Source organism: Pseudomonas sp. Sample_10, assembly GCF_004321495.1.
Taxonomy (GTDB): domain Bacteria; phylum Pseudomonadota; class Gammaproteobacteria; order Pseudomonadales; family Pseudomonadaceae; genus Aquipseudomonas.
In genome coordinates, this window is record NZ_RCOE01000219.1 from 1 (window position 1) to 41186 (window position 41186).

Genomic DNA, 41186 nt, shown 5'->3' on the forward strand with positions numbered 1-41186 from the left:
GAGCCAAACTGGTGCACGGTGGCCGTTTGCGTCATGCCGCTCTGATCGACACTGGCGATGTTGCCGGTGCCGCCCTGGGTGACGTAAGCCACGTTCAGGGTGTCGGCCTGTTTGATGGTGATCATGTTGTCGTCGCCGTACAGCTGGGCGGTGTATGCCTGGTTGCCGGTGCCTTCCTGGTTGAACTCGGTGCTGTTGCCGGTGCCGTTGGTGCTGCCCTGGGCCAGGTTGGTGGTGCCGCGCTGGTCGGAGATCAGGATGTTGTCGCTGCCGTTTTGATCGAAGTACAACTCGTTGTAGGAGTCGGCCTGGCTGACCGTGGTTTTGTTGCCGGTCCCGGTCTGGTTGGTGGTCATGACGTGGCCGACGCCGTCCTGGGTGAAGTTGGCGACGTTGCCGCTGCCGGCCTGGTTGACGGTGGCGCGCTGGTTGCTGCCGAACTGGCCGCCCGATTGCGGGCCTTTCCAGTTGCTGGCATAGACCTTGTTGTCGCTGCCCACCGACGTGGCATTGAGCACATGGCTGTCGCCGCTCTGGTAGGTGAAGTGCACGTTGCCGGTGCCCTGTTGATAGAGCGCGACAGTGGAACCGAGTGACTCGAACTGATCGGCGTAGATGGCGTTGAGGTCGCCGACCTGCAGCACGGTGGCGACGTTGTTTTCGCCAAAGCTCTGATCGACGATGGTTTCGTTGGCGCCGCCATATTGGTTGATGGTGGCCTGGGCGTTGACCTGAGTGTCTTGCCAGACTTCGGAGCCGTTGCCGTCGCCGTACTGGTTGATGGTCAGATTGCCGCCTTCACCATAGCGCTGGTCGCCATAGGCATAGTTGGTGCTGCCGGCCTGGTTGATGTTGATCTGGCCGTTCATGTGGCCGATCTGTTCGGCAGTTGCGTAGTTGGTGGTGCCGTACTGGATGATGACCGCGTTGTTGGCCATGCCTAACTGGATCTGTTCGATGTTGGCTTCGTTGCCGTCGCCGTACTGGTAGGTTTGCCCGGAGGTGTTTTCCTGACTGTCCTGATAGATGAAGGAGAAGTTGCCGGAGCCTTCCTGCTGTTGCAGTGCTTCGCCATTGCCGACCCCGATCGACTGGCTGGCATGGCTGATGTTGAAGCTGCCGGTCTGGGTTTGTGTGATGGTGCTGTTGTTCTCGAACAGTTGTTCTGCGTACCCGGCGTTGTAGTCGCCGACCTGGGTTTGGGTAATGGTGCTGGTGGCCGTGTCTTGCACGGCGGCCGCATCGTTGCCCTGGCCAACTTGCTGCTGGGTGACGGTACTGAACGGAGCATTGCTCTGTTTCACATCGGCGATGTTGGCGGTACCGGCCTGGTCTTGTATCGACAGGCTGTCATCGGCCATTGCCTGGGCACTGACAATGACCAGTATGGCGGCTGTGAGGGGCGTCAGTTTGAACATTTTGAAACCTCCAAGTGGTGCAGTGCTTTAGCGAAATTGAGTGACCGATACGCTCATGCCATTGCCTGCCTGGGTCACAGCGCTTTGCTGACCCGTGCCGGCCTGGACGATGTTGGCGTCGTTGTTGTTGCCGTTCTGGGAAATCTGCGCACGGTTGTGGCTGCCGGTCTGGGTAATCGATGCGGCGTTGCCGGAACCTTGCTGGTTGATCAATGCCATCAGGTCGCTGCCTTGTTGCAGGATGAACGCTTCCTGATTGCTGCCTGACTGCACGATCTGGCCGAGCAGCGACTGGCCGTGCTGTTGCAGCAATGCGACGTTGGCCTGGCCGTTCTGGTCGATCAACGCTTGCTGGCCCACCGGGGGCGGCAGCTCGCCGAGATCGGCAGCGGGTGCCAGGTCGTCGTTTTCCAGCAAATCGTCGGCGCGCACGCCCGCGCTGCTGCAGAGCAGAAGCAGGCAGAGCAGGGCGGCGGTCGGCGTTTTCATGATGCAGTCCTTTGGTTGAGGGCTTGCCCCACCCGCCGCAGCGGCCGGTGGGGCGAGCGCTTACTGCACAGTGACGTTGACGGTTCGCACGGTGCCTTGGGACGAGGTGATGGTGGCTGTAGGGCTCGCCGACGGAATTACCGTGGTCGAGTTGCTGACGGTCAGGCGCCAGCGTCCGGTCAGCGGCACCGTGGTGCTACCCAGGGTTACCAGCCCGGTCGGCGTGGTCACCTGGATGGTGATGGTGTTGCCAGTGGTCACCGACGAAGTCCCCGTGAAGTCCCAGTTGAAGCGATTGTTGGAACGGGCTGTCACCGTGGCTGCCGTGACCGCGAAAGTTTCCGCGGCAGGACGTGGCGAGACCTGCACCGTGACCGTTGCCGGTGACGTCGACTGGGCACCGAAGCTGTCCCGGGCGATGTAGCTGAAGGTCGTAGTGAACGCCGTGGTGACCGTCGCCGGTGGGTTATAGGTCAGGACGGTACCGTTGCTGGTCACCGAGCCGCGATCCGCCGGTGGTTGGGTGAAGCTGGCGATTGCGAGCGGCACGTTGCCTTCCGGATCGGTGTCGTTGGCCAGCACGTTGATCGGAATCGACACACCCAGGGTCGCGATGCTGTCGGCGACGGCCACCGGAGGCTGGTTCGGCGCCACGGTGATGGTCACGGTCGCCGCAGCGGTCGAGGCCAGGCCCTTGGCATCTTGAGCCTTGTAGGTGAACGTTGTGGTCAACGGTGCATTGACCAGGGCTGGCGGGGTGTAGACCACCGCGGTGGAACCGTTCAACACCACGCTGCCCTGGCCGGCAGCCGGTTGGGTCAACGCGGTGATGCTCAGCGGTGTGTTGCCATCCGGGTCGCTGTCGTTGGTCAGCAGGCTGAGGGTGATCGGCACGCCGAAACTGGTGCTGCCACTGTCGGCGACAGAAAGCGGTGCCTGGTTTTCACCGGTGTCCGGCGCGGTGCCGACCACGACGACCGGCTCGACATCGCTGCCACCTGAGGCCGATTTGATGGTCACGCTGGCCGGAGGCTGAGGCAGGTCGGCGACGGTCAGGCGTTGCAGGGTGCCTGACTTGGTTAACCGTCCGTAGCCCTGGGCAACCATGTCCGGTACCACCACTTCGTCCGACGAGATGGCTTCGATCAGCAGGCTGTGGTCGCTCCAGTTATAGCGAGCGGTTTGCACTTTCACCACGTCAGTGACTTTGCTCGAGACCGCTGTCGGCCGGGTGGTGCCGGTCGGGTCGGTCGCGGTGAGCACGACCACAGGCGGTACGGTGCTGCCGGTCAGGCGGTGGCCAAAGAACTGGCCGGTATTGTCGCCAAGCATGCTGGTGAGGCACGGCGATGGTGGTGGTCCGGGAACCAGAGCCACGGTTTCGCGGAAGCACAGGCTCGAATTGTTCGCCGATTTGCCGAACACCTCGACCCGGGTACTGCTGGTGCCCGGTCCTGTAGAAGTGCGGCGGTAAGTCGCGCGTCCGATTTCCGCAAGGGTCTGCGCACGGCTGTCGAGGACTTTGCCGGACACGGTAAAAAGCGTGGTCTGAATGGTCCCGGGCGGGCCCTGGACGCGCAGGAAGTTGGTGTTGTTGGGGCTGCCGGTGACCGCTTCGGTAAGGTTCGGGTCACCGACGAACGTCTCGATGGCGCCCGTGTCCGGGTTCACTTCGGTATAGGGACCGTTGACGCTGCGCAGGAACGGGCCGACCTCACCGTTCAGAGCACCACTGAAGTTGCCTGGTGCGCCGATGCCGATGTCGCGGGTGATGTTGATGGCACGACGGCCGGGCGTGGTGACGTTGACCGTTTCCACGCCGTACGGGTGGGTGATGGTGTAGGTGCCTGCCACCGGTACGTTTATCCGCAGGCGAATGCGGGCGAAGCTTGCCTGGTCACCGTCGACAGGGTTTTCCGCGGCGAATGCCGCTTCGATCCCGGCCACGTAGGCGTCGACGCCATAGCCGCCGACATCGGGGATGGTGGTTTCGGCGAGGAACCAGAAGGTTTCCGGTGGCCAGTTATCCGGGAACACCATCGGCAGGGTATCGTCATACACCCCGGGTTCCGGATTGAGGATGCACATGTAGGCAGGCGCACCGGGAGCGCCAGGCGAACGCGAGCTGGTGGCCCGCGACTGGCACAGTTCCAGCGACAGTGAATTGTTGTCCTGATACCACATGGGGAATTTCCCCGTGGCAAAGGTGTAGGGACCGGGATCGACCGCAGCGAGTTGCGCGAACGCACTGCCGGTCAGCGAAAGAGTCAGCCCGAGCGCGTTGAGCGCAAAGCGTGGCCACTTGTTCATGATGCCTCCTGATGCGGGTCTGGGCATGAGAGCGTTCATTGCACGATGACCACTTCTTCGGTGTCGCTGCCGCCATTGGATGACGCCACGTGAACCTTGGCCGGTGGAATCGGCGAGATGCCGGTCGACAGGGATTTCTCTGCGCCATCGCCACTGAGGGCGCCGATGGCGACCCCGGTACCGGTAGTGACGGTGAGGACCGGAGGCGAGGTTTCATCGCTGGTCGAGGCCACGACAGTGATCTGTCCGCTGTTCAGGCTGTACTCGGCCCGTGAGATCACCACCAGGTCGGTCAGCGGCATGGAGATGGAGGTTGGGGTGCTGGTGGGAATGGCCAGGTGGTTGTCAGCCGTCACCACCAGGTTGCTCGGCAACGTCGGGTTGGCGGCGGACTGGGCGTACCAGTGGCCGGTGGTGTCAGCCTCGGTGAGGTTCAGTACCGGGCTGTTGCTGTCCAGCTTCACGGTGGCCGGTGGCGGCGGTGCCAACACGAAAACGTCTTGTTGCGCCACGGGTGCGCTTTCACCTGCCTTGCGAGAGTAGGTACTGCGCTCGGCGATCAGCGGAGTGGGGCGGGTCACCGTCGACAGTTTGCCGGAAATGGCCATCACCGTTGTCCGCAAGTCCAGGCCGTTCGGGCCCTCGATGCGAATGTAGTTGGTGTTGAACGGACTGCCGGTAAAGGCTTCTGCGAGGTTTGGATCGCCAACGAACTGCTCGGCAGCACCGGTGACCGGGTTGGTCTCGGTGTAGGGGCCGTTGACGCTGCGCAGGAACGGGCCAATGTCACTTTTGAGCGCGCCGTCATAGGTTTTCGGCGTACCGATACCGATGTCCCGGGTCATGTTGATGGCGCGGGTCCCGCCCGCGGGAACGTCGAAGATGTCGACGCCGTAGGGGTGGGTGATGGTGTAGACGCCCGCGGTGGGCACGTCGACCCGAATACGGATACGACCGAAACTGACCTGATCACCTTCCTTCGGTTCTTCGGCGGCGAAGGCTGCTTCGACGGCGCTGACGTAGGTCAGGTCGATGCCGCGGGCAGCATCGACGATGGCGCCGTCGCCGGTGAACCAGAACGTTTCATCGGGAAAGTTGCTCGGGAAAACGATGGGTTGGGTGTCGTCGAAAACCCCGGGAGTTGGATTCAAAACACACATGTAGGACGGCGCACCGGGTGCGCTGGGAACCCTGGAACTGACAGCCTTTGACAGGCAAAGGTCGAGGGTTCGACCGTGACTGTCTTGGTACCAGGAGGCGAAACCTCCAGTGGCAGATGCATAGGGGCCGGGGTCTACGGCAAACAGTGCAGCCTGGGCGACGCCTTGGGCCATGGCACTGACGATCAGAGCGATCGCAGTTTTGGACAGTAAAGGGTGCATGTGTAATCCCTCTATCAGAGTACCTGCCCCTTGGATATGGGTCAGTTGGGAGGGCTTCGGCAACTCCCATGCCAATCGCGAAAAACGGCTATGAGAGGCCCGGTGCACAGGCGTTCGCCTGGCGACAAGCTGCATTTGCCTGCGGAGGGGAACGGGCCTCTTTCCCCAGGATTGGGGGTAGATGGGGGCAACGGAGCAGGGGGAGAACAGGTTGCAGCCGGGCAATCTGCCAGCAGTGGGCTATAAACCTATAGGGGCTTTTGCGGGAACAATATTGATGACCACGCTTGCCAAGACACTGACCACCGACCAGGCCGACATGCGCTTGAGCTCGCGCAAACAGCCGTTCAACCTGCTGCGTTGGTTTTCGCTCATCAGCATGGCGGTGATCGGCACAGTGGCGGTGGCGTTGGGCTCGGTGTCCACCAAGTTCGTGATTACCGAAAGCGTGCAGCGCGATGCGTTGCTGACATCTCAGTTCATTCAGGCGATCGCCGCCGCCGAAGTCCGCCACGTTTCAATCCCCAACGTGCGGACCATGGGCGAGTTGCTCGACCCGCGCAAAGATCGGGATTTCCCTGACGTCGATCCGATGGCCCGTGCCAATGCCCGGGGCGAGTTCCTCGACCACATCGAGCATTTGCCGGACGTGATCCTGGCGAACATCTATGCGCCTGACCGGATGATTATCTGGTCGACCAACCCGGCGCTGATGGGCACCACGATTCATGTCGATGAGGATCTGGATCAGGCCTTCGCCTCGAAGACACCGGTATCGGCCAGTTACCATGATGTCGACCATGGCCGCATGGAACAGAAGTTCGTCACACCGCCGGAATACATCTTCATCGAAAACTACATTCCGCTGTTTGACGCCGAAGGCAAAAACGTCACTGCGATGGTCGAGATCTACAAGGAGCCCAAGGATCTGATCAGCCGCATGGAACGTGGCCTGGTCTTGATCTGGCTGGCGACGGCGTTGGGCGGTGGGTTGATCTACCTGGGTCTTTACTGGATCGTGCGGCGGGCGGCGATTTTGCTGGCGACGCAACAAAAGCAACTGATCACCAACGAAACCTACGTGGCGCTGGGCGAGATGTCCTCGGCAGTGGCCCACAGTCTGCGCAACCCTTTGGCGACCATTCGTTCAAGCGCCGAGTTGGCGCTGGAGTTCGACAGCGGTCCGGCGCACAAGAACATCAACGACATCATCGGCCAGGTCGATCGCATGTCGAAGTGGGTCCGGGAGTTGCTGCAATCCTTGCGGCCGCTCAACGACGAAGCCGAACCGGTCAACCTGGTCGCGGTGCTGCACGACAGCCTGAACGCGTTCGAGCAGCAGATCGCCAGGGGCCGGGTCACGGTGGTGTTTGCCCCCAAAGAGACGCCGATGGTCTTGAGTCAACACGTGCAGCTGACCCAGATTCTCAACAGTTTGCTGGCTAACGCGTTGGAGGCCATGGACGAAGGCGGTACGCTGACGATCAGCCTGGAACCGAGTGCTTCCCAAGGTGTGTGCGTGACCATCGGCGACACCGGCAAAGGCATGAACGAAGAGCAACGGCGCATGGCTTTCCGACCTTTTTTCACCACCAAGCAAGGTGGGCTGGGGGTCGGGCTGGTGTTGGTCAAGCGAATCATGGAGCGCTTTGGCGGTACGGTGGCGCTCGATAGCCGTGAAGGCGAAGGCACGCGCGTGCGTCTTTCGTTCAAGTTAATCCCCTGAAAACGGGGGGCAACTTTCCCCGTTAGCGGGTGCCATTCCCCAATTTTTCCCCCGAACATGGCAGATTGATGTTGATAGGCCATTGTTTTGTCGCTGGTTAATGCTTTTGTATAAATCAGTTACAAGATGGCGAGCTCCTTGCACATGCTCCATCACCCCCTTCACATATTTCGAGGTGGTTGGTGATGGACAAAAAAGAGCGCCTCCCCACCGGTGACGGCTTCGGTCCGAAAGTGACGGCCCAGCCATGAACCGGGAGGGTGTCGACGTGAGACGCCATACACCACGCTCGCGCGCCTTGGGCATGCACCTTGTGCTGCTGTTGTCGGCCTGTTTGCTGGCCAGCCAGTTGCTGGTCGCCAAACCGGTGCCACCGACACCCGCACCGGCAACAGAAACCGCAGTCGCCGATAGCGCCACTCCGTGGGGTGGCGACTATTTCCCCAACACCCTGCTGACCAATCAGGACGGTCGGCAGGTGCGGTTTTTCGATGACCTGATCAAGGGCAAGGTGGTGGTGATCAATTTCATCTTCACTTCGTGCAGCGACTCCTGCCCACTGGAAACCGCCAGGCTGCGTCAAGTGCAGAAGTTGCTCGGCGACCGGGTCGGCAAAGACGTTTTTTTCTACTCCATCAGCATTGATCCCTTGAGCGATACGCCCGCAGTGCTCAAGGCCTATGCGCAACGCTTCCAGGTCGGTCCGGGCTGGCAGTTTCTCACCGGTGAGTTCGCCGACGTCACCGAGCTGCGGCAGAAACTCGGGTTGTTCATCGAAGGCGTCGACAACGGGCGCAGCAAGGACCACAACCTGAGCCTGATTGTCGGCAACCAGTCCACGGGGCGCTGGATGAAGGCGTCGCCATTCGAAAACCCGTGGATTCTGGCCGATCAATTGGCCAATACCCTGCAGAACTGGAAGCAACCGAGCGTTGAGCAAAATTACGCCAACGCTCCCGAGATCCGCCCACCGAGCAGCGGCGAGGAATTGTTCCGCACCCGCTGCGCGTCTTGCCACAGCCTGGGGCCAATGGACGGTCAGGGCATCGGCTTGCGCAGCATCGGTCCGGATCTGATCGGCGTGACCCGTCAGCGTGATCCTGCCTGGCTCAGTCGCTGGATCCGCGAACCGGACCGCATGCTGGCGGAAAAGGACCCGATTGCCATGGAGCTGTTCGAGCGCTTCGACCAAATCCCGATGCCCAACCTGCGCATGGACGAACGTGCCGCGCAGTCGATCATCACGTTTTTGCAGGAAGAAACCGATCGCCAGCATCCGCCGTCCAGCGCGTTGGCTGCTGGTAACGAAGCACCCGAACATCAACATTCCATCGCGGTTCCAGACAAAGCGCAGGTGCAATAGTGGCGAAATAGATTCATTGCCCGGGCATTGCGATCAATGCCACCTACACTGATTCGAAACACGGCTGAAAAGGCTTGTAACCCGCGACCAGGACAGTCCCATGCAGACACTGGAAGAACAAAATGCAGCTGTCCCGACAGTACCGGCAGCGGCAGAGGGTAAGGATTGGCGTCCGCCCTTCAATCTGGTGCGCTGGTTTTCCCTGGCGAGCTTTCTCATTATTGCCGCCGTGGCATTGGGGCTCGGTTACGTCTCTACGCGCTTCGTGGTTGAGGAGAGTATCGAGCGCGATTCGATGCTGACTGCGCAGTTCATTCAGGCGATTGGCGATGCGGAAATTCGCCATGCTTCAATTTCTCCCAACCGGACCATGGGCGAGATGCTCGACCCACGGCAAGAAAACGCCTACCCCGATGTCGATCCTGTAACCCGTGCCGCTGCGCGCATTGAGTTTCTCGATCATGTGGAACACCTGCCGGGCATACTGCTGGCGACGGTGTATGCGCTGGATCGCACCGTGGTCTGGTCAACCAACCCGGAGCTGATCGGTGTGCGCATCGAAGATGACGAGGAACTGGACGAGTCCTTCGAAATGAAAGAAGCAGTGTCCACCAGCTACCACGAAATCGATGAGGAACGTCCCGAACAGCGTCTGTTGCGTGAACCCCAATACCTGTTCATCGAAAATTACATTCCGATGTTCAATGCCGACAAAAGCAAAGTGATCGCCATGGTGGAGATCTACAAGGAACCGGTGGATCTGGTTGAACGCATCCAGCGCGGGTTCAAGGCGATCTGGCTGGCGACATTGCTCGGCGGGGCGGTCATTTATCTGGGCCTGTTCTGGATCGTGCGCCGTGCAGCGATGTTGTTGCAGAGTCAGCAAAAGCAATTGGTGGCCAATGAAACCTTTGTCGCCCTCGGCGAAATGTCTTCGGCAGTGGCGCACAGTCTGCGCAATCCCTTGGCGAATATTCGTTCCAGTGCCGAACTGGCCCAGGAAATCGCCAGCCAGACTGCGCAGAAGAATATCGGCGACATTATCAACCAGGTCGACCGCATGTCGCGCTGGGTGCGCGAATTGCTGGTGTCGTTGCGACCGGTCAACGACGACTTTGAAAACGTGGACCTGGTGTTGGCCATCGATGACACCTTGAATGCGTTCGAACCGCAGATCAAACGCTCGAACGTCGAGGTGCGTTTCATTCCGACGACAGTCCCCCCGGTCCTCAGCCAACAGGTGCTGCTTACACAGATTCTCAATAGCCTGTTCGCCAACGCCCTGGAAGCCATGCCCAAGGGCGGCGTGTTGAGCATTGAGATTGAGCAACCGTCGGCCGATCAGGTGAGCATGATCCTCAATGACACCGGCAAGGGCATGAGCAAACAACAGCAGCAAATGGTCTTCAAGCCATTCTTCACCACCAAACAAGGGGGGCTGGGCGTGGGCCTGGCCCTGGTCAAAAGAATAATGGAGCGTTTCCAAGGCTCGGTCGAACTGACTAGCCAGGAGCAGGAAGGAACCCGCGTTTGTCTCAATTTCAAAGTGGCAACGGGAGGGGAATATGGAACACAGCATACTGCTGGTCGAGGATGATGAGCTGCTTGCCGAGAATATTCAGACCTACCTGGAGCGCAAGGACTTCGAGGTAACGGTCTGCCACTCGGCCGAAGACGCACTTGAGCAATTGAAGACGTTCGCACCGGACGTGGTGCTCACCGACAATTCGCTGCCAGGCATGAGCGGTCACGGCTTGATCCAGAAGCTGCGCATCAGCGCGCCGGATATGAAAGTGATCATGATGACGGGCTACGGCAATGTCGAAGACGCCGTGGTGGCGATGAAAGAGGGGGCTTTCCACTACGTCACCAAACCGGTGGCTTTGCCCGAACTCAAGCTGTTGCTGGACAAGGCCCTGGCCACCGACCGGATGGAACGCACGCTGTCGTTCTATCAGGAGCGCGAGGCGCAGAAATCCGGGGTTCAGGCGCTGATCGGTGAGTCCGCGCCCATGGTCTACCTCAAGGGCACCATCGCCCAGTTGCTCGACGCCGAGCGACGCATGGCCAACAGCGACCTGCCGCCGGTCCTGGTGGAAGGCGAAACCGGTACCGGCAAAGAGTTGGTCGCCCGGGCACTGCATTTCGACGGCCCACGCAACAAAGGCCCGTTCATTGAATTCAACTGCGCGTCGATCCCCTCCAACCTGGTGGAGTCCGAGCTGTTCGGGCACGAGAAAGGCGCCTTTACCGATGCCAAGGATCGTCGGCTGGGGCTGGTGGAAGCGGCCGATGGCGGGACATTGTTTCTCGATGAAATCGGCGAGATGGACCTGATCCTGCAGGCCAAGCTGTTGAAGCTGCTCGAAGACCGGACCATCCGCCGGGTCGGTTCGGTGAAGGAGCGCAAGGTCGATCTGCGGGTGATCAGCGCCACAAACTGCAACCTCGAACAAATGGTTCAACAGGGCAAATTCCGCCGCGACCTGTTTTTCCGCCTGCGCATCATTTCGATCAAGGTGCCGCGCCTGTACGCCCGTGGCGAAGATATCCTGTTGCTGGCCCGACACTTTCTGGCTGCCCATGGCAAGCGCTACGGCAAGCCGAACCTGCATTTCAGCGACCAGGCCGAAGAGCTGCTGCTCAATTACACCTGGCCGGGCAATGTGCGTGAGCTGCGCAACATGCTGGAACAAACCGTGTTGCTGGCGCAAAGCGACACCATCGCCGCGCATCAATTGAACGTCTGCATGAGCCTGGTGGACGAGCCGGCGATGTTTCAGCATGAACTGCCGCCCAGCGAACCACGCCCGACCTACAACGGCACCGAATCGATGAACCTGCCGGAGGTCGAGCGTGACATGGTGCGCAAGATGCTCGACAAGACCGATTGGAACGTCACCAAGTCCGCGCGACTGCTGGGCCTGAGCCGCGACATGTTGCGCTACCGGATCGAAAAGCTCGGCCTCGCGCGTCCGGACAAACGGCAGTGGTAGGCAGAAGCCGCCGGGTTACAAGGACGGACCCGGAGCGCTCAGGCAAGCCAGCATGCAGGTCGGGTCGATCACTTCATGATTGACGTAGACACCGCGAGCCGCATCGTAGGTGCGGATGAACACGCGCACGGTGGCGTCCGCTACCGTCGGCAACTGCGAGTCGGAAAACACGTGCTCGCTGGACACCGGAATGAAGGTCTGGGGGGAAGTCGGGATGTACGCGCCCGGCGGCACGGTGCTCAGTGAAGGTGGGGCGGGGTGGGCGAAAGGCTGGTCAGCCCCGTAATAGTGGAATTCAGTGTTCGATTGGTCAGTTTGCATCAGGCTGTCGTCCGCCAGCGCGACGCCGGTGGCAGTCAGGCAAAGGGCAAGCAACAGCGTGTGTCCGGTCTTGTTCATGGCAGCACCTGCGAAATCGGTTAATCCGCATTTCCCCCGAGGTCATTAACTATAGCGCTCCCGTGGGCGGGCGTCGGCGTTGCCTGTTTACAAGATCGCAACAAAGCCACGAAGAGGCTTTAAACCGAGATGATCTAGACTCGGGCCGTCAATCATTGACCCGATTCTGGAGTGTGCAATGGAAATGCCGACAAAAGAACAAGCCATCGCAAGCAACCGCGATGCCTGGAATGACTCCGCTCGCCATCACAAGGAATCTGCCGAATGGCAGCAACATTGGATCGCCGTGGCGCACGCGGACTTTACCTGCCTTGATGAGACCCTGACCGGTGTGCTGACGGAAGTCGGTATTGATGGCAAGGAAGTGGTGCAACTGGGCTGCAACAACGGCCGCGAAAGCCTTTCCCTGTTCGCCTTGGGGGCGAGGCATGTGACAGGGGTCGATCAGTCCGCAGCGTTTCTCGGCCAGGCGCGAGAACTGGCATCACGCTCGCCCCACGAGCCTGAGTTCATCAAAGCCGACATTCATCATTTGCCGCTGCAACTGAAGGGGCGCTTCGACGTAGCCCTGATCACCATCGGCGTCTTGAACTGGATGCCGGACATAGCCGAATTCTTCCAACATGCGGCGCAAACCCTCAAGCCGGGCGGGGCCTTGATAATCTACGAAACCCATCCGTTTCTGGAAATGTTCGATCCCGACTCAGCCGATCCCTTTGCCTTGAGTTCCTCGTATTTTCGCCGGGAGCCTTTCGTGCAAAACGAGCCGATCGTCTATGAAGGCAAAGTCGAGCAACCGGCATCCCCGTCCTACTGGTTCGTTCACACCCTGGGCGACATCCTCAATGGTGCCATTGCTGCCGGACTGCAGATCAACCACTTCAAGGAATACCCGCATTCCAACCGCGAAGAGCTTTATGACCTCTATCAGCAACAGGAAGCGCAGTTGCCGATGTGTTTTACGATGGTTGCGGTGAAATGCTGAAGGGCGGGGCACCTGGACTGACGCCATCGCCGGCAAGCCGCGCTCCTACAGATTTTGAGGTGGCCGCAGTTTTTGTGCTGGGCACAAAGCCCCTGTAGGAGCACAGCTTGCTGGCGATGGCGGAATGTCAGGCACCGATGATGTTGAATATGCCGCCGTCATCGCCGGCAAGCCGTGCTCCTACAGGTTTTGAGGTGGCCGCATGCTCGCGAATGAAGCGACGCCGTTGGCGCAAGGCTTCAGGTCAAGCCTGAGCCGCCGTGGTCACGGCGACATGCCCCGGTTGCGCGCAAAGCTCAATGCCCAGCGCATGAATGACTTTTAACACCGTATCGAAACGTGGTTTCGCCCCTGGCGCGAAAGCCTTGTACAGGCTTTCGCGCCCCATCCCGGCGTCTTTGGCTATTTGTGTCATGCCGCGGGCTTTTACCACGTAGCCAATTGCTCGAAGAAACTCCTCGTTGTCACCTTCAGCCAGCACTTGGGAGAGGTACTCACTGATGGCTTCATCGCTGTCGAGCAGTGTGGTCATATCGAAGTCAGTCAAAGTCTGGCTCATGGTTAAACCTCCTTTGCCAATTTTTTTGCGTGTCTTATATCAGCGGTTTGAGTTGATTTGTCACCCCCAGCCAACAGGATGATGACGACACCGTTTCTCATCGTGAAGTAAATGCGGTACCCGGCACCAACGTCCACGCGCATTTCGGAGATGCCATTACCCACTGCCTTGATATCGCCAAGGTTGCCCGCGGCGGCTCGATCAATGCGACGGGCTATTGCAACCTTTGCCCGCATATCGCGAACGGAGGTATGCCATGCGGCGAAAATGCCGGTTTGCTGGACAAGATAATTCATCGCTCGAATGTATCCAAATGGATACGGATGAGCAGTCAGACATTTCCGCGCTTGCCTGAGTTTTTTCGGTAATTCGTGTGGGCGGGCCTAACCGCCGATGGAGCCGTAGCGGCCCCATCGGGTCATTCGGTCAAGCCTGAGCCGCTGCCGTCACCACTGGCCGGCCCGGTTTGCGCAACGGGTCGAGGCGCGAGCCGCTGTAGCGGGTTTCGCGGAAGAAGCGCCAGCGGCCAAAGAGGCCGTAGACATGGGTGACTCGCCCCTGCTCCTGATAGCCCATGCGGATGTGCAGTTTCAGCGCGGGGATGTTGTGGGTTTCGCACACATCCACCACCTTGTTGCAGCCTTGCGCCGCCATCGCTTCCCACAGCGCGATCTGGACGTCCACGGACAGGCTGCTGCCGAAATAGGCGCGGATCATTTCCCCGCCAAACTCGAAGAACTCACCGGGTTTGACCGGAAACCAGCAACCGTAATAGTGGCGGTCGTGGTAATCACGCGTGCTGCCCCAGATAAAGCCTATGGCATGACCGTCTTCGTCCACGTACATGTGCCCGGTGTGACCTTCGGCGGCGAGTTCGGCCATGGTTTGTACGCGGTCACCGAAATGCTTGGCAAACGCCGTGGCGTTTTCCGGGGTGATGATGACCTGGCGCACCCCGGAGTAAGGACGCAACTTGTGCGGCGGTACGGGGCTGACCAGGTCGCGCTCCATCCACAACAACTCCCAGTGGAAAAACACATAGCGTTTCCACAGAGTGCTGAACGTGCGGCTCAAGCCTTTTTGTTTGATTCGTTCGCGCAGTTGCTGGATCAGGCTCATGAAGCCCTCCTTGGCCAGGTTGGCCGTGTGTTGGATGAAGGTATTGACGGACAGTTGCAAGCTTCGCTGTAAGCCACCCTGGGTACCCCGGGCAGGCGTTGTTCGAGCAGGACGCTCAATGACTCCCCCTGATCCAGATAGGCATCGCCGAAATCGGCGCCGAGCTGATTGGGGTGGGCGACAATTTCCAGCAAGCCTTCGCTGGGTGGCGCAGCGTTGCGCAGATCCACCGGGGTGCAGACGTAGTCGGCGGTTGCACCGGCCAGGCTGTTCAAGCGGTGGTTGAGCAATTGTTTGAACAGGCGTTTGGGCAGGCTGAGGTTTTGCCCCAGGTTGCGCGCCAGCCGCACGGGCACGCCTTGCCGGGCCGCGAAACGCGCCACGATCTCGCCGATGGGCCAGATGTTGTGCACGTGTTGATGGGAGTCCAGGTGACTGGGGCGCACGTCGTTATCCAGGCAACGTTGCCATTGGGCTTCGAGCTCTTCCTCGACCGCCAGGCGATCCTGACGCCCTAGCCACAGGCGCGTGCGCGACAGGTTGAGGTCGAACACGCCGGCACTGTCACAGAAGGTCCTGCGCGAGAGAATGCGTCGGCTCAATGGGCGGCCGTAGGTCAGGTTGAAGTGCAGGCCGATGCGCCCTGCCAGCAACGGATGCTGGGCCAGGACACACGCCGCTTCGAAGGCCGGCATGTTGGCCATGGCGGTCGCGGAACTGATGACCCCGGCCTGGAATGCGCCCAGGATCACTGCGTTTTCGCAGGCGCTGAGGCCGAAGTCGTCAGCGTTGACTATGACTTGCTGTGGCATGTTCGCCCTCCATGAGTTTTTCGGTGCAAGCCGGCGCCTTGACCACCGGTGCGGTGACCGGGGCAGGGCTGCTGGCCGCGGTCCTTCGTTTCGCCCGCCACTGCTGCATCAGGGGTTTGACTTGCTGCCAGACACGCAACCCCAGGCCCAGCACCAACCCGCTCGGGCGCCAGGAGTAAAAGCTCCAGCGCCAGTGTTCCATGTGCCCGGTCATGCGTTCATGCAGTTGATGACTGGAATTTTCCAGGCTGACCCGCGACGCATCGATCCAGTACCAGTTATCGTCCAGGCCCCAGCGGATCCATTCTTCGAGCAGCACCCGACCGCTGCCCAGATCGGCATATTGCGGCAGGAACGCGAGGTTGTAGTCGTACAACCGACCCTGTTCCAGCAAACCGAGGCGATAGCTGATGCAACGCCCGTCCAGTTCCAGTGTCACCACGCGCACCAGACCTTGGGCGGCGAGGGCGGTGAAGGCTTTTTCCATCCATTGGCGGCGACGTTCATCGGCAAAAATGCCCACGCCTTCATCACCTTTCCAGCTCACCGCTTCCACCTCGGCGATGGCCTTGAGCAGCGGCCCCATGGTCGTTGCATCGGGGGTAATACGGCGGACCTGTGCGCCACAGGCGGCAATACGCTTGCGTGCCCGGCGCAGTTTGTAGCGCGGGTCGCCGGAAACTTCCTGGCGATCGGCATCGGTGATCAAATGCACTGGCACCCGACAACCGAGGCGGCGCTCGGCGGTCGAGCTGCGCGCGAACCATGACCTCAGTGCATGGTCTTCGCCGGCCAGTTCATTGAGTTGCAGCAGGGCATGGGGCAAGCACCGACGAATCTCGGTCAACGCCTTGCGCAGGCCTTCGGCATCCACGGTCGCCAACAGCGCAAGGCGATCGGCCAGGGGAAAGCCCAAGTGATGCAATACCCGAAACGGCAAGCCGCCGAACCGTTCGACGGATGCGACCAAGGGTAGACACAGCACCAGTTCATCGGCCTGCCAGCCGAGCAAAACATGCAGCCGTTCGCCAGCCGTCAAGGCCTGTTGCGACGCAGCCATCCAGGCCAGTGCGTTGAACGGTGTGTGGTCCATCACTCGCAGGCGCAGCGCTTCATAGGCCGCAGCGGGAAAGTCTGCGGCGCACAGCGAAGTACGCCATTCAAATCGCACGGTCATAGGCTCAGGCCACCGAAGCAGGGGAAGGTGAACGTTCCGGTTTGCGCAAGGCATCCAGGCGCGAGCCGGTGTAGCGGGTTTCACGGTAAAAACGCCAGCGACCAAACAGTTTATAAATGTTCATGATGCGCCCCTGTTCCTGGTAGCCGGTGCGAATGTGCAGCTTCAGGGCCGGGACGTTGCTCCACTCGCACACGTCCACCACCTTGTCGCAGCCTTGGGCATGCATGGCTTTCCACAGCTCGGTTTGCAGGTCCATCGACAGCGACGTACCCCAGTAGCCCCGGCTCAGTTCACCACCAAATTCGAAGAACTCGCCCTCTTTGACCGGAAACCAGCATCCGTAGTAGTGGCGGTCGTGGTAGTTGCGTACGGCACCCCAGATAAACGCCACGGCGTCACCCTTTTCATCCAGATGCATCTGCCCGGTGTGACCTTCGCGGGCCAGCTCGGCCATGGTTTCCACGCGGTCGCCGAAATAGCGGGTGAATGCCACGGCGTTTTCCGGGGTAATGCTGACCACTTGCAGCGGCGGATAGGATTTGAGTTTGTAAGGTGGAATGGGGCTAACCAGGTCGCGTTCCATCCACAGCAGTTCCTGATGGGAAAACACAAAGAGTTTCCATACTTTCTTAAGGGTGGCACGCAGGCCTTTTTGTCTGATGTGTTGGCTGAGTTTCTGCAACGCACTCATGTTTTTGGCTCCTGGCGGACAGTCCCGCAAGTGGAGTAAACCAGCGCACGGCGAAATGCCGGCGCGGCCAGGCAATCGAGCGACAGTCATGAAGCGTTCCAGCTCAAGGTGAAAAGGGTTTGCCCTGGCAGCTCGAAGCTCACGCGACCGTCGGTGCATTTGAACGGTGCGTCGCGGCTGCGGTTGTCCGCGCCGAAGTAGCGCAATGAGCCAGCGGCTAGTGGGCATGCCGCGCCATTGAGGCTGACATGCTGCAAGCGCGAGCCTTTGTTGACCCCTAGCAAGCTGCGTTTGAGGTCGTCGGCCATGGCCAGCACATCGACCTCGAAAGCGTTGTTTTCCAGGCGCACCACACGCTGCAGCCAATGCTGGCCGATGAACTGCTGGGCGAGGGCGACCGGTTTGAGTTCGAAATGGTCGTCGCCCAGCATGCGCAACATGCCCTTGGGGTATTCAGGCTCGTCGGCGGCCTGGAACCAGTTGAGCATCTCCAGCAAACCGTCCTGGGACGCGTTGATCACCACTGAAGTCCACCACAACGAGGTGAAGTGGGTTTCCTGATCATAAGGGCTCAGGCTTGATCCGCTGGACAGGTTGGTCTGGTCCAGCAGCAAGGCCTTGCGGGGCCGGCCGTCGGCATTGAGCCCGACAAGGTCGGCGGCGCGACGCACGCTGTCGCGATAAACCCGGGTGGCCAGCAGATCGCGAATCATCCACTCGTGCCAGGCCAGGGCATCGATCTGATCGCCGGACTCCTTCAGCAGGCGTCTGGCCCAGTCGATACCACGCTTGTCGGCGGCGTTGTCGGCGAACGGGCCGTTGACCAGCCGCGAACTGGCCGGCATGGCAATGCGCACGCCAGCCTTGGCGTTGTCCGGATTGCTGCGCACCTGGCGGGCCATGCTGGTGAAAATGCTTTGGTAGCTGGCGTAGTCCGGGTAGTTGAGGTTCGGCTCATCGGCAAAACCGATGTAATGGGTGCCTTTGCCGCCGAGGGCGCGGGTCGCGGCGAGCCAGGCGTCGAGGCCGGCGTTGCTGGTGGTGTCGGCGCGCAGATCGGCCTGGCGCTGACTGCCGGCGAGCAGGGTGATGTCCTGGGTAATGCCGAAGCGATCCTGATACAGCCGGCGGAAGGCGTCTTCGTAATGCGGCTGTTTGGCCGTGATGTCGACGAAACTGTAGTAAGCGCCGGCCTGGGGCTTGATGGCGTCGAGCACCGCATAACTGGAAGGCGGCGGCATCACGTAGGGCAGGGCGATACCCAGGTTCGGTGTGTTGCCGAGTACGTCCTTGTGCACGGTCAGCCGGGTTTCACCGTCGTCCTCACGCACCGGTTTGAGCTGCTGCGGATTCTGCGCGAACAGGTTGGCCGTACCATCGAGCCAGAACGCTGCCTTACCGCTGCCTTGCAGGCGCAGTCGCCAGACCTGTTCGGTGTCGGCCACGGGCAAGGCGACCTGATCGAATTGCCAGTAGGCACGGTAGGGTTTGAGTGCCAGCGACAATTGTTTGCCGTCGCCGACACGTTGCGCTTGCAGAGCGCCGACGCCGCCGTGGAACTTGCCTGCCAGCACGGCTTGCTCGCCAGCCGCCACCTTGAAAAACAGCTCGTCGCCATCGCGGGTTTCGGCGCTGAAATGCACTTTGGCCGGGGCGAACAATGCCACCGTGCGCTCGTCATGTTCGACTTTGTAGCGACGGAAGCTGTAGCCGGGGATCTCCAGTCGATAACTGCTGGCACCGGGCAACAGCGGCCAGCTCTGGGTGCCGCGGGTTTCAGTGGCGGCAATCAGTCGCTCGCCCGCCAGACGACCTTTGCCATCGAGCAGGTAAAGGCGTTCTTCGTTGGCATCCGCCTGCCACGCCGGGACCCAGCGCACGGTCACGTTATCGGGACGATCTGCTTGCAGGTACAGGCTGCCGTCACGAATGTCGGCCCAGCGCATCGGCCCGGCATAAGCGTCGAGCGACAGACCCAGACTCACCGCCAGGGCAAAATATCTCATGCCGACTTCCGTTGCAGGATTTGCAGCATCGGGGCGACGTCGCTGGGCAGGATGATCAGAACTTGCCACAACGGCACATGGCTCAGGCGGCAATACATCACCAGCAAGGCGATGGTCACCGCCAGGTAGGCGATGGACGACGCCGCGGCAGCGCCGACGATGCCGTAGGCGGGGATCAGCACCAGGTTCAACGCCAGGTTGAGCAATGCCCCGAGGCCCATCAGCAGTGAAATCGAACCGGGACGATCCTTGCCCAGCAAATCCAGGCGCAGGATGCTCGCGTAGCACAAGCCCAGCAGCCCCGGCAGCAGCGCGAGCAAGGCGGGATAAGCCGGCTGATAGGCAACGCCGAACAGGGTGACGATCAGCCATTCGCCGATCACCGCCATGGTCAGGCATGCGCCGAGCATCACCGTGGCCGTCAGGCGCAGGGCCAAGGGCGTGACTTTCTCAATGCCTTCTTCCTGTTGCAGCAGGCGTTTCATCAACGGCGTGGTCACCGCTTCCGGGACGATCAGCAGCAACTCGGCGGCGGCGCTGGCCATGGCGTAATGACCGAGCGCGGTGCTGCCGAGCAAGGCGCCGATGAACAAATAGTCAGAGCGCAAAATCACTTGCTGGAACAGCAGGTCCGGATGGCTGCGGGCGCTGAAGCGCAGCAGTTCGTTCTGGCTGGCGCGGTCCCATTGCAGGGTCAGCGGTTGATTGCGCTTGAGCCACAGCCAGCCCACCAGCACCACCAGGCTGATGCCCGCCAGCCAACTGATCAGCGCCGCTTCCAGTGCGGCGCTTTTCCACATCCAGAACAACCCCAGAAACAGCAGCAGCGGTGCCAGCGACTCGATCAGGCGCAGGACGTTGAACGCCACCACGCCGCCCGAGGCGTTGTGCAACGTCAGCAGCCCGCTCTTGAGCACGGTCAGCGGCACCGCCAGCAGCAACAGCCAGGCCAGCAGGCCGAGTTGCGTGGTGATGTCCAGTTCGCTGCCGAACTCACGGGTCAGCGCCACCACCAGCAAGGTCAACAAACCGGCGAGCAGACAACCGAACACCAATACCTGGCTGAGCAACAAGCCCATCGGCCGTTGCTTGGCCGCCTGGTAACCCACCGCCGAATTCAGCCCACCACTGGTGGCGGCGCTGATCAGGTCCGGCAGGGTGCTGAGCAAGGCGAACAGGCCGCGTTCGCTCGGCCCGAGAATCCGCGCCAGCAACACATTGCGCAGCAGGCGCAAACCGATCATCGCCAGTTTGGTGCCCATGCTCAGCGCCAGGTGTTTGAGATAATGGCTGCGACTCATGGGCGAGCCCCACGGTAAATGCGCCAGGACAACAAATCCGGGTTGCGCGCGGTGCGCTGACTGACGCCGAAACGCGGCAGGGCCAGCGGATTGCTGACGCCCCGGTAGATTCCGGTGCCGGTGCCCAGGGCAAACGGGAAGTCATGGTCGGCCACGTGTTGCCTCACCCGCTCGTCGTTGTCGCCGTTGGGATAGCAGTAGACCGGCAACGGCCGGTTGCAGCCGTTGAGCAATGCCTGGCGACTGCGGGTCAGTTCTTCGTCCAGGGTTTGGTCGTCGAGGCCGGTGAGGATCGCGTGACTGGCGCCATGGGGACCGAAACGGATCAGGCCGCTGGCTTCCAGCGAACGCACCTGTTGCCAGTCGAGCGCTTGCGGCAACGACTCTTGCGGGCACTCGTCGGTCAGGCGATTGAGGTCGCGAGGAGACAGGGTTTTCAGGTTCTGCAGAAAGTGCAGCAATGCCAGGCTGCGCCGTTGCACGTCCGGGTCATCACACAGCTCCGGCAGTGGCCGACCCAGTTGCTGCAAACATTCGATCAGGTGCATGCGGGCTTTTTCACCGTGGCTGTTCCACAGGGTTTCGCCGATGCTTTCCCACCAGAAACGCTGGCGGCTGCCGATGAAGTCCGTGGACAGGAAGATACTCGCTGGCACTTGGTATTTGTGCAGCAGCGGGAACGCGTTCACCGCGTTGTCGCGCCAGCCGTCATCGAAGGTCAGCGCCACTCTCGGCCGCTCGGACCGCAGGCTGCCGGGTTGCAGGATTTCCATCAACGGCACGCAATCGAAGTGTTTTTTCAGCCAGGCCAGCAGGTGCTCGAAAGCCTGCGGCCCGACGCACAGTTCATTGCGGTGGGGCAGGTTGGCGGCGCTGTCGTTGGCCAGCACCCGATGCAGCATCAGGATCACGCCGGCACCCTGCAATTGCTGGCGCCCCACCGAGGAGTTGAGGTAGAGCCAGCCGCTGGTGCGTTTTAGTAATTGTTTGATCGCCATGGCACGTGCCTCTCATCGATTTTGCTCGGGGTTCCATTGCGCATAACGCTGACCGCGCAGGAACTGCCACAGACCGATGCTCATCCCGGCAAGGGTCACCAGGAGGAATGCGGCGAGGCGAAAGGGTTTGGGCAAGCGATGCTGCGAGTCGAGCAAGCCGATGATGGCCGCGGTGTATCCGAGCAATTGCGCAACCAGGGTCCAACGATAGAAAACGTGGTCGTCCCACAGCCAGAAATTGCTCAACAGCAGTGGCAACAACAGGATCGGCGCCAGGCGGCGTATCAATTTGTGGCTGATCAGGGCAATCGCATACAAGCCATGCTTCAGCGGGTTGAGCAGTTCGCGACGCTGGGCCAGGCTCTGCAATCCACCCACGGTGACCCGCTGGCGACGGCGGAATTGCTTGTCCGCCTCATCGACGCCGGTGTCGATCACCCGGGCTTCGGGCACGTAGATGATCCGCTTGAACGCCACCGGCGCGCAGGTGCTGATAAAGAAGTCGTCATTGACCTCCGCCGGCACGTTCTGGAACAACTCACGACGCAGCGCGAGCAGGGCGCCGTCAGCGGAGACCATGCAACCGGTACGGTTTTCCACGTAGCGCAGCCAGCCTTCGTAATGACGATACAGACTGTCGCCGATGCTCAGGCCTTTGCCGGTCACGGGGATCAGCATGTGCCCGGCACACGCGCCTACCTGAGGGTCGGCCAGTGGTGCGAGCAAGTGGCCCAGCGTGTCGTGGGACCATTGATTGTCGGCATCGGTGAACACCAGAATCTCGCCACGGCTCAGCGCTGCGCCGGCATTGAGCGTCGCGGCCTTGCCCTGGCGGGGCAGGTCGAGCACGGTAATACGCGGATCGGCGACCTTGCGCGCGCAGGCAACGGTGTCGTCGGTGGAACCATCGCTGGCCAGAATGATTTGCAGCGAACGCGCCTGATAATCCTGGGCCAGCACGGTGCGCAGTTTTTCTTCGATGTGCCGCGCCTCGTTGTGCGCGGCAATCACGATGCTCACGTCCATTGGCGCCGCCGGACCATGCCGGCGTGCGGCGAAGAGCGGCGCGAGCAGGGTCAGCAGCAATGGGTAACCGAGGTAGGCGTAGACCGGCAACAACAGGCACAACCAGAAAATGAATTCAGCCACGGGCGGGCCTCCTGGCATTCCAATGACAAAGACTGAGAATGAACGCGGCGCCGGCCAGGTGCAGGCGCACCCAGTGCAGGCCCCACAGTTGCACCGTCAGGCACGGATTACGGTGTTTCACGGTCTGACGCACACTCAGTACCAGCGCGGGTACTGTGGTCAGCAGCACCATGATCAATGCATGGTGAGGAAAGCCGTCGAGCAAGGCGGATATCGCCAAAAAGTCCAGTAGCCAGGCACCCAGCGACAGCAGTGGGAAGCGCAGCAGACGCAGGCTCAGGCCGTGGGTGCGCAGCAGTTGCAGATGGCTGCCCTGGCGCCACATTTCCTTGCCCATCCATTCGCGCCAGTTCATTTCGTAACCCCAGTGCAGCGCGACGTTTTCGTTGATCGATATCAGCCGCGCGCCCTGGGCGGCCTGACGCAAGGTGAAGTCCTTGTCCTCGCCCGTGCGCAGGGTCTCGTTGAAGCCGCCGACCTTGTCGAACCACTCGCGGCGCATCAGCAGGTTGGCGCTGGTCAGCCAGTCCACCGATTGCACGGTATGGCGCGAAGGACGCAGGGTGCGCCGTTGCCAGGCGGTGGCGTACCAGGGCGCCTGCGCCGGGGTGTGCAAGTCCAGGCTAAACACGTCGGCGACACCGGCGTCCTCGAGTTTCAGCAGATGGGTGAGCCAGTCTTCAGGCATTTCGATATCGGCATCGAGGAAGGCCAGCCATTCCCCCGTGGCCACCTCTGTGCCGCGGTTGCGCAGGGCACCGATCAGCACACCCGGAACGACCAGCACGTGTGCGCCGAACTGCCGGGCGATCTCCGGACCCTGATCCTGTGAGCCGTTGTCGACCACGATCAACTCGCATTCCAGGTCTGCAACGTTGGCGGCACTTTGCGCTGCCAGCAGGGTCCGGGCGATGTGCCGTGCTTCGTTGTACATCGGGATGACGATACTGATGCGGCTCATGCCTTGGCCTCCAGGATTGGACTTTCTTCGGCTTTCAGACGCAGGACGCTGGTCAGGGCAAGCATGATCCAGACGTACTTTTGATTCGGGGCACTGAGGAACATCAAGAACAGCGTCAATGACAGGAAACTCATGCCCAGGTGGGTCATCAGGTCGGCCTGCTGCCAGTTGCGCCGCTGCATCCAGGCGCGACGGGCGCGCATCAAGTTGTAGAACCCGAGGGCGAGCATGCCGACGAACAACAGGCCGGCGGGAATCCCCAATTCACTGAAGATCTCCAGATAGGTGTTGTGGGCACGGCGGTACAGGTCGCCGACTTTGCGGTTGGCGGAGAACGCCTTGGCGTAACCGGTGGTGGCGTAGTGCAGCGGGAAGGTTCCGGGGCCGGTACCCAGCAACGGATTTTCGCGGATCATCTGGCTGCCGACGACGATGTACGAGGCGCGGCGCCCGAGAGATTCGTCCTGCGCCTTGGCCCCGGAACTGAGGATGCTCAGAGACTGGATGCGCGCGACATAACCGGCGGGCATCGCGTAGATGGCCAACGGAATCACGATGGCCAGCCCCAGCATGGCAAAACCCAGGTGACGCGGGCGAATGCGTGGCAGCTGCGCACGATAGTGCCACGCACCGATCATCAGGCTGAGAAACAACACCACCAGGCCTGAACGGGACTCGGTCTTGGTCATGCCGCCCAGCAGCAAGATAAAGCAACCCAGCCAGAACAGTCGTTGCAACATTTGCGGGCTGCGGATCATCAGCAACAAGGCCAGCGGCACGGCAAACGCGATCAACATCGCAAAGGCGTTCGGGTCTTCCAGCAGACCGGCGGCGCGGCCCTGATCCTGATACTTGCTGGAAAACATCGCCAGCGCGCAGGTGAGGGTGACACTGAGGGTCACCAGCCTGGCGAACAGATCCAGATTCAATTCACGGCCGATCAACAGCGTGATCACGAACAGAATGAGCCCGACGCTGATTTCCCGCAGGTGCCCCAGCGACATGCCCAGGTCATCGGTGGTCAGCATACTCAGCAGATACAGCGCCATGAAGCCGATCAGCAAGCGCCAGATGTTGCTGCGCAAGCGCTCGGATGGAATGTGGTGCAAGGCCAGTTGCAACATCAGGATCAGCGCCAGCGACGCGCCGATCAGCTTGGTGCCGGACAACGCGCTGTCCTTGAAGAAACCTTCGAGCGGCACCAGCGCCGCAATGCCCAACAGGCCCCAGGCGGGCTTGCGGAACAGCACGGCAACGCCCACCAGGCCCAACACCGCTCCCGGCGCCAGAAATGGATAAGGGCTGGCCAGCAAAGCGAGGCAGACCAGACCGAAAAAACTGACGATCGAGAGTGGAAAAATCACGCGCGTGCCTCCCGTGCAGTACGGATATAAAGCTGCGACCAGCGTTCGGCCAAGGCCTTGAGGTCGTAGCGATCCAATTGTGTGCGTCGTGCGTTGTCGAGCAGCTTGCGGGCCAGTGCCGGGTCACGCAGCAGGGTACCGATCTGCCGGGCGAGGGCGGCACTGTCGGCGGGTGTTGCCAGCAGGCCGTTGTGCCGGTCTTCCAGCACATCGGGAATCCCGCCGACACCAAACGCAACCACCGGCACCCCGGCTTGCATGGCTTCGAGCAGAATCATTGGCGTGCCCTCGGTGCGCGAGCTGATGACCAGCGCATCGAGTTGTCGCCACCACGCACGCATGTCGTTCTGGTACCCCGGCAGCGTGATGCGCTCCTGCAAACCCGCCTCGTTGATGCGCGCCAACAGGCAGTCCCGTTCCGGGCCGTCGCCGAGCATCACGGCGTCCAGTTGCGGGTACTGCTGGCACAGCGGAATCAGCGCATCGAGGAACAGGTCCGGGCCTTTTTCACTGCTCAGCCGGCCGACGTAACCGGCCAGCCAGCGTGGCCGTTGGGCGTTGTGCGGTTGCAGATCCTTGGCGGCGGGCAAGCCGTTGGGGATCACTTGCAGCTTCTCGGCACAGACACTGGCCTGACGGTGCAGTGCGGCAATGCTTTCGGCGACACAGACCACGCGATTGACCGACGCGGTCCGGCACAGTTGCAGGCTCAGCCAGGTGTAGAACTTCTGCTTGCGACTGCGCGGAGTGAAGCCGTGCTGAGTGATCACCAGCGGCAGGCGCAACAAGGTTGCGCCCACCCAACCGTACAACAGACCCTTGAAATTGTGCGTGTTGATCAGCGGCCGCTCGGTCCGTCGCTCACGCAAATGCGCAAGCAACGCCCCAAGACCGGTGCAACCGCGGCAGTCGACCCCCGCCTCGCGAAACCGGGCAAGCAACTCGTACGGTGCATCGAGAAACAGCACCTGGTGTTGCCCCGGCGTCGCCAGGCAATGATCGAGCAGCATGCGCTCGGCCCCATAGAAGCCGCCACTGCTGAGCAAATGAATGATCGGCAATGATGGCTTGCTGTGGTCAGAGGGCAGGGACATGTTCAATTGCGCACCCAATGGACGAAGCTCGGTACGCTCCAGTTTCTGTGCGGATTGCCTGGCTCCACGTTCTGATCGTTGATCACCAGCAGTACCGGCAGGCCCAGTTCGTGGGTGATCTGCGCTGGATGCTTGAAGCGATGATCGAAGAACTCACGTACGTAGACGAAGGCAATCGCCAGCAACAGCCCGGTGAACAAGCCGAACGGAATGATCAGCAGCGGCTTGGGGAACGCCGCCTCGGTCGGTTCGAACGGTGGGCTGAGCACTCGGGCGTTGGACAGGTCGTTGTCCAGCGAACGAGCAGTGCTGCTCTCGGCAAAGCGCTGGGCGTAGGTGGAGAAGGCCGCGTGCAGAGCGTCGATCTCGGTGTCCTTCTGCCGCAACTTGCTCTGGGTTTCCTGCAACTGGCGGATGCGGTTCTTGAACTCGGCAATGCGTGCGGTTTTCTGGTCGATCACCGAGCTGACAATCGCCAGGTCGTTGGTACGTTCCTGAATCCGGTTGCTCACCACCTTGAGGAACTGCTGGCGGGTGCGGGCGATTTGCTCGCGGGTCAGCAGCATCGGTTCACTGCCGGGCTGGAAGATCGCCAGGTCGTTCATGTAGCGGCTGACCTGGCTGGTCAGCGCCTCACCCATCTGCTTGATCTCGCGATCCTCGAACGCCACGTTGTCCACGGTGGTGGTGAAGGTGTAGGGGAAGGTGTAGTCGTTGAGCTTGGAGTCCTTGGCGGCGGCCAGGCTGGTTTTCAGGTAGTCGAGCCAGCGTTGGCTTTGCAGCAGGCGATCGCGGTACAGGTTGAGCGCTTGCTCTTCGGTGTTGATAGCGTTGAGGCGGAAGGTGATCTCTTCCTTGGGATCGGACGAGCCGACCGCGCCGAGCAAGGTCTGCCGCTCGTCTTCCAAACCGTTGAGGCGCACCTGGTATTGGGTCTTCTTGGTTTCGTAGAAGCTCTGTGGCAGGTCGATCGATTGCAAGGCCTGACGGCTCACCAGGTAGTTTTGCAGCAGCGTCGCGACAAACTTGGTGCCCTGGGTCGGGTCAGGAAAGCTGTAGATGATCGAGATCACGTTGGAGCCCGGCAGGGTTTCGATCTTCAGACTATCGATAGCCTCTTGGGTCAGGGAATCGAGTGCGGTGTCGCGCACCGGATCGGTTTCCATGCCCAGCGCCGACTTCAGCGGGTTGACCACGTTTTCACGCAGCGGCGTGCTGACATATTTCTTGAACGGTTGCGCCAACAGTTTATTGAGCATGCCCGGAGGCGGGGTGTATTCACCCTTGTCGCGCAACTCGCTGATGGTCTGACGGATCAGGGCCGGCGAGCGCAGGATATTGCTCTCGGTTTCCATGTCGGCCAGTGACGGTGGGATGAATTGCGCGTTTTCCTGGGTCAGCGACGTGGTGGCGTCACCCTGGGAAAGTTTTTTCGACTGCACGATCACCTGGGCGGTGATATCGAAGCTCTGTTTGAGCAACAGCGGCAGTACCAGTGCGATCACTGCAAAGACCAGGAATACGCGCTTCACCAGTTGTTTGTTGGCGAAGAAGATCCTGAAGAACTCGTGCAGGTAGTTTTCCTTTGGATTCATGTCGGGTCACCTGAGAGTTAGTTGCTGTCACTGTCTTTGTTGTCGACGCGGTAGCCGAAGCTGAAGCCCACACCCTGGAACAGCACCACGTCCGCCAGTTGCCGTGCGAGCTCACCGGCGCTCGCCAGTTTGGTCTTGGGCACATAGAGCATGTCGTCCGGTTGCAGGTAGGCGATCTGTGAGGCATCGCCGGACAGGGCTTTTTCCACGTCGTAACGGCGGGCCTGGACCTGATTGCCGTTGCGACGCATGATCACCACCGAATCGAGGCGCGCCTTGACGTTCGAACCACGGGCCAGGGTCAGGGCTTCAAGCACCGAGACCGGACGGCGGATCGGGTAGGAACCTGGCTGGCCGACTTCACCGAGCACATAGATTTCGTTACCTGCGGTGGACTTGAGCAGCACGTCGACCGTCATCCGGCCCGGCAGTTGTGCGTACCTCTTGTTGAGGAAGTCTTCCAGTTGGTTGACGGTCATGCCTTGCAGTGGCACCGCGCCGATTTCCGGGAAACTCGCATAACCGTCGGTACCCACGGTGATCTCGCGGCTCATGCCGGTGGCCGGGTGGTTCAGCGCGCTCTTGAGGTTCGACTCGTTGCTCAGCGGGCTGATGACCTGCACGGTCAGTTGGTTGCGGTTGGGCTGGAACAGTTGTTTGCGCTGGTAGGCACGCTGGATTTCCTGGCGTGCTTCTTCGGACGAAAGCCCGGCGATTTTCACCGAGGTGTTGGCGCCCGGCAGTTCGATGGTGCCATCGGGCAGCACCAGTTGATTGCCGTTGAGCTGACTGGCAGCGGTGAAGTTAAGACCGATCTGGTCACCGGACTGAATGCGGTAGGCATCCGAGCCGCTGGTGCTGATGTGGAAGATCACGTCCAGCACGTCCTGTGGGCGCAAGGTCTGTTCGATCTTGGGCATGTCGGTGGCCTGGGCGTTGGCCGGTGAGGCGGTAAGAATATTGACCGGCATGTTCTGGGTTTCGGAAGTGCTGGAGCAACCTGCAAGCGGCAGCAACAGCAGGACAAGCATCTTGGCGTTCATGGCGTCATCCTTTTTGCGAGGGCTTACAGGTTTTTGTACAGCCACTTGGGCATGTAGTACTTGCGTCGGTTGAACACACTGCCGACCAGTTTCGCCCCGGCCTGGGTCAGGCGTTGAACCGCCGCCTGCGCCACTTCCCAGCGTGTATCTTCCGAGCGCACGACCATGATCACGCCGTCCACCTGGGTACTGATGACCAGCGTGTCGGCGGCCGAATACACCGCGTCACCGTCGATCACCACGAAGCGGTACTGACTGCCGAGCTGATCGAGCAACGGGCTCAGGCGCTCCGGTGTCAGGTGTTCACTGCCCCGGGCGAAGCGCCCGAACGGCAGCACGTGGAAGGGCAGGCTCGACACGTTGACCACACAGTCCTGCAACAGCGGCGGACTTTGCTCGTTGAAGAGCAGGTCGCGAAAGCCGCGCTCCTTGCTCAGCCCCAGTTGTTGGGTGAGGTTGGTCGCGGACTGGCTGGCGTCGACCAGCAGCACTTGGCCGCTGCTCATTTGCGCCAGTTGGCTGGCCAGCGCCAGGGCACTGGTGGTGGTGCCCGCACCGGGGTTGGCCGCGGTCAGGAGCAGGATGCGCAGATCCTGATCCAGCACGGCCGACGTCAGGTTGGACTCGCTGGGGTTGGCGATGCTGAGGCTTTTAGCAGTTGAACCGTCCATTAGCTTGCTCCGTGGCCGCTGAATACTTTGAAGGGGGTTTTCAACAGAATCTTCAGATCAAGCAGCAGGCTCTGCTCGGCGATATAGCTGAGATCCAACTCAACGCGCTGGTCGAAGTCGATATTGCTGCGCCCGGAGATCTGCCACAGACCGGTCATGCCGGGGTAGATGCTCAGGCGCGCGAGATGATTGTCCTTGTAGCGATAGGCGTTGAACGAGGTTGGCCGTGGGCCTACCAGGCGCATGTCGCCGGTCACCACATTGATCAGGTTTGGCAGTTCGTCGAGGCTGGTACGGCGCAGGAAACCACCGATGCCGGTGATCCGCGGGTCCTTGTCGATCTTGAAGTCGATGGCGTCGGCACCGTGTTTGTTCAGGTGGCGCAGCGACTCTTTGAGCTCCTCGGCATTGGCGACCATGGTGCGAAATTTGTACATGCCAAACAGACGGCCGCGGTAACCGGTGCGTTTTTGCACGAACATCACCGGCCCGGGGCTGGTGAGCTTGATGGCGAGCGCCAACACCAACAGCATTGGCGAGATCAGCACCAGGATCACCAACGCGCCGAAACAGGCGAACACCCGGTTGGTACGCGACAACGTCCATGGCCGACCACCGTCACGCCCCGTCACCCAACCTCGACCCTGCATGTGAATAGCCGCGTCGAGGCGCATCCGGTGCTCGGGGTCAAGGCGCTTGTCACGGCGCATCTGTTGGAGCGGTACTCCTTGTTCATGTCCAGTCATTGAGCATTCCTCCGCTGGAATTCAGCCGCGAGCGGCGCAGGGGCAACAGGCAGTGGGTAGTAGTCGCGAAACCAGGCGATGAAACGCCCGAGTCCCTCATCCAGCTCGATACGGGGCTGGAAACCGGTGGCGCGGGCCAGGTCGCTGGCGTCGGCGCAGGTGTTGAGAACATCGCCGGGCTGCAGTGGCAGCAACTCGACCAGGGCTTTTTGCCCCAGGTGTTTTTCCAGCAATGCCAGGTAGTCCTTGAGCTCCACCGGGTGCTGGCCGCCGATGTTGTAGATCCGCCATGGCGCCATGCTGCTGGCCGGGTCCGGTTGTTCGCGGTCCCAGGCGGCGTTGGCTTGCGGTGCGCGGTCGATCAGCCGGGCGATGCTTTCGATGATGTCGTCGATGTAGGTGAAATCGCGCTGATGCTCGCCGTAGTTGAACAGCTTCAAGGGTTGCCCTTGGGCAATCGCCTGGGCGAACTGAATCGGCGACATGTCCGGCCGACCCCAGGGACCGTACACGGTGAAGAAGCGCAGACCGGTGCAGGGAATGCCGAACAGATGGCTGTAACTGTGGGCCATCAGTTCGTTGGCTTTCTTGGTCGCGGCGTACAGCGACAGTGGGTGATTGACGCCGTCCTGCACCGAATACGGCGTGTGCTGGTTGGCGCCGTACACCGAGCTGGATGAGGCGTAGATCAAATGCTTGACCGGGTGCCGGCGGCAGCTTTCGAGAATATTGAGGAAACCGTTCAGATTGCTGTCGAGGTAGGCCCGCGGATTTTCCAGCGAGTAGCGCACGCCGGCCTGGGCCGCGAGGTGAATCACCACCTCGGGTTGTTCCTCGGCGAACAATGACTCGATGGCCGCGACATCGGCCAGGTCAACCGTAGAGAGCTGGAAAGGGCCGACCTGCTCCTGCACCCAGTGCACGCGGTCGTGCTTGAGTTGCGGGTCGTAGTAATCGTTGAAGTTATCGAGCCCGGATACCTGATGCCCGTCGCGCAATAGCCGCAACACACAATGGGCACCAATGAAGCCGGCGGCTCCGGTCACGAGAATCTTCATGGACGCGGCGCCTCGGGTACGACGTGACGCAGGCCGATACCGCTGTAGTGCAGGCCGGCCGCCGCGACGTGTTCGGGGTTATACAGATTGCGTCCGTCGATGATCACCCGCGAACGCAGCTTGCTCGCCAACAGGTCGAAGTCGACCACACGGAAGTTCTTCCACTCGGTGCAGATCACCAGCGCATCGGCATCTTCCAGAGTGTCGTCGCGGGTAGCACACAGGTGCAGGTCGTTGCGATAGCCATAAATGCGCCGGCATTCGGACATGGCTTCCGGATCATAGGCCTGCACGCTGGCGCCTTCGGCCCACAAGGCTTCCATCAGATAGCGGCTCGGTGCTTCGCGCATGTCATCGGTATTGGGTTTGAACGCCAGGCCCCAGATCGCGATGGACTTGCCGGCCAGCCCCTGCGGGAACTGCGCCTTGAGTTTGCCGAACAGAATGTGCCGCTGGCTGTCATTGACGTCGGTGACGCTGCGCAACAGTCGCAGCGGCATGCCATTGTGTTCGGCGGTATGCAGCAGGGCGCGCAAATCCTTGGGGAAGCACGAACCGCCGAAGCCGCAACCGGGATAAATGAAGTGGTAGCCGATGCGTGGGTCCGAACCGATACCCTTGCGCACCGCTTCGATGTCGGCGCCGAGCAATTCGGTGAGGTTGGCCAGTTCGTTCATGAAACTGATGCGGGTGGCGAGCATTGCGTTGGCCGCGTACTTGGTCAGTTCGGCACTGCGGTTGTCCATGAACATCAGCTTTTCACGATTGCGGCAGAAGGGCGCGTACAGCTCGCTCATCTGATTGCGGGCCTCGTCATCGTCGGTGCCGACGATAATCCGGTCCGGACGCATGCAGTCGGCCAACGCACTGCCTTCCTTGAGAAACTCGGGGTTGGAAACCACCCGCACCGTCAGCGCGCCCTTGTCCCTGCGTTGCAGTTCAGTGCGGGCAGTGGCAGCGACCTGGTCAGCGGTGCCGACCGGCACCGTGGACTTGATGATCAGGGTGCGGTCAGCTTCCATGTGGTTGGCAATCTGCCGGGCCACGTTCAGCACATGGCTGAGGTCGGCGGAACCGTCTTCATCGGCGGGCGTGCCGACGGCGATGAAGATCAGCTCGGCGTGCTCGACCGCGTCGCTGGCCTGGGTGGAGAACAGCAACCGGCCGGCCTTGATGTTTTCTTCCAGCGTTCCGGAAAGTCCCGGTTCACTGATCGGCGGTACGGCTTGTTGAAGTTGCTTGATCTTATTGGGATCAATGTCGACACATAAGACGCGATGTCCGACATCGGCCAGTGCCGCTGCTTGTATCAGGCCAACATAGCCCGTACCAAATACGCTCACGTCCATATTGGCGTGCCTCGTAAGACGGTGGAAAGATCAGAAATGAGACTGTCAAAAGGGGTATAGCCCAGCCTTGGAAAAGCGTGTCAGCAAAATGACATGTTAAAAGAGTAAGACATCCCCAGTTTTGGGGGGCCAATTGCCATCAAAGGCTTGTGGCAGTTGGGTTTACCGCGAATTTGAGCGACGGAAACTAATTCAAGGAAAGCGATAAACGGTCGTAAGGCTTGAATTACAAGGCTTGTAGGCACTTGAGTGTGTCAGATTTGAGACGATTTTTTTTTGACGCTTTCATCTCTTTTACGTCATTTCTTGCGCTTTGATGGCCCGGTGCTAGTGTCAAAAAATGGCCGACTACTTATTGACCTTCGGCGTGAATGCAGACCGGAAAGACAATGATTCGATATCTCAAAGAACTACTCATAGCTGTCTATTTGATCACCCATTACGACTATTACTTTGGGCGTATCAGTGCGATCGGAATCAGTTATCCATTAGTTCTGTTCGCGGGAATGTTCGTTGTATTGACAGTTGCACTGTTCATGTCGGCTTATATTCGACAAACAATTATTCGATATTTGTTCGCTCTCGGCCTCTTTGCCTCGGCGCTATTCTTTGATGTGTATACGCAGGTCACTGCGGATTACCTGACATACAGCAGCTTTGTCTCGATGGTGTATTCCGGTGGTTTTATCCAGGAAGCGCTCATCCAGTACCGCGATGCGATCATCAGTGGTGTGCTGGGTGGTTTGCCGCTGCTGCTCGGTATCGGTTTGAAGCCACGTCGGCGCTGGCCTGTTCCCGGGACGGTGTTGGTGGCGGCACCGTTGATGGGGGTGCTGCTGCTCAGCGCGGTGCTGTTCGTGCGCGCGGGCGAGGGCGCACGGGGTCTGCCACAGATGTACACGCCACTGGCTTACTTGAACCTGTTTGCCTATGAATCCCTGCACAACACCGTTGGCCCGCGCGAACCGGTGAGCCTGGCGCGCGTCGATCAAGCGGTGAACCACGACATTGTGCTGATCATCGACGAGAGCATTTCCGGCAATTACCTGGACATCAACGCGCCATTCGGCGTGCACAGCAATCTCAAGCAGCCGCGCCCCGGGGTCGACATCTTCAACTACGGCTACGCAGCCGCGATCGCCAACTGCAGCGCCGACACCAACATCACCTTGCGTTATGGCGGGACCCGCGCCGATTACATGCGCATCAACAGCACGCAGCCGTCTATTTGGCAGTACGCGAAAAACGCTGGTTTGCGTACGGTCTACATCGACGCCCAGCGCACCGGCGGCAATCTGCAGAATCTGATGAACGATACCGAGAAAAAAGACATCGATGAATTCGTGCAATTCGACCAGACCAGTGTGCGCGAGCGCGACATGGCCGCAGCGGCGAAACTGATCGAACTGCTCAACGACGACAAGCCGCAATTGGTGGTGATGAACAAGGTCGGCGCGCATTTCCCGGTGCACGATAAATACCCGGACGCGTACATGGCCTACCGCCCGACATTGCCTCGCGGACAGTTCACCGAAGTGGCCGACACCGGTGAACGCAATGGCTTTAACGGCCAGCCGGATGACTGGTTGCTGTATCGCAATGCTTACAAAAACACCTTGTTGTGGAACGTCGGCGAGTTTTTCTCACGGGTGTTTGCCCAGGCCAACTTGAACAACGCGCTGCTGATCTACACCTCCGATCACGGACAGGATTTGCATGAACGGGGCAATCCCGGCTTGAACACCCATTGCGGTGGCGACCCGGTGGAAGAGGAAGGGCTGGTTCCGCTGGTGGTGATCCAGGGCAGCGGTTTGAAAACCCTCGATTGGCAGGTGCAACTGGCCGCCAACAAGGATCGTTCGAGTCACTACAACATTTTCCCGACCTTGTTGCAGTTGATGGGCTACGACCTGGCGGGCGTCGAGGCGGTGTATGGCAAGCCGCTGAGCGTGGCGACCGGCGATGAGTTCACGTTCAACTATCGGTTCAATGCGCGGCTGGGGGCCAAGCCCGAGTGGAAGCATATCGATCTGAACAGCATTGTGACGCCGGAGCAGGCGGCTACCAGCTTGGCGGTGGGGCAGTAGGATTTGTAGTGTTTGGTCTGGCCTCATCGCGGGCTTGCCCTTCGGGTTTAACTCAGGTGTTGTGTACACCCGATAACCCTGTGGGAGCGAGCCTGCTCGCGATGGGGCCAGTTCATTCAACCCAGAACTGACGGCTGCGCCCACTTGGCCCGATACACCCCCGGCGCACACCCGAACCAGCGCAGACAGGCACGGTTGAAACTCTGCACATCGCTGTAACCGAGTCGGTCGGAAATCTCCACCAGTTCCAGGTCCGCGCCCTGCAAATAGTCCTCGGCCCGGCAGCGGCGATACTCATCCAGCAATTCTGAAAAACTCCAGCCCAACGCCTTCAAGCGTCGTGCCGCCGTGCGCTCAAGCAAATGCCGAGCACTGCAGAACTGTTGCCAGTTGGCATTGGCGAGGTCGGCGATCAGGTGATCGCTCACTTGCTCCAGCAAGGTCGGTTCGCTGTTGCGACGGGTTTGCTCCAGCAAATCGATCAGGGTGTTTTCCAGTTCATGATTGCCAGGTGTCAGCGCCGTGACGAACAGCTCGGAATCGAGACGGATCCCATGCTGTGGTGCCCCCCAGCCTACCGGTACGCGGAACGCCTGCTCATGCAGTTCAGGGCTGTTCGTGCAGGCACACGCCAGATCGACGCCAAGGATCGGGTCGCGTTCAAGGCCGCTGGCCAAAAATTTGCGCCGCAGCATGCTGCACAGGCTGATGAGGATGTAATCGGCGCTCGGCGCACTGATCCTGACGCTGCCACGTTCGAGCAATTGCAGCTGTACATCGTGTTCGCCGCGCACAATCCGTGCCTCGAAGTGCCCATTGAAAAACGGGAAGAAGCGCACGAAATACTGGCACGCGCTGTCCAGCGTCGCGGCCACGTCGAACAGATAGGTCAGACCATTGGTGGCGGTGGAAACAAAGCGCCGGCCTGCCGCCAGACCGATCAACGGGTCGCCGGTCTGTTCTTGCGCAAACGCCCAGAAACGCCGCGACAGGAAGAGTGGCACGCGCATGAACGGCGTGCGCAACTCGAACAGGCTGCGCCGGAACAGCGCTTCGATACGGTCGCGGGCAACCCCGCGGGCCAGCAACTCCTCGATGGCCGGCAGCAAGGTCGGGGCATAGAACGCATTGGGCAAAGGTTGCTTGCACGATGCCTGATCGCTTTTTGTCATGTAGGGCTCACGGCGTCTGGCGAAACACTGGTTAGGCTGCGCGACGTTAAGCGATTTGCCGGAGCAAGACCATGCTTGATTTACGCCAGCTCGACCTGAACCTGCTGCTCGCCTTCGATGCAATCTACCAGCAGCGCAGTGTCACCCGCGCCGCCGAAGTGATGTGCCTGTCGCAACCGGCCATGAGCAACGCATTGCGCCGCCTGCGCGAGTTATGCGGCGACCCGCTGTTCATCAAGAGTCGCCTGGGCGTGACCCCGACGCTGGTCGCCCATCGCCTGGCCGATTACGTGCGCGCTGCATTGGAATCCCTGCGCGACGGCTTGCGGATGATTCCCGCCGCACGGCAGAACAATCCGCTGTTGCGCATCAGTTGCCTGGATTGCCTGCAACCGGTTTTGCTCGATGCCTTGCTCGAATCGCCCCACGCCGACTGGCAGGTCCGCTACTTCCAGCCACGTCGACGCGATGCCTTGCAGGAACTGTCGAGCGGCAAACTGGACATCCTGATCGACCTCGACCAACCCCTGGCCGGGTTGGCCGGCTTGCATAAACAGGTATTGCCCGCCGATCGCTATGTGTTCGCTTACGGCGCCGCGTTGAAGGAGCCGCCGAGTACCTTGCAAGCCTATTTGCAGCAACCGCAGATCCAGATTTCCAGCCGCCGCGACGGGCTCAGCCCGGTGGATTTGCAACTCGGCCTGAAGGGGTTGCGCCGTACACTGGCGGTAAGCACCCAAAGCACGCTGGCGGCGAAGGTGATGGCCGACCGGCATCCGTTCGGCATGAGCCTGCCGAGCCGGGTTGCCGGTGCATTGGGGTTGCAACATGTGCCGTTGCCGTTTGAGGAGCCGGTGGAGTTGAAACTGGCGCTGTACATCGAAGCGCGCTATCGCTTCGAGCGCAGTCGTGAGGAAGCGATGCATTGCCTGCTGCGGGCTCTGGGTGAACCTCGTTCGGTGCAAGCATTGGCACGCCGGGCCTGATGCCGCGCCCCGAAATCCTAGGAGTCAGCCTGCTGGCCCCCACCGGGTTTACATCGAGGTCGCTGCCAGCAAACGCTCATCGACCCGCACTATCGCCTCCATCATTGCCAGCGCTGCGGGTGTCAGGGAATAGCCGACGCGACTGACGATGCCGTAATGCAGAAGCAGACCAGGGTCATCACTGGGCGCATCGACAAATTCCAGAAGCTGTATCAACCCTTGTTCGACCTGTTCGGCGAGCGCTTCCATGGTAGCGATGCCTACCGCATCGGAGCGTCTCACCACGCGGCAGATGGCATCGAATTGAGCGCATTCGACAGTGGGATTGAAGTCCGGCTCGCCCTGGGCGTCGGCGAGGATTTTGCGGATCATCGGCGGAATGCGGGTGCCCACGACGGCGTAATCGAGCAGGGCGCGCAAGGACAGGTTTTTGCGCTTGGCCAGGGGATGACCGATACGACAGAAAAAACGCCCGCGCCGCGGTCGCAACAGTTGCACGTGGTATTGCGGATCACCGGTGAAATAGCGCGCATCGGCCACCAGGAATTCGATCTGTTGCTCACGCAACCACAACGCCAGTTGTTGCCAATCGCCCTGATGGAAGCTGATGCGGATCGCCGGATGGGCCTGGATAAATTCTGCCAGGGCTTCGGGTACCAATAATTGAGCCGGATAGGGGCCGCAACCGAAACGCAACTCGCCGCCGGTCAGGCCGTTGTACTGGGTAAGTTCGTTGTGCAAGGCCTGACTGCCGGCGAGCAAGCGGCGAGCATGTTGCAGCACCAATTCGCCTTGACCGGTCAGACGGAATTCGCGACTGCTGCGTTCCACCAACAGGCAATCGAGGTCCCGTTCGAGGGTCTGGATGCTGCGACTGAAGGCCGGCTGGCTAAGGTTGATCGCCTCGGCTGCGCGACCAAAGCTGCGGTAGTCGGCCAGTGCAACCAGATGGCGAAGCTGGCGTAGATCCATCATGCGTCTCCTGCATTGCGTAGATACTTTTAATGCATTGGATCGATATCACAGAGGCTGGCATAAGTACACGCCTGTCTTTCGTTGTAGCGTGCCATGACCAGTCAACCGTTCATTTCCAGCGCCTTCACCCGCACCATCCTCAGCCACGCCCAGCAGTCAGGGCTGTGTCGTGATCAGTTGCTCAAGCGGGCCGGTATCTGCCTTTCGTTACTGGACGGGCAAGGTTCACAGGTGCCGGCGCACCTGGTCGAGGAGTTGTGGAGTGAATGCGAGCGGCTGGGTGCAAGCGCAACATTCGGCTGTGAACTGGTTAACGGCATGGCCACCACCACCCTGCAAGGCTTGAACATTCTGCTCGATTCCGCCGCGACCCTGCGCGCCAGTCTGCTGTGCTTCACCGAGTTTCTGCCCCGAGTGACCAATTATGTTCAGGCGCAACTTGAGCAAGTCGATGGGCAGGCCCACCTGCACTTGCGCAGCGTTTACCGGCTACCACATTTTTTTGGGCTGGATGCGGCGACGTTGAGCCTGGTGCGCAACATCGCCCGACGACTGGGGCGGGCACCGGGTGAGGTTTTTTGCGCAGTGACCCTGACGTCCGAGCAGGCGGCTGGCGAGTGGTTGCGCGGTGTCGGGGTTGACGTGAAGCGCGGACCTCATCCGTGCCTGAGCCTGCCGCTGGCCAGTCTCGATGAACCATTGCTGGGGGCTAATCCGTTTTTGCATCAGAGCATGTTGCGCCACTGGCAGACTGAAGCTTCACAGCACGTTCGCGGTGACAGTCTGGAGTTGGCGCGGCATTGGCTGACGGCGGGGGACCAGCCCATCGAGCGGATTGCCGAACGGCTTGGGTATCGGCAACCGAGTAATTTCATTCGGGCGTTTCGCAAGCGGTTCGGGATTACGCCGAAGCAGTTTCGGTTGGGCCTGTGAGGTTTTCCTGGCGCACGGCCGAAAAGATCCTTCCAGGTGATGGACTAATCAAACTCTCCACAACTTTACGCGGCACGTTATCGCTGCATTGTCGATGACGTGCCGCCACGCAAGCTCGCGCAGTGATCCTGCTCCGGTTGCGCGGCGGTGTACCACACATAATCCGCGCTTTCTGCTGTCACGGTCTTGCCTGCTTCGGCCAGCACCAGCACCGCGTTACCTTTGCCGGCACCGAGGTCTTTGAGGTGCAGTGGCACACCGAGATCCTTGCGCACATGAAACGCGCCGGCCAGTAACAGTGCAGGCGTCGGTGCCGTTGACAGGCGTTCTGCCATGTGACGGTCACGCTGTTGCTGTACCGCCAGCATTGCCGGCATCTGTGATTCGGGCAGAAGGCCGCAATGGGATTCCCGGATGTCCTCCAGCAAAGTCGCTTGTACCTGTTGCGTGGTGGACGCTTCGCCGCTGAGCGTCGGTCGCTGTTGGTAAATCTGCATGATCTGCGCCCGGTCGAGGTTGGCCGACAGCAGCGGGTAGGGCTGGCTTAGGGCGTAAGTCACCACGGCACCGTAAACACTCCAATCCCAATTGGCTTGCCAGGAGAGCGCCTGATAGACATTGGCCGGTGGCTGACCGGCGCGGGTATCGGCCTGCGCGGCGTCGACTTTCGCCTGTTGATCGGGGTTGAGCATTTCCATCAGCAGACTGCCTTGCGGACGCCGCGCCGCCAGTTGGCGCAGCAGCCACAGTTGCAGGGCATGGTGATCAGGATTGTCGTGTTGCTCACCGACCAGCACCCGTGGCGCAGCCGCCAGGCGTTCGACCAGCGCTTGCGGGGTGAGGGTGCGGCCGGTGGCGAGTTCACGGATCACCCGGTGGTCAGCGTGATCGCGACCTTGCGGGGCGATCGGCGCGGGTGGGGCAGTGACGGAATGGGATTGGCAGGCAGCCAGCAGACTGACCAGGCATAACAGCAGAATGCGCATTGGTTTTCCTCATCAGACATGGCCTTTCGCACGCCGGGGAATCAGCGCGCGATAATCAAAGGGTGGCCGCGTTCCGGGTGTCGGTGAATCAGCACTTGCAGCCCGTACACCGCTTCCAGCGCTTGAGCGGTCAATACTTCATCCGGTGGGCCGCAGGCGTGTGGACGACCGTCTTGCAACAGCAGCAATTGATCGCAATAACGTGCCGCCAGGTTGAGATCGTGCAGGATCACCAGCACCGCCGCACCGCGTCCGGCAAAATCGCGCACCGCTTGCAGGAGGGTGTGCTGGTGCAGCGGGTCGAGCATCGAGGTCGGCTCGTCGAGTAACAGAATCTGCCCCTCGGCGCCCGGCCACAGTTGCGCGAGCACCCGTGCCAGATGCACACGCTGGCGCTCGCCACCGGACAACGCCAGATAACTGCGCCCGGCCAGGTGCAAGGCGTCGGCGGCACTCAGGGCTTCGGCGACAATTTGCGCATCGCGCACACGTCCGCTGGCATGGGGCAGACGGCCCATGCCCACCACTTCATTGACCGAGAAAGCGAAGTTCAGGCTCGAACTCTGCGGCAACACGGCCAGGCGTCTGGCCCGCTCCTGGCCCGGCCAGTCAGCGAGTTTGCGCCCGTCAAGGCTGACCGTGCCTGCGCTGATCGGCAACTCATCGCAAAGGGCGCCGAGCAGGGTGCTTTTGCCCGCGCCGTTAGGCCCCAATACGCCAAGTACTTGACCCGGACGCAAGTCGATATCGATGTCGGCCAGCACGGTGCGGCTGTCGCGTCGGACCAGCAAATTGTTTGCCCGCAGCATCAGGCACGCCCTCGCACCAGCAGGTAAAGGAAGAAGGGCGCGCCGATGAGCGCCGTGACGATACCGATCGGCAATTCGGCTGGCGCCAGCAGCAGTCGGGCGACCAGATCGGCCAACAACAGCAGGCTGGCACCGGCCAGCAACGAGGCCGGTAACAAAACCCGATGATCCGGGCCGACCAGCAGGCGCATCAGGTGCGGCACCACCAGGCCGATAAAACCGATCAGGCCTGCCGCCGCCACGGCGGCACCCACACCCAGCGCCGTGCACAGCACCAGTTCGAGTTTGATTCGCTCGACATTGAAACCCAGGTGCCGGGCTTCCGATTCGCCGAGCAACATCGCATTGAGTGCCGCCGCGCGCCGTGGCAGCCACAACGCCACGCCCACTGCCACGATCAGCAACGGCCACAAGCGCGGGTAACTGGCGCCGTTGAGGCTGCCCAGGTTCCAGAAGGTCAGGGTGCGCAGCGTG

The 41186-nt window shown here is 60.8% G+C and carries 37 protein-coding genes; 8 read left to right on the forward strand and 29 right to left on the reverse strand.

Annotated elements, in window-relative coordinates; genetic code table 11:
- The 4 genes from D8U18_RS21285 to D8U18_RS21300 form a co-directional block, all read right to left on the reverse strand.
- Nucleotides 1–1418: curlin (locus tag D8U18_RS21285; protein ID WP_131108359.1), on the reverse strand; the 1418-nt coding region annotated here is incomplete at its 3' end.
- A gap of 27 nt (nucleotides 1419–1445) precedes the next feature.
- Nucleotides 1446–1907: a curlin gene (locus D8U18_RS21290; RefSeq protein ID WP_056856864.1), complete on the reverse strand. Its 462-nt coding sequence runs from the start codon at nucleotides 1905–1907 to the stop codon at nucleotides 1446–1448.
- 60 nt (nucleotides 1908–1967) lie between these two features.
- Nucleotides 1968–4217 (reverse strand): Ig-like domain-containing protein, encoded by a 2250-nt coding sequence (locus D8U18_RS21295; protein ID WP_131108360.1) that lies wholly within the window; start codon nucleotides 4215–4217, stop codon nucleotides 1968–1970.
- A 35-nt stretch (nucleotides 4218–4252) separates the two neighbouring features.
- Complete coding sequence (locus tag D8U18_RS21300) at nucleotides 4253–5599, reverse strand: hypothetical protein (RefSeq protein WP_130906502.1); 1347 nt, start codon at nucleotides 5597–5599, stop codon at nucleotides 4253–4255.
- A gap of 277 nt (nucleotides 5600–5876) precedes the next feature.
- Between D8U18_RS21300 and D8U18_RS21305 the strand changes: the two genes are divergently transcribed.
- From D8U18_RS21305 to D8U18_RS21320, 4 genes are all read left to right on the forward strand, one after another.
- Nucleotides 5877–7325: a HAMP domain-containing sensor histidine kinase gene (locus tag D8U18_RS21305; protein ID WP_131108361.1), complete on the forward strand. Its 1449-nt coding sequence runs from the start codon at nucleotides 5877–5879 to the stop codon at nucleotides 7323–7325.
- 247 nt (nucleotides 7326–7572) lie between these two features.
- The gene (locus tag D8U18_RS21310) at nucleotides 7573–8688 is read left to right on the forward strand and encodes an SCO family protein (RefSeq protein WP_130905106.1); all 1116 of its coding nucleotides are present in this window, start codon (nucleotides 7573–7575) and stop codon (nucleotides 8686–8688) included.
- A 100-nt stretch (nucleotides 8689–8788) separates the two neighbouring features.
- Entirely contained in the window at nucleotides 8789–10285 is a 1497-nt protein-coding gene (locus tag D8U18_RS21315; RefSeq protein WP_131108362.1) for an ATP-binding protein, read from the forward strand.
- Nucleotides 10254–11684, forward strand: a complete 1431-nt coding sequence (locus D8U18_RS21320; protein WP_056856858.1) for a sigma-54 dependent transcriptional regulator — start codon at nucleotides 10254–10256, stop codon at nucleotides 11682–11684. The genes D8U18_RS21315 and D8U18_RS21320 overlap by 32 nt, the downstream gene beginning before the upstream one ends.
- A gap of 15 nt (nucleotides 11685–11699) precedes the next feature.
- Here D8U18_RS21320 and D8U18_RS21325 read toward each other — a convergent pair whose 3' ends face one another.
- Nucleotides 11700–12083, reverse strand: coding sequence for a hypothetical protein (locus tag D8U18_RS21325; RefSeq protein WP_056856857.1), 384 nt, complete (start codon nucleotides 12081–12083; stop codon nucleotides 11700–11702).
- 178 nt (nucleotides 12084–12261) lie between these two features.
- On the opposite strand from D8U18_RS21325, the gene D8U18_RS21330 reads away from it, so the two are divergent.
- Nucleotides 12262–13068, forward strand: a complete 807-nt coding sequence (locus D8U18_RS21330; protein WP_131108363.1) for a class I SAM-dependent methyltransferase — start codon at nucleotides 12262–12264, stop codon at nucleotides 13066–13068.
- Between the two features lie 244 nt (nucleotides 13069–13312).
- Here the strand turns inward: D8U18_RS21330 and D8U18_RS21335 are convergent, their stop codons facing one another.
- The 19 genes from D8U18_RS21335 to D8U18_RS21425 form a co-directional block, all read right to left on the reverse strand.
- Complete coding sequence (locus D8U18_RS21335; protein WP_056856855.1) at nucleotides 13313–13627, reverse strand: addiction module antidote protein; 315 nt, start codon at nucleotides 13625–13627, stop codon at nucleotides 13313–13315.
- Between the two features lie 2 nt (nucleotides 13628–13629).
- On the reverse strand, nucleotides 13630–13923 hold the full coding sequence (locus tag D8U18_RS21340) for a type II toxin-antitoxin system RelE/ParE family toxin (protein WP_056856854.1): 294 nt from the start codon (nucleotides 13921–13923) through the stop codon (nucleotides 13630–13632).
- A 130-nt stretch (nucleotides 13924–14053) separates the two neighbouring features.
- Nucleotides 14054–14746 carry an N-acetyltransferase gene (locus D8U18_RS21345; RefSeq protein ID WP_056856853.1) on the reverse strand — a complete coding sequence of 231 codons (693 nt, stop codon included), beginning with the start codon at nucleotides 14744–14746 and terminating at the stop codon, nucleotides 14054–14056.
- A complete protein-coding gene (locus D8U18_RS21350; RefSeq protein WP_056856922.1) occupies nucleotides 14743–15558 on the reverse strand; it encodes a ChbG/HpnK family deacetylase in 816 nt (271 codons plus the stop codon). Before D8U18_RS21350 ends, D8U18_RS21345 begins: the two co-directional genes overlap by 4 nt.
- Nucleotides 15530–16735, reverse strand: a complete 1206-nt coding sequence (locus D8U18_RS21355) for a GNAT family N-acetyltransferase (RefSeq protein ID WP_056856852.1) — start codon at nucleotides 16733–16735, stop codon at nucleotides 15530–15532. Before D8U18_RS21355 ends, D8U18_RS21350 begins: the two co-directional genes overlap by 29 nt.
- 4 nt (nucleotides 16736–16739) lie before the next feature.
- On the reverse strand, nucleotides 16740–17429 hold the full coding sequence (locus D8U18_RS21360; RefSeq protein ID WP_131108364.1) for an N-acetyltransferase: 690 nt from the start codon (nucleotides 17427–17429) through the stop codon (nucleotides 16740–16742).
- 86 nt (nucleotides 17430–17515) lie between these two features.
- A complete protein-coding gene (locus tag D8U18_RS21365) occupies nucleotides 17516–19435 on the reverse strand; it encodes a hypothetical protein (RefSeq protein WP_131108365.1) in 1920 nt (639 codons plus the stop codon).
- The gene (locus D8U18_RS21370) at nucleotides 19432–20736 is read right to left on the reverse strand and encodes an oligosaccharide flippase family protein (RefSeq protein WP_130905100.1); all 1305 of its coding nucleotides are present in this window, start codon (nucleotides 20734–20736) and stop codon (nucleotides 19432–19434) included. Before D8U18_RS21370 ends, D8U18_RS21365 begins: the two co-directional genes overlap by 4 nt.
- Nucleotides 20733–21734, reverse strand: a complete 1002-nt coding sequence (locus D8U18_RS21375; RefSeq protein ID WP_131108366.1) for a polysaccharide deacetylase family protein — start codon at nucleotides 21732–21734, stop codon at nucleotides 20733–20735. The genes D8U18_RS21370 and D8U18_RS21375 overlap by 4 nt, the downstream gene beginning before the upstream one ends.
- Before the next feature lie 12 nt (nucleotides 21735–21746).
- Entirely contained in the window at nucleotides 21747–22883 is a 1137-nt protein-coding gene (locus D8U18_RS21380; RefSeq protein ID WP_056856847.1) for a glycosyltransferase, read from the reverse strand.
- On the reverse strand, nucleotides 22876–23844 hold the full coding sequence (locus tag D8U18_RS21385; RefSeq protein WP_131108367.1) for a glycosyltransferase: 969 nt from the start codon (nucleotides 23842–23844) through the stop codon (nucleotides 22876–22878). The genes D8U18_RS21380 and D8U18_RS21385 overlap by 8 nt, the downstream gene beginning before the upstream one ends.
- Nucleotides 23841–25208: an O-antigen ligase family protein gene (locus tag D8U18_RS21390; protein WP_056856845.1), complete on the reverse strand. Its 1368-nt coding sequence runs from the start codon at nucleotides 25206–25208 to the stop codon at nucleotides 23841–23843. Before D8U18_RS21390 ends, D8U18_RS21385 begins: the two co-directional genes overlap by 4 nt.
- Nucleotides 25205–26302, reverse strand: a complete 1098-nt coding sequence (locus D8U18_RS21395; RefSeq protein ID WP_131108368.1) for a glycosyltransferase family 4 protein — start codon at nucleotides 26300–26302, stop codon at nucleotides 25205–25207. The genes D8U18_RS21390 and D8U18_RS21395 overlap by 4 nt, the downstream gene beginning before the upstream one ends.
- 2 nt (nucleotides 26303–26304) lie before the next feature.
- Nucleotides 26305–27897 (reverse strand): Wzz/FepE/Etk N-terminal domain-containing protein, encoded by a 1593-nt coding sequence (locus D8U18_RS21400; protein WP_056856844.1) that lies wholly within the window; start codon nucleotides 27895–27897, stop codon nucleotides 26305–26307.
- A gap of 17 nt (nucleotides 27898–27914) precedes the next feature.
- Nucleotides 27915–28940, reverse strand: coding sequence for a polysaccharide biosynthesis/export family protein (locus D8U18_RS21405; RefSeq protein WP_131108369.1), 1026 nt, complete (start codon nucleotides 28938–28940; stop codon nucleotides 27915–27917).
- 23 nt (nucleotides 28941–28963) lie between these two features.
- On the reverse strand, nucleotides 28964–29611 hold the full coding sequence (locus tag D8U18_RS21410; RefSeq protein WP_056856842.1) for a CpsD/CapB family tyrosine-protein kinase: 648 nt from the start codon (nucleotides 29609–29611) through the stop codon (nucleotides 28964–28966).
- Complete coding sequence (locus D8U18_RS21415) at nucleotides 29611–30357, reverse strand: sugar transferase (protein WP_130905095.1); 747 nt, start codon at nucleotides 30355–30357, stop codon at nucleotides 29611–29613. The genes D8U18_RS21410 and D8U18_RS21415 overlap by 1 nt, the downstream gene beginning before the upstream one ends.
- The gene (locus D8U18_RS21420) at nucleotides 30354–31415 is read right to left on the reverse strand and encodes an NAD-dependent epimerase (protein ID WP_131108370.1); all 1062 of its coding nucleotides are present in this window, start codon (nucleotides 31413–31415) and stop codon (nucleotides 30354–30356) included. The genes D8U18_RS21415 and D8U18_RS21420 overlap by 4 nt, the downstream gene beginning before the upstream one ends.
- Complete coding sequence (locus D8U18_RS21425; protein WP_056856839.1) at nucleotides 31412–32764, reverse strand: UDP-glucose/GDP-mannose dehydrogenase family protein; 1353 nt, start codon at nucleotides 32762–32764, stop codon at nucleotides 31412–31414. Before D8U18_RS21425 ends, D8U18_RS21420 begins: the two co-directional genes overlap by 4 nt.
- A gap of 389 nt (nucleotides 32765–33153) precedes the next feature.
- On the opposite strand from D8U18_RS21425, the gene D8U18_RS21430 reads away from it, so the two are divergent.
- Nucleotides 33154–34851, forward strand: coding sequence for a sulfatase-like hydrolase/transferase (locus D8U18_RS21430; RefSeq protein WP_131108371.1), 1698 nt, complete (start codon nucleotides 33154–33156; stop codon nucleotides 34849–34851).
- Between the two features lie 116 nt (nucleotides 34852–34967).
- On the opposite strand, the gene D8U18_RS21435 is transcribed toward D8U18_RS21430, so the two are convergent.
- A complete protein-coding gene (locus tag D8U18_RS21435) occupies nucleotides 34968–36023 on the reverse strand; it encodes an AraC family transcriptional regulator (RefSeq protein WP_130905092.1) in 1056 nt (351 codons plus the stop codon).
- A gap of 71 nt (nucleotides 36024–36094) precedes the next feature.
- Between D8U18_RS21435 and D8U18_RS21440 the strand changes: the two genes are divergently transcribed.
- Nucleotides 36095–37009, forward strand: a complete 915-nt coding sequence (locus D8U18_RS21440; protein WP_130905091.1) for a LysR family transcriptional regulator — start codon at nucleotides 36095–36097, stop codon at nucleotides 37007–37009.
- A gap of 48 nt (nucleotides 37010–37057) precedes the next feature.
- Here the strand turns inward: D8U18_RS21440 and D8U18_RS21445 are convergent, their stop codons facing one another.
- Nucleotides 37058–37984 carry a LysR family transcriptional regulator gene (locus D8U18_RS21445; RefSeq protein WP_241664347.1) on the reverse strand — a complete coding sequence of 309 codons (927 nt, stop codon included), beginning with the start codon at nucleotides 37982–37984 and terminating at the stop codon, nucleotides 37058–37060.
- Between the two features lie 93 nt (nucleotides 37985–38077).
- Between D8U18_RS21445 and D8U18_RS21450 the strand changes: the two genes are divergently transcribed.
- Entirely contained in the window at nucleotides 38078–38917 is an 840-nt protein-coding gene (locus tag D8U18_RS21450) for an AraC family transcriptional regulator (RefSeq protein WP_130906487.1), read from the forward strand.
- 77 nt (nucleotides 38918–38994) lie between these two features.
- Here D8U18_RS21450 and D8U18_RS21455 read toward each other — a convergent pair whose 3' ends face one another.
- The 3 genes from D8U18_RS21455 to D8U18_RS21465 form a co-directional block, all read right to left on the reverse strand.
- A complete protein-coding gene (locus D8U18_RS21455; RefSeq protein ID WP_131108372.1) occupies nucleotides 38995–39903 on the reverse strand; it encodes a ChaN family lipoprotein in 909 nt (302 codons plus the stop codon).
- A 41-nt stretch (nucleotides 39904–39944) separates the two neighbouring features.
- On the reverse strand, nucleotides 39945–40712 hold the full coding sequence (locus tag D8U18_RS21460; RefSeq protein WP_131108373.1) for a heme ABC transporter ATP-binding protein: 768 nt from the start codon (nucleotides 40710–40712) through the stop codon (nucleotides 39945–39947).
- On the reverse strand, nucleotides 40712–41186 hold a 475-nt coding region (locus D8U18_RS21465; protein WP_131108374.1), incomplete at its 5' end, for an iron ABC transporter permease. The genes D8U18_RS21465 and D8U18_RS21460, both read right to left, overlap by 1 nt.

Bases quoted from the DNA above. Each gene is read 5' to 3' on its own strand.
- D8U18_RS21290 (WP_056856864.1), bottom strand. From the start codon at position 1,907: ATGAAAACGCCGACCGCCGCCCTGCTCTGCCTGCTTCTGCTCTGCAGC.
- D8U18_RS21295 (WP_131108360.1), bottom strand. From the start codon at position 4,217: ATGAACAAGTGGCCACGCTTTGCGCTCAACGCGCTCGGGCTGACTCTT.
- D8U18_RS21300 (WP_130906502.1), bottom strand. From the start codon at position 5,599: ATGCACCCTTTACTGTCCAAAACTGCGATCGCTCTGATCGTCAGTGCC.
- D8U18_RS21305 (WP_131108361.1), top strand. From the start codon at position 5,877: ATGACCACGCTTGCCAAGACACTGACCACCGACCAGGCCGACATGCGC.
- D8U18_RS21310 (WP_130905106.1), top strand. From the start codon at position 7,573: ATGAACCGGGAGGGTGTCGACGTGAGACGCCATACACCACGCTCGCGC.
- D8U18_RS21315 (WP_131108362.1), top strand. From the start codon at position 8,789: ATGCAGACACTGGAAGAACAAAATGCAGCTGTCCCGACAGTACCGGCA.
- D8U18_RS21320 (WP_056856858.1), top strand. From the start codon at position 10,254: ATGGAACACAGCATACTGCTGGTCGAGGATGATGAGCTGCTTGCCGAG.
- D8U18_RS21325 (WP_056856857.1), bottom strand. From the start codon at position 12,083: ATGAACAAGACCGGACACACGCTGTTGCTTGCCCTTTGCCTGACTGCC.
- D8U18_RS21330 (WP_131108363.1), top strand. From the start codon at position 12,262: ATGGAAATGCCGACAAAAGAACAAGCCATCGCAAGCAACCGCGATGCC.
- D8U18_RS21335 (WP_056856855.1), bottom strand. From the start codon at position 13,627: ATGAGCCAGACTTTGACTGACTTCGATATGACCACACTGCTCGACAGC.
- D8U18_RS21340 (WP_056856854.1), bottom strand. From the start codon at position 13,923: ATGAATTATCTTGTCCAGCAAACCGGCATTTTCGCCGCATGGCATACC.
- D8U18_RS21345 (WP_056856853.1), bottom strand. From the start codon at position 14,746: ATGAGCCTGATCCAGCAACTGCGCGAACGAATCAAACAAAAAGGCTTG.
- D8U18_RS21350 (WP_056856922.1), bottom strand. From the start codon at position 15,558: ATGCCACAGCAAGTCATAGTCAACGCTGACGACTTCGGCCTCAGCGCC.
- D8U18_RS21355 (WP_056856852.1), bottom strand. From the start codon at position 16,735: ATGACCGTGCGATTTGAATGGCGTACTTCGCTGTGCGCCGCAGACTTT.
- D8U18_RS21360 (WP_131108364.1), bottom strand. From the start codon at position 17,429: ATGAGTGCGTTGCAGAAACTCAGCCAACACATCAGACAAAAAGGCCTG.
- D8U18_RS21365 (WP_131108365.1), bottom strand. From the start codon at position 19,435: ATGAGATATTTTGCCCTGGCGGTGAGTCTGGGTCTGTCGCTCGACGCT.
- D8U18_RS21370 (WP_130905100.1), bottom strand. From the start codon at position 20,736: ATGAGTCGCAGCCATTATCTCAAACACCTGGCGCTGAGCATGGGCACC.
- D8U18_RS21375 (WP_131108366.1), bottom strand. From the start codon at position 21,734: ATGGCGATCAAACAATTACTAAAACGCACCAGCGGCTGGCTCTACCTC.
- D8U18_RS21385 (WP_131108367.1), bottom strand. From the start codon at position 23,844: ATGAGCCGCATCAGTATCGTCATCCCGATGTACAACGAAGCACGGCAC.
- D8U18_RS21395 (WP_131108368.1), bottom strand. From the start codon at position 26,302: ATGTCCCTGCCCTCTGACCACAGCAAGCCATCATTGCCGATCATTCAT.
- D8U18_RS21400 (WP_056856844.1), bottom strand. From the start codon at position 27,897: ATGAATCCAAAGGAAAACTACCTGCACGAGTTCTTCAGGATCTTCTTC.
- D8U18_RS21405 (WP_131108369.1), bottom strand. From the start codon at position 28,940: ATGAACGCCAAGATGCTTGTCCTGCTGTTGCTGCCGCTTGCAGGTTGC.
- D8U18_RS21410 (WP_056856842.1), bottom strand. From the start codon at position 29,611: ATGGACGGTTCAACTGCTAAAAGCCTCAGCATCGCCAACCCCAGCGAG.
- D8U18_RS21415 (WP_130905095.1), bottom strand. From the start codon at position 30,357: ATGACTGGACATGAACAAGGAGTACCGCTCCAACAGATGCGCCGTGAC.
- D8U18_RS21420 (WP_131108370.1), bottom strand. From the start codon at position 31,415: ATGAAGATTCTCGTGACCGGAGCCGCCGGCTTCATTGGTGCCCATTGT.
- D8U18_RS21425 (WP_056856839.1), bottom strand. From the start codon at position 32,764: ATGGACGTGAGCGTATTTGGTACGGGCTATGTTGGCCTGATACAAGCA.
- D8U18_RS21430 (WP_131108371.1), top strand. From the start codon at position 33,154: ATGATTCGATATCTCAAAGAACTACTCATAGCTGTCTATTTGATCACC.
- D8U18_RS21435 (WP_130905092.1), bottom strand. From the start codon at position 36,023: ATGACAAAAAGCGATCAGGCATCGTGCAAGCAACCTTTGCCCAATGCG.
- D8U18_RS21440 (WP_130905091.1), top strand. From the start codon at position 36,095: ATGCTTGATTTACGCCAGCTCGACCTGAACCTGCTGCTCGCCTTCGAT.
- D8U18_RS21445 (WP_241664347.1), bottom strand. From the start codon at position 37,984: ATGATGGATCTACGCCAGCTTCGCCATCTGGTTGCACTGGCCGACTAC.
- D8U18_RS21450 (WP_130906487.1), top strand. From the start codon at position 38,078: ATGACCAGTCAACCGTTCATTTCCAGCGCCTTCACCCGCACCATCCTC.
- D8U18_RS21455 (WP_131108372.1), bottom strand. From the start codon at position 39,903: ATGCGCATTCTGCTGTTATGCCTGGTCAGTCTGCTGGCTGCCTGCCAA.
- D8U18_RS21460 (WP_131108373.1), bottom strand. From the start codon at position 40,712: ATGCTGCGGGCAAACAATTTGCTGGTCCGACGCGACAGCCGCACCGTG.